Origin of the sequence: Streptomyces scopuliridis RB72 (genome assembly GCF_000718095.1) — a bacterium.
In the GTDB taxonomy this organism is placed as follows: domain Bacteria; phylum Actinomycetota; class Actinomycetes; order Streptomycetales; family Streptomycetaceae; genus Streptomyces; species Streptomyces scopuliridis.
In genome coordinates, this window is the sequence record NZ_JOEI01000003.1 from 229,673 (window position 1) to 275,753 (window position 46,081).

Sequence of the window (46,081 nt, forward strand, 5' to 3'; positions counted from 1 at the left end):
CCATCCGCACGCTCGGTGGGCATCGCCGGTATCGCGAGGCAGAGGTCCGCGCACTGCTTGCGGGTATTCCGCAGCAGCGCAGCGAGGCCTGAACCCAGTAAGGCTCATTAGGGCTCAACTACAAGCAGGGCACAGCCGGGTCCCCCAAACTCGGTCGTCCCGACCCATAGCTCCACACGACGGGCGCCTGCCCCAACAGGTCCCATGCCCTCGCAACACGGGTAAGTCGTCGATCGCGCTGGACTCCGCCGGGTCCAGCGCGATCTTTTTTGTGCGCCGGGAGGCGGGCGTCCCGGCCCTGCTGGGGCGCTGTGCGGGCACTGTCGGAGGTGCTTCCCGAAGGGGTCGGGAGGGAGTGCAATTGCACATATTAAATTGGTGGATTGTATGTGGGGTGTAAGCGCCGTCATTCCAGAAACTCATTCGGTGACTAGCGTCACACCGCGAAGGTCTTGCCATCGGCGGGCGCGCTGCGGATTGGATCATGGCCGCGCGGTGGGTCACGTGGCGGAGGCGGCCTGGCCCTCGGCTAACTCGTCGTCCAGGAAGCAGTCTTCGAGAAAGAGGTCGTCGCCCGCCGAGGGCTCCATGGCGAGCCGCTGGAGGCGATGACAGATCGGGCAGTACCCGGTGCGATGCGGGTGGCCGGACGCGGCCGCCAGATGGGCGCGCAGCAGCGCGCGGGTCTCATGCTTCGTCGACGATGCCGTCATGCACACCACCCCCGGTGCGGGCCCGTGGATGCGGTGAGCGTGGGGCCCTTCTGCTTAGGTACCCCCGGCCGTTGGCGGCGTCAAGGAGATGCGGGCGCGGCCCGGCGGATTTGGGTACGCCATTACTGCCGCGTGACCACCGCGTCGACGGCGCTTGCCGTAGGCAATGGGGTCGCCTGTGACACGGCACAACGGAAGAGCCCGCATCCGATGGGACGCGGGCTCTTCCTCTACTGCGGTCCTGACGGGATTTGAACCCGCGGCCTCCACCTTGACAGGGTGGCGAGCACTCCAAACTGCTCCACAGGACCAGGTTTCGCTGCCCCGTAGTGGCGGCTGCGAAACGAGACTCTACAGCAGCTCCGAGGGTCCGGTCGAACTCACTCCCCGCGCACCCTCAACCATGAACGCGTTACGGCGCCGCCGCGTCGATCGCCTTGATGATGCGCTTGTCCGAGACGGGCTGCGCGGTGCCCAGCGCGTGCGCGAAGTAGCTCACCCGCAGCTCCTCGATCATCCAGCGGATGTCCAGCACCTGCTGCGGCACTGGCCGTCCCCGCGGCAGCTGTTCGAGCAGCCAGGCGTACTCGTCCTGCATCTCATGGACCTTCTCCATGCGCGTGGTGTCGCGCTGGACGCTCGTCGGCATCTGCTGGAGCCGGCGGTCCGCCGCGACGAGATAGCGCATCAGGTCGGGCAGCCGGCGCAGCCCGGTGCGGGTGACGAAGCCGGCCGGTACGAGGGCCGCCAGCTGGTCCCTGACGTCCTGGACGTTGTTGACCAGGGTCAGACTGCCCGTGGCCTTCAAACGGCGCTCACAGGCCTGCCAGGCGGCCAGGATCTGCTGGACCTGCCCGATGGTCCGCACGGTCGCGTCGACGAGATCGGCGCGCACCCTGTCGTACAGCTTCCGGAACGATTCCTCGTCCCACGCCGGCCCCCCGTGGTCCGCGATCAGCTTGTCGGCGGCGGCCATGGCGCAGTCGTCGAACAGCGCCTGGATGGAGCCGTGCGGATTGCGGGAGAGCGCCAGCTTCTGCTGGTTGGTGAGCTTGTCGGAGGCGAACTTCGCCGGGTTCACCGGGATGTTCAGCAGGATCAGCCGGCGCGTACCCGCCCACATCGCCTGCCGCTGCTCGGCCTCGGTGTCGAAGAGCCGTACGGCCACGGTCGCGCCCTGGTCGACCAGCGCCGGGTACGCCCTCACGGGCTGGCCGGCCCGCCGGGTCTCGAAGACCCGGGAGAGCGTGCCGATCGTCCACTCCGTCAGCCCCGTACGTTCGATCGCCTCGCCGCCCGCGCGCTCGGCGGTGGCCGCGGCGGCCTTGGAGAGCGCCTGACGGGCCTTGGGGCGCAGCTGGAGCTTGAGCTCCTCCAGGTCTTTTCCCTCGGCGTATTCGGCGATCTTGCGGCGCCGCTCGTCGACGATGCGGAACGTGATCCTGAGATGGTCGGGCATCCGGGCCGGATCGAAGTCGTCGGCCGTGACCGGCACCCCGACCATCCGCTGGAGCTCGCGGGCCAGCGTCACCGGCAGCGGCTCCTGGAGGGGCACGGCGCGCTCCAGGAACGCCTTGGCGTAGTTGGGCGCGGGCACGTAATGGCGGCGGATCGGCTTGGGCAGCGAGCGGATCAGCTCCATGACCACGTCCTCGCGCAGGCCCGGGATCTGCCAGTCGAAGCCCTCGGAGGTGACCTGGTTGAGCACCTGGAGCGGGACATGGACGGTCACGCCGTCCGCGTCCGTACCCGGCTCGAACTGGTACGTCACGCGGAACTTGAGCGGTCCCTGCCGCCAGGAGTCCGGATAGTCGTCCTTGGTGACGGAGCCGGCCTTCTCGTTGATGAGCATCGAGCGCTCGAAGTCGAGCAGCTCGGGCTCCTCGCGGCGCCGCTTCTTCCACCAGGAGTCGAAGTGCGCGCCGGAGACCACCTCGTCCGGCACCCGCTGGTCGTAGAAGTCGTAGAGCGTCTCGTCGTCCACGAGGATGTCGCGGCGCCGGGCGCGGTGCTCCAACTCCTCGACCTCGCCCAGGAGTTTGCGATTGTCATGGAAGAACTGGTGGTGCGTGCGCCAGTCGCCCTCGACCAGCGCGTGACGGATGAACAGCTCCCGGGACGCCTCCGGGTCGATCCGGCCGAAATTCACCTTGCGCTGGGCGACGATCGGTACCCCGTACAGCGTCACCTTCTCGTACGCCATCACGGCCGCCATGTCCTTCTCCCAGTGCGGCTCGCTATAGGTCCGCTTGAGGAGATGACCGGCCAGGGGCTCGATCCACTCGGGCTCGATCTTCGCGTTGACGCGCGCCCAGAGCCGGGAGGTCTCCACCAGCTCGGCGGACATGAGGAAGCGCGGCGGCTTCTTGAAGAGCGCCGAGCCCGGGAACACCGCGAACTTCGCGCTGCGGGCGCCCAGATACTCATTCTTCCCTGTGTTTTTCCCGCCCTCCCCCCCGGCGTTCTTCACATCCTTCATCCCGATGTGCGAGAGCAGCCCCGCCAGCAGCGAGACGTGGATGGACTGGTCCGCCGCGTCCTCCTCGTTGAGGTGGATGCCCATCTGCTTGGCGACCGTACGCAGCTGCGAGTAGATGTCCTGCCACTCGCGGATCCGCAGGAAGTTCAGATACTCCGACTTGCACATCCGGCGGAAGGCCGAGGAGGACAGCGTCTTCTGCTGCTCCCTGATGTAGCGCCAGAGATTGATGAAGGCCAGGAAGTCGGAGGTCTCGTCCTTGAACCGGGCGTGCTGCTGGTCGGCCTGGGCCTGCTTGTCGGCGGGCCGCTCGCGCGGGTCCTGGATGGAGAGCGCGGCGGCGATCACCATCACCTCGCGTACGCAGCCGTTGCGGTCGGCCTCGATGACCATCCGGGCCAGCCGCGGGTCCACGGGGAGCTGGGAGAGCTTGCGGCCGAGCGGGGTGAGCCGCTTCTTCGGATCCTTCTGCGCGGCCTGCGACGGGTCGAACGCGCCCAGCTCCTGGAGCAGCTGCACCCCGTCGCGGATATTGCGGTGGTCCGGCGGATCGATGAAGGGGAACTTCTCGATGTCGCCCAGGCCGGCCGCGGTCATCTGGAGGATGACGGACGCCAGATTCGTACGGAGGATCTCGGCGTCGGTGAACTCCGGGCGCGCCTCGAAGTCGTCCTCGGAGTAGAGCCGTACGCAGATCCCGTCCGACGTACGGCCGCAGCGGCCCTTGCGCTGGTTGGCGCTGGCCTGGGAGATCCGCTCGATCGGCAGCCGCTGGACCTTGGTGCGGTGGCTGTAACGGGAGATACGGGCGTTGCCCGGGTCGATCACGTACTTGATGCCGGGGACGGTCAGCGAGGTCTCGGCGACATTCGTCGCCAGAACGATCCTGCGACCGCTGTGGCGCTGGAACACGCGGTGCTGCTCGGCATGCGAGAGCCGGGCGTAGAGGGGGAGTACCTCGGTGCCCCGGAGCTTGCGCTTCTCCAGGGCGTCGGCGGTGTCGCGGATCTCACGCTCGCCGGAGAGGAAGACCAGGATGTCGCCGGCGCCCTCCGAGTGGAGTTCGTCCACGGCTTCGGAGATCGCGGTGATCTGGTCGCGGTCGCCCTCCTCGCCGTCCTCCTCCAGCAGCGGGCGGTAGCGGACCTCGACCGGGTACGTACGCCCCGAGACCTCCACGATGGGCGCGTCGCCGAAGTGGCGGGAGAAGCGCTCCGGGTCGATCGTCGCGGAGGTGATGACGACCTTCAGGTCCGGGCGTCTGGGGAGCAGCTGGGCGAGATAGCCCAGCAGGAAGTCGATGTTGAGGCTCCGCTCGTGGGCCTCGTCGATGATGATCGTGTCGTAGGCGAGCAGCTCGCGGTCCGTCTGGATCTCGGCGAGCAGGATGCCGTCGGTCATCAGCTTGACGAACGTCGCGTCCGGGTTGACCTGGTCGGTGAAGCGGACCTTCCAGCCGACGGCCTCGCCCAGCGGCGTGTCCAGCTCCTCCGCGACCCGCTCGGCGACGGTACGGGCGGCGATCCTGCGCGGCTGCGTGTGCCCGATCATGCCCCGGACCCCGCGGCCCAGCTCCAGACAGATCTTCGGGATCTGGGTCGTCTTGCCCGAGCCGGTCTCACCGGCGACGATCACGACCTGATGGTCGCGTATCGCCTCCAGGATCAGGTCCTTCTTCTGGCTGACGGGCAACTGCTCGGGGTACGAGACGACGGGCATCCGTGCCCCGCGCAGCCGCGTGCGCTCGGCGGACTTCCCGGCCTCGCCGGCGATCTCGTCCAGCACGGCCTGCCGCGCTTCGGGCTTACGGATGCGGCGTGCGCCTTCGAGACGGCGGCCGAGCCGCTGCGCGTCGCGCAGCGAGACGTCGGCCAGCAGGGTCTGGAGGTCGGCGAAGGAAGTAGACATACCTGGCCCAGGATCTCACCCGCGGCTCGGGAGTGGCGAACCCATTTCGTCGGCGGACCCGATGCGGCGGCGCGGCGGGTCGGGGGGCCGTATTGCCCGATCGCCATGAGCACCCCTTACGATGCGAGGCACGTACCCCGTCCCCTTGTCCCCGTCCCCTCGTCCCCGCCCCCTCGTCCTCGTACCGCCGTCCCCCGGAGAGGCTCACCTGATGACCCGCATCGGAAGCAGGCGCCGCCGCTTCATGGGTGTGGGCGTCGGCGGGGCGCTGCTGGGGATGCTGGTCGCGCTGGTGTTCTGTCTTCCGTCGGCCGCCGTGGCTGTCGGGATCATGGGGACGGCCGGGACGGTCGCGACCGAGGCCGTTACGGCCGGTGGCGGCTACGGCGGCCAGACTCCTGGCTGCGGGCGCGGCGACCGGGATGATACGGGCACCCCGCCCATCACGCCCACCCGCGGCAGCTCCGTCCATGAACTGCTGCCCGTGCTGCACGACGCCCGCGACACCGCCGGCGCGTGGGGCGCCGCTCAGGCCGTGCTCGCCGTGACGCCCGACCGCGGGCCGCCGCCGGTCGCCGCGCCCTCTCCGGTCGATCTCTCCGTACTGCGCGTATAGGGCCCGGCTTCGCCTGCCCCTTTCGCCCCCCTTTCTCATGGATTGCTACGGAGAGTCGAACACCCATGTCCGCACAGCCTTCCCGCATGTCCTCCCGCCGCGCCGTCGCCATCGGCGCCGGAGTCGTGGCCGCCGCCGCTCTGCTCGGCGTCGTCTCGTACACCGCCACCAAGCCCGACACCTCCGCCCGCGTCGCGACCGGGGACAGCACGGTCGCCGAGGTCTCCGCCGATCCGCAGGCCGGGGTCTATCCCGAGCTGGCGAAGCTCGCCCGCCGCGACGGAGCGGACCCGCTCGCCGTCGGCCGCGCGGACGCGCCGGTCGTCATGGTCGAGTACGCCGACTTCAAGTGCGCCTTCTGCGGCAAGTTCGCCCGCGACACCGAGCCGGGCCTCATCGAGAAGTACGTCAAGAACGGCACCCTGCGCATCGAGTGGCGCAACTACCCGATCTTCGGCGAGGAGTCGGAGGCCGCCGCCCGCGCCGCCTGGGCCGCGGGACAGCAGGGCCGCTTCTGGGAGTTCCACTCGGCCGCGTACGCCCAGGGCTCGAAGGAGAAGGGCTTCGGCGCCGGCCGGCTCGACGCGCTCGCCCGGGAGGCCGGGGTGAAGGACCTGGACCGGTTCCGCCGCGACCGAGCCGGGGACGCCGCCGCGGCGGCCGTACAGAAGGACCAGGAGGAGGCGTACGGTCTCGGCGCCACGTCCACCCCGTCCTTCCTCATCAACGGCCGCCCCATCGCCGGCGCCCAGCCGGAGCAGACCTTCACGCAGGCCATCGAGTCGGCGAAGGCCGCGGCGGAGTCCGCCCCTGGGGCCGCCCCTGAGTCCGCCCCCAAGGCCGAAAAGGATGGCAAGGCGGGTACGGACGGCAAGGCGGACCAGTGACGGACATCGGGTATCCGGTCGCTCTGCTCGGCGGTCTTCTCGCGCTGCTGAGCCCGTGCAGCGCCCTGCTCCTGCCCGCGTTCTTCGCGTACTCCATCGACTCGGCCGGCCGGCTCCTGGCCCGTACCGGCATTTTCTATCTCGGCCTGGCGACCACGCTCGTCCCGCTGGGCGCCGCCGGTTCCTTCGCCGGCCGGCTGTTCTACGGGCACCGCGATCTGCTGGTCGTCGTCGGCGGCTGGCTGATCATCGCGCTCGGCGCCGCCCAGATCCTCGGCATGGGCTTCGCCTCGCGCCGTATGGCCGCGCTGTCGGGCCGGATCCGGCCGACGACCGCGCTGTCCGTGTACGCGCTCGGCATGGTCTACGGGCTCGCCGGCTTCTGCGCGGGACCGATCCTCGGCAGCGTGCTGACCGTGGCCGCGCTGAGCGGCAGTCCGGTCTACGGCGGGCTGCTGCTCGCGGTGTACGCGCTCGGCATGGCCGTACCGCTCTTCCTGCTGGCCCTGCTCTGGGAGCGGTTCGATCTCGGCGGCCGCCGGTGGCTGCGCGGCCGGGCCTTCCGGCTCGGACGCTTCGAGCTGCACACGACCTCGCTGCTGTCGGGGCTCTTCTTCATCGTCCTGGGCACGGTCTTCCTCGTCTTCGACGGGACGACGGCGCTGCCGGGGCTGCTCTCGGTCGACGACTCCTTCGCGGCCGAACAGTGGGCGCGCGGGGTCGGGGCGGCGATCCCGGACTGGGTGCTGCTGGGCGGAGTGGTGCTGATGGTGGCGGTGATCACACTGCTGCGCCGGCTCCACGGCCGCGAGCGGCGCGATGGCCGCGAGGGTCGCGACGAGCGGGCCGAGCCGGTCCCTACCGAAACGGGGGCAACCGGGACGGGGACATGAGAAAAGCCCCCCGCCGAGATTCTCGGTGGGGGGCCCTCGCCCTCACGGGCCGAAGTGGCTGGGGCCGGGATCGAACCGGCGACCTATCGCTTTTCAGGCGATCGCTCGTACCAACTGAGCTACCCAGCCACGCAACCTCAACGGCTGCAGCGGTCCTGACGGGATTTGAACCCGCGGCCTCCACCTTGACAGGGTGGCGAGCACTCCAAACTGCTCCACAGGACCAAGCGATGTGCGAGCACCAGTCTCGCACACGGTATTGCGTGCCCCCAACGGGTTTCCGTCGGCTTCCGCACGAAACCGAACCTGCGGAGAGCTCACAATTTCCACGACAGTCGGGCTTCAACGCCGCCGCCCGGGGGGTGTCCCCAGGTGACTGATCAGACACGCTGCGGTCGCCCGATGTCGCTAGATGAGCGTATCAGAACGCAGGTCATGCCCTGTCCGCGTGATCCACGGGCCCTCGCCGGGGCCCGTTGGGCGGGGGCGAGACCAGGGACTGGTCTCGCCTGCCGCGTCAGTGTGAGGCGATCTGCTGGAGTGCCGCGCCCTGGTAGCGGGCACCGGCGTTCCAGAGGATGAAGGAGTTCATCTTGTTGGCCGCCGCGGCCTTGATCTGTTCGGCCACCTGGGGCGGCCCGTACTTGCTGCCCATCGAGAAGTCCTGGAGCCACGGGACGATCTCGGTCTGGGTGCCCTTCGCCAGGCGGGCGAAGTCGGCGAGCGAGCGCTGCACGATCGCGTACGGGGCGGTGTCGGGGTTGGCGACGCCGTACTCCCCGGGACCCCAGTGGGACGGGTAGACCATCGGCGCGATGTAGTCGCTGACCTTGACCAGGGCCCCGATGTCCTGGGCGATCTCAAGAGGCCGGGTGGCGGCAATGCCGAAGACCGAGACGCCGAGGTACTTGGCGTGCGGGCGCAGCGCGACCCGGGTGTCGGCAACGAACGAGGTGATGGCCTGCTCGGGGGTGGCGGACCCGATGCCCGGGAACCGCATCTTCGACAGCGGGCCGTCGGGGCGGCGCACGTAGTCGTAGAGGATGTCGTCGAAGCCGAGCTTGGCCGCTTCGACGGCGAGATCCTGGTTGTACTTGCGGACCGTGGGGTCGGCGAAGTTGGTGAAGGACAGGTTTCCGTAGTGCCCGCCGTTGTAGGCCTCTCCGGAGGGCGTCTGCACGACCTGGTTGCGCTTGCCGGCCTTCCAGGCCGCCGCGCCGAGCTTGGGGTCACGGAAGGCGACGATACGGCCGATGACCTGGGCGCCGGCGGCGTGGATCTCGGCTATCGCCTTGCGGGCGTCGTAGTAGCCCTTGGCCGAGCCTATCTGACGGGCCAGCGGCACCTGGGAGGCGTACCCGACCTCGCCGTCCTCGTCCTTGACGTCCAGCTGCACGGCGTTGAGCTTGCCGCTGCGGACCAGGGCGAGGACGCCGCCGCGCAGGGTGTCGTTGCCCCAGCCGATGGCGGTGATGTGCGCGGCGCGGATCATGGGGCGACGGCCCCGGGTCGACACGGCCTTGGAGGTGGTGTTCCCGGCGCGGTCCACGGCGGTGACCGTCACGCTGGGGGTGCCCTTGGGCACCGTGATCTTGAAGGCACCGCCCTTGTCGATGGGAACCTCCTTGCCGTCGGCGGTCACCTTGGCGTCGGTGGAGGCCTTGCCGGTGATGGTCACGGGGTCGGCGGTGTTCTTGATCTCGGGGTCGGCCACCTTCAGGTCGGGGGCGCTGGTGTCCACGGTGAAGGCGACGACCTTGCGGTACGAGGCGAGGGGGAGCTTGCTGTCGCCCTCCACCACCAGGGTGTGCCGGCCCTCGGTCAGACGCGGGAGGGCGAGTTTCAGGCGGGCGCCCTCGGCTGTGACGGGGATCACCGCGCCGTCGAGGGTGGCGCGCACCTTTTCCTTGCTGCCGGCCGCCCCGGCGTCGAGGTAGGCGCTGACCTGTGCGGCCTTGCGCCCGTCGAGGTAGGCGCCGTCGGCGAGACCGTGCACGCCCGGTCCCGGCGCGAGGAAGGTCCAGGCTCCGACGCCCGCTCCGGCCAGTGCGAGTGCCACGGCCGTCGCTATGAGGGTGCGCCGTCGGGCCGGACGGTGCGGACGGTAGGAGGAGGCGGAGGGCGATATGTATCTGGGCATCGTGGCGTCCTTTGTGCTGTGGCCGGGTGGTACCTCCATTGATTGCCGTGCCGGTGCGTCAGTCCTCCTGTTTTGTGCCGGATTTCATACGAACGGCGGCGTTCGGCCCCGGCGTGGTGACTGCGCCATCCAGGGGACGGTGCGGTACGGGGGCTCCCGCCGCCGGTAGGGATGGCGCGACACATTCGACATGGAGGTCCCTCATGCGCCACCCGCTCGTCCCGCTCTGCGCCCTGGCAGGCGCCGCTCTGCTCGCCTCGGGCTGCTCCCCGGGGTCGTCACCGGCCGCCGGGGAAGGGCAGGCGGCCGCCTCGGCGGCGGCGGCCGGCCAGGCCGCCGCGAAAGACCCGGCGGAGGTCGGCGCCGACGAGCTCGGCCAGGTGCCGGTGCTGATGTACCACCAGCTCACCGAGAAACCGGCCAGCGTCTACGACCGCACCCCGGCCGATTTCCGGGCCGAGCTGGAGCGCCTCGCCCGGGAGAAGTACGTGCCGGTCACCGCCCGGGACTTCCAGACGGGCCGCATCGACATCCCGGCCGGAACGCACCCGGTGGTCCTCACGTTCGACGACTCGACCAACAGCCAGGTGCGCCTCGGCCCGGACGGCGCCCCGGCGCGGGACACGGCCATCGCCATCATGGCGGAGACGGCGAAGAAGTACCCCGCGTTCAAGCCGGTGGCGACCTTCTTCGTCAACGCGGACGCCTTCTCGACCACCGGTCCCGCCAAGGCGCTGGCCTGGCTGAAGCAGCACGGGTACGAGGTCGGCAACCACACCGACCGCCACCAGAACCTGAGTTCGCTGGACGAGGCGGGCGCCGCGAAGGCCATCGCCGGCGGCGTGCAGGCGATCGTGAAGGCCGCGCCCGGGACCCAGGTCACGTCCCTCGCCCTGCCCTTCGGGGCCATGCCCAAGCCGGCCGGGGTAGCCGCGCGGGGAACGGGCTACCGCAACGACGGGGTGTACCTCGTGGGGGCCAACCCCTCGGTCTCGCCGTTCGCCAAGTCCTTCACACCCGGCGGGATCCCGCGGATCCGTTCGGCGGGGCCCAAGGACCCGGACGCCGAGTTCGGTTCGTCGCGGTGGCTGGACAAGCTCTCCGCCGGGAAGAACTGGTACGTCTCGGACGGGGACCCGAACACGGTCGCCTTCCCACGCGCCTTGCAGGACCAGGTGGCGCCGGCCTTCGCGAAGCGGGCCCGGCCGTACTAGACGAGTAAGTCCGAAGTCCCGTTCTAGTGCCTAACAGGACAGGGCCTCGCCGGCGCGGACCCGGCGGGGCCGGGTCCGCGGGTCGCCCGGGGCCGGCCCCGAAACTGCCGCTGGTCCCCGGCTGAAACGCCAAAACAGCCCTACACCGGCTGCCCCCTCGGAAGGGGACAGTCAAAGGTGTAGAAGCTGTTGGTGCCCCCAACGGGATTCGAACCCGTGCTACCGCCTTGAAAGGGCGGCGTCCTGGGCCACTAGACGATGAGGGCTAAGGGCCCGCCTGGGCGCTTTGCAGCGCGTCGGGGACGTGAGAAGCATATGGGATGGGCAGAGCTATCGCCAAAACGGTTTAGTCGGCGGGTACGGGGACGCCCGGCGAGGTCCGTGAGGGCGCGGTGGCTCCGGGCGTACGCGAGGGGGAGCCCGTGCCCGCCGACGGTCCCGGGCTGCCCGTGCCCGACGGATCCGGGCCGGGCGAGGCGCCGGCCCCCGGGGTGACGATCTCCTGCGGAAGATGGCGGCTGACCTCGGCGGTCGTCAGACCCAGCCCGCCGAGCGTGATCTCGTCCCAGGCCTGGAGCCGCTTGGTCGTCCGGTCCAGATAGAGCACGGACATCTGCACCTTCTCCGGGCTCTCGTTCTGTACGGCGCGCAGCCCGCCGCCGCCCGTCGAGCCCTCGATCTTCAGCCGGGTGCCGTGCGGCAGCGTCTCGGTCTCGCGGTGGTGGATATGGCCCGAGAGGGCCAGCGGGACGAGGCCGTCGGTCTCCCGTGCCGCCACCGGGTTGTGGGCGACCGCGATGTCCACGGGCGTGCCGGCCCGCTGCTGGTCGCGGAGGGCCGAGGCGAGCCGGATGCCCGTCATGCGTTCGGCGGGGTCGCCCTGGGCCTCCACCGAGCGGTCGGGGGTGAACTGCGGGTCGCCGCTGCCCGCCACCCGTACCCCGCCGACGGTCACGGCCCGGCCCTCGTCCAGGACCCGGACGTTCTTCATGCGGCCCAGATACTCCTGGGTGCCCCGGGAGTCGTGGTTGCCGCGCACCCAGACGTACGGGACGTCCAGGTCGGCGATCGGGTCGAGGAAGGTGTTCTCGGCGGAGGCGCCGTGGTCCATGGTGTCGCCGGAGTCGATGATCACGTCGATCCCGTACTGCTCCACGAGCGAGCCGATGATGTGCCAGGCCGCCGGGTTGAGATGGATGTCCGAGACATGCAGCACCCGGAGGGTGGCCGGGTCCGGCTGGAAGGTGGGGAGCGTCGAGGCGGCGTCGTACAGCTTGGTCACGTTGGTGACCAGCCGCGCCAACTCCTTCTGGTAGACGTCGAAATCGTTCACGATCGAGCGCGCGCTGCCGACCACCTGCGGGGCGGAGGAGAGCAGTCCGGAGAACCGCGGCTCCAGCACCGACTTGGGGTTCCAGGTGGCGTACGCGCCGACGCCCGAGGCGGCCAGCAGCGCGAGCGCCAGCCCGCCGGCGGCGAGGGCGCGGCGCGGGCGGCGGTAGACGGCGAGCCCGAGGGCGGTGGCTCCGGAGACGACGGCGACGACGGACCGTACGGCCAGGTCCGTGGTGCCGTTCATGACATCGTGGCTGACCTCGCCCTGGAGGCCGGAGAGCCGCTCGGGGTGCTCGACGAGCGCCTGGGACCGTACGGGGTCCAGCTGGTCGACATCGACGTCGAGGCGGATGGGGGCGGTGTGCGTGCTCAGCTCCAGCGCGCCCAGCGGCGAGACATTGATCTTGGTGCCGCCGGTCAGGGACGGGCGCAGCGTCATCTTGGTGTCCATCGGCCCGACCGGGGTCCGTACGCTGCCGACGATCAGCAGCCCGAGCCAGGCGCCCAGCAGGACGACGGAGAGCAGCCCGACAGCGCGGGTGTAAGGGTGCGGGGAGTGGACCAGGGCGCTGGTGGGGGCGTCGCGGCGGGAACTGAGATGGCCCTGGATGCGGGTGAGCGAGGTACGGAACGGGAAGCGCGGTACATCACGGGCCATTGGTCGCGTATGCCCACGACGGGGGCCGGCCATGCCTGGGCACCGCCATCAGGAGTAATGGGCGGGGGATTCCGGTTACCCCCGGCCCCGCTCGTGACTCCGGGCCGGCTCGTTACCCCCGATCCGGCTCGTCACCCCCAGCCGAGCTCGTGCAGCCGGTCGTCCGCGATGCCGAAGTGGTGGGCGATCTCATGGACGACGGTCACGGAGACCTCGTGGACCACGTCCTCGGGGGTCTCGCAGTAGCGCAGGGTCGGCCCCATGTAGATGGAGATGCGGTCGGGCAGCACCCCGGCGTACCACTCGCCGCGGTCCGTGAGCGGAGTCCCTTCGTAGAGCCCCAGCAGCTCGGGGTCGGACGCGTCGGGTTCGTCCTCGACGAAGACGGCGACATTGTCCATGACCTTGGTCAGCTCCGGGGGGATCTGATCAAGGGCCTGGCTCACCAGCTCTTCGAAGGTCTCGCGTGTCATCTCCAGCACATGGCCATTGTCCAGCAGAGTCCGGCGGAACGGCCCCTGCGTTCCGCGTGCGCGGGTGCGGGATGAGTCCCGGGCGTGTCCCCGGCGGGGAAAAGGAAGTTGAGCAGGGAAACCCTTCCCTCGCCGCCGGCGGGGAGACCCGTATCGCGCCCCCCGGAGGTGCCACTCGTGCGCCAGTTGTCCGCCCCAGGCCGTTTCGCCGTCTGGATCGTCACGTCACTGGCGGTCGCGGCCTCCACCGGCTGCATGAGCGTCGGCGAGGACGAAGGAAAGCCGGCGCCCTCGCGGTCGGCGGAGGACCAGGGCGCCGCGGCCGAGCCCGACGGCCTCACGGGCGAGGGCGCCGGGGCCGGTGAGCCCCATGCCTGGCAGGGCCGTACGGAAGACGGCGGCGAGGAGCGGGCCGGCGCGGACGGCCGGGGGAAGGAGGGCCGGGACGGGAAGGGCTACGGCAAGGGCACGGACGAGCCGGGCGACATGGGCGGCACGGGCGGCAACGGCGCTTCGCCGAGCGCCAGTTCCGCCGTCACGCCCTCGCCCGAGCCCTCGAAGGGCACGCGTCCGCAGCCCGGGGAGCCGGTCCCGCCGGGGGACGGGCACGTACCGCCCAAGGAGCCCACGCGCCCCGCGCCGCCGGCCTCCCCGCCGCCGGGGCCCCCGGGTCCGGATCCGGAACCGCAGCCCGAGCCGGAGCCGACGAAGCCGCCGGAGCAGCCGTCCGCGTCACCGGCGGCGGACGTCCGTACGGGCGCGATGTCGGCCGCCGACGGGACGGGGATGCGGAAGGAGCCGATGGCGTCGCCGCAACTCGGGCCGGTGTGACGGGGGTCACCGGCGGAGGCGGTCGCGGAGGTGGTCGCGGGGGCGGTCCGTGCCCGGTCTCTGCCGGGTCTGCCGACGGGTTTACCCACTGGTTTGCCTAAGAGGGGGGAGGGTGCGTATGGTAGTAGATCGTTTGATCATTGCCCGGCGCCGACACAGAAGAGCGCCGCGTGGCGCGTACTCTCCCTTGCCGTGGCTGACCGCATTGAGGCGGTCGATTTGCGAATCACGGAGTTTGGGCGCGTGCCGAGACTCCGGAAGGTTTCGCATTTCGCATGTCCATTTCCAGTACTGACCACGCCGTCATGCCCGAGAACGAGTCCCCCGAGACGGTCACCGATGTGACCGCCGAGACCGTTGAGATCGTGGAGAGCGCGGAGGCCGTTGTGGCCCCCGAGACGGCGACCGAGGCCCCTGAGGCCACCGAGATCTCCGAGATCTCCGAGACCTCCGAGGTCGACGAGTCCGACGAGGCGTCAGACGCCGACGAGACCCCCGGTCTCACCTTCGGCGACCTGGGCCTCCCGGACGGCATCGTCCGCAAGCTCACCCAGAACGGCGTCACCGCCCCCTTCCCGATCCAGGCCGCGACCATCCCGGACGCCCTGGCCGGCAAGGACATCCTCGGCCGTGGCCGTACCGGCTCCGGCAAGACCCTCTCCTTCGGTCTGCCGCTGCTGGCCACGCTCGCCGGCGGCCACACCGAGAAGAAGAAGCCCCGCGGCGTCATCCTCACCCCGACCCGCGAGCTGGCGATGCAGGTCGCGGACGCCCTCCAGCCGTACGGCGATGTGCTCGGCCTGAAGATGAAGGTCGTCTGCGGCGGTACGTCGATGGGCAACCAGATCTACGCGCTGGAGCGCGGCGTCGACATCCTCGTCGCCACCCCGGGCCGGCTGCGCGACATCATCAACCGCGGCGCCTGCTCGCTGGATCAGATCCAGATCGCGATCCTCGACGAGGCCGACCAGATGTCGGACCTGGGCTTCATGCCCGAGGTCACCGAGCTGCTCGACCTGGTGCCCGCGGGCGGTCAGCGCATGCTCTTCTCCGCCACCATGGAGAACGAGATCAGCACGCTGGTCAAGCGCTATCTGTCCAACCCGGTCAGCCACGAGGTCGACAGCGCCCAGGGCAATGTCACGACCATGACGCACCACGTGCTCGTCGTGAAGCCGAAGGACAAGGCCCCGGTCACCGCGGCGATCGCCGCCCGCAAGGGCCGCACGATCATCTTCGTACGTACGCAGCTGGGCGCCGACCGTATCGCCGAGCAGCTGCGCGACTCGGGCGTGAAGGCCGACGCGCTGCACGGCGGTATGACGCAGGGCGCGCGGACCCGGACGCTGGCCGACTTCAAGGACGGTTACGTCAACGCGCTGGTCGCCACCGACGTCGCCGCGCGCGGTATCCACGTGGACGGCATCGACCTGGTGCTGAACGTGGACCCGGCCGGCGACCACAAGGACTATCTGCACCGCTCGGGCCGTACGGCGCGGGCCGGCAAGTCCGGTGTCGTCGTCTCGCTGGCGCTGCCGCACCAGCGCCGTCAGATCTTCCGGCTGATGGAGGACGCGGGCGTGGACGCCTCGCGCCACATGGTCGGCGGAGCCGGCGCGTTCGACCCGGAGGTCGCCGAGATCACCGGCGCGCGTTCGCTCACCGAGGTCCAGGCCGACTCGGCGAACAACGCGGCCAAGCAGGCCGAGCGCGAGGCCGCGGAGCTGGCCAAGCAGCTGGAGCGCGTCCAGCGCCGCGCCGCCGAACTGCGCGAGGAGGCCGGGCGCCTGGTCGCCCGTGCGGCGCGCGAGCGGGGCGACGACCCGGAGGCGGCGGTGGCCGAGGTGGCCGCCGAGGCCGAGCGCGCGGTGGAGGAGGCGGCTGCCGCTGCCGCCGCCGTACCGGCGCAGCGTGAGGAGCGCAGGGACAGCCGCGACGACCGTGGCAACTTCGGGCGGCGCGACGACCGCGGCGAGCGCAGTGGCCGGGGCGGCGCGCGGGGCTACACCCCGCGTGACGACCGCGGTGCCGAGCGCGGCGCGGACCGCGGCGGTGACCGCGGTGGGTTCCAGCGTCGCGACGACCGCGGTGGCGACCGTGGCGGCTTCCGCCGGGACGAGCGCCGGGACGACCGCGGCGGCGACCGTGGCGGTGACCGCGGTGGCTTCCAGCGCCGTGACGACCGTGGTGGCGAGCGCGGTGGCTTCAACCGTGACCGTCGTGACGACCGGGGCGGTTTCCAGCGCCGTGACGACCGTGGTGGCGAGCGGGGCGGCGAGCGTGGCGGTTTCAACCGCGACCGTCGGGATGACCGCGGTGGCGAGCGCCGTGACGACCGTGGTGGCCGCTCCTTCGAGCGCCGTGACCACCGGGCCAGCGACCGCCCGTTCAACCGCGACCGCCGCGACGACCGCCCGTCGAGCGGCTTCCGCCCCGGCGGCCACGACCGTCCGTCCACCCGCCGTGACGACCACCGCGGCGGCACGACGGGCACCGGTACCGGCTCCTTCGGCCGCCGCGACGACAAGCCGCGCTGGAAGCGCAACGGCTGACCGCCGGTGACCGGACTCCGGTCCGTCCCGGCTGACGCGTCACCAGGGCCCGTGCCCCACCCCCGAGGTGGGGCTCGGGCCCTGCCCGCGTCCGAGGCTCCGAGGGCCCGAGGGGACGGACACCCCCGTCCGACTCCGCCCACGAAAACCGCCCTGGGCCACCCTGCCGACACCTCCCCCGCGAACCGCGCAGACACCCGCGCCGACGCGCGACATACCCACGACGGCATACCCGATCGGCGCAGGGCCGACGGCGGGCTATGCTCGTGTGTGTTGTGCCGAGGGCCGTTAGCTCAATTGGCAGAGCAGCGGACTTTTAATCCGTTGGTTGTGGGTTCGAGTCCCACACGGCCTACCGCCCGCAGGCAGGGGAATCCCCTACTGTCCCGCACCTGAGCGCCCCGCCCGTCCCCGACCGGCAGGGGCGCTCCGTCGTCTCGACCCTCATGCGTGAGCGATACGTGAACGGACGGTCCTCGACGGGTGGTTGTGGGTTCGAGTTCCGACCCCGCCTACGCCTCTGCCCAGGTCAGGAATCCTTCCGGCGCCGGCGCCGGCGCCTGGGCCGGGATGCGGGCCGAGGCCGAGGCCGGGGCCGGGGGCGCGTTGAGGTGGGGTTGGGGCGTGGTGTGGCAGGGGCAGTCGCAGCGCAGCGTTTCGATCGCCGGGCCCGTGCGCGACTGCCAGGGGAGCCGGGTCTCGCCCGGGCCGTGGCACTCCGCGTGTTCGTCGATACGGCACGCCGGTGCCGTATAGGCGGGCACCTTCGGCGTCACTGGGCCGCTTCCACTTCGTGTCCGTCCGTCGTCGCTCGGGTTGCCGCGTCATCCGTAGGTGTGGCTTCCGCGCCGTACCCACGGGGCCGGGGCGATGCCACGGCAATCACCATGACACCCTTCCCGCTACGCTGAGTTGCCCGTCCATTACTGGGCTCATGACAGTAGGGACGCGGAGATCACCGCTTGAAGTGACCACGGGTACGGGTAGCCGGCCGCGGTCCGCGTGCGATTGGGGGCCCCGTGCCGAACGTTCCGCGGTTCACCCTGACCTGCGGTCGGGAAAGCGGGCCGAGGGCCCGTGCGGGGATCGTGTCCGGCTATGTCTTCCGGATCATCCGTGAGCAGCTGGGGCTCACTCAGGAGGCCCTGGCCGAGCAGTTCCGGGTGTCGGCCGACACCGTCTCCGGGTGGGAGTCGGGGCGGCGGGCGCTGACCGCCGTACCCGTCGGGCAGTTGTTCGTGTACAGCCACCGGCTGATGCGGCTGGGCACCGTCCCCGCGCTGCTGCTGGCCCTGGAGCGCGCCATGGAGGCGGATGTCCTGCTCGCCGGCGCGCTGGACGGCGGTTCCTGGTACGAGGCCAGTCCGCTGGGCGCGTGCGTCATGCGGCGGGATCTGGTCGAGGTGCTCGCCTGGCCCCTCAACGGGGTCGCTCCGACGTATCTGAGCGCGCTGCCCGAGCCGCCGCGCCCCCGGCGGGGGCCGGTGCCCCGCGGGCCCGAGCTGGCGGCCGCGGACCGTCGCCGCTTCTTCTCGGAGATGCGGCGCACGGCCGAGCGGGCCCGTGGGGCGGAGAGCTTTCTGCTGCGGCGTCAGGCCCTGTATCTGGCCGGCTACGACGACCGGGCCGACACCCCGGGCTGGCTGGCCCGCCAGCAGCGCACCGTACGGCCCGACGACTGGCTGTCGGGCTGGCTCAACTCCCGTTCGGTGGCGGCTGTCGCCGCCCGGCAGGGTGACCGGGACCGGATGCGCCACTTCATCGACAGCGCCCTCGTCGACGACGACGCGGGCGAGGCCGCCAATCTGAACTACTGGGCGTACTGGATCGGCGAGGAACCGCACATCCATCTGTCGGACGACTTCATCGCCGCCCGCACCCCGGGCCGCTGGCCGGGCGACAAGCTGATGCATCACCTCGTACGGGGGCTGACGCCGCGTCACGGGTTCTTCGACCTCAATGTCCACACCCTGTGGGCGCTGCTGGCCACCCGGCCGAATCTGCTGCGGCCCGGGGGCCAGGCCGGGAGCGCGCTGAGCGCATGTCTGCCGGCGCTGCTCGACGACCGGGAACTGTCGGCGCGGGCACGGAGGGAACTGCAGGGCATCCGGTACGCCATCCGGCTCGCCGAGGCGTAATCAGGCATCGGCGGATGCCTCCCACGCCGGGCCATTCGTGGAGAGCGGAGTAAGGAGGGGCGTCGCGCCATGCGCGAACAACGTTCCCCGGAACTCGCCGTGCGCGGTGCGGGGGGTCGGCGCGACGCGCACGGACTCGCCCGCTGGTTCGTCTCGGCCGCCGTGACCGACGACGATACGGACCGGACGCGCGCCGCGATCGACGAGGTCTTCGTCCTCCTCCGCTGAGACCGGCAGGGACCTGGCACGCCCGGGTGTGATCCAGGCGACAGCCCGTGCGGAAAAGATCCGGGTCCCAGAGGCTGCGGATGGGGCGAGATCGACGCACTCTTGGGCCTATGAGTGATGCACCGATCGTCGTCCACCGGGCGTCAGGGACAGGCGGGCGGCGGGTCACGGTCCGTGGGCGGATCATGGGGCTCGCCCACTCCGACGACCATCTGATCGAATTCCTGCGGCTGGCGGGGCTGCCGGACGCCTGGGAACTGCTGGACGACCCGACTTGGGTGGAGTGGCAGGGCGGCCCCGCGCACGAGTACAGCGTGGTGTGAGCCGGCGTGGTGAGGTGCGTACGTGGGCCCGCCCCGCCCCGCCCCGCTCCGTAAGCCCCGTCAGTCCCGCCCCGCCCCGTCAGCCCTGTTGGTCCGCCCGTTCCCGCTGCTCCGCCGCGATCGCGGCGAGCTGCGTCAGGTTGTCGATCCGCCAGTCCGCCGCCTCGATCACCTCCGGGTCGTCCGCCCACAGATAGCCCCACGGCCCGCGCCGCAGATGGGCGGCGCGCAGCCCCGCCTCCCGGGCCGGGAACAGGTCGTACGCGGGGTGGTCGCCCACGTACACCGTCCTGTCGGGCGCCGCCCCGGACGCCTCGATGACACGCGCGAAGAACTCCGGCGACGGCTTCTCGACCCCCCACTCGCCCGAGGTGGCGATGAGATCGACGGGCAGATCGAGGCCGCGCAGCAGCTCCCCGGTCCTGACGGTCTGGTTGCCCGCGAGGACGACGCGGATGCCCAGGGCCCGGAGGCTCGCCAGGGCGGGCCGTACATCGGGATAGAGATCGGACTCGTCGAGATGGTCGCCGCGGCCGGCGGCCTCCCTGGCGCGGTACGCCTCGCCGACGTCCATGCCGGGCTTGATGAGGCGGAGGGCGTCGGCGTTGTCCCGGTTCTGGACGGTGGCGGCGCCGACGAGCGCGGAGATGGTGTGCCGGGGAATGCCCAGCCAGTCGGCCCAGGACGCCCAGTAGCGGTCGTCGCGGACGAGGGTCTCGCCGACGTCGAACACGATGGTTTCAATCACCGGTGTAAGCGTAGGGGGACACGCTCTGCCGATTGTCAGTGGCTGGCCGTAGCCTTGCTCCTATGTTCGCTTCCTCGTCCACTTCTTCGCCCGCCTCCGGTGACGGCGACTCGTTACGCGCTGTCAGGTCCGCCGCTGTCGTCAACGCGGAGATCCGTGCCCTGTGGGCGCGCGCCGGTGGCGCGCTGCCGCCCGCCGAGCAGGAGCGCTACCAGCGGCTTCTGGTGGAGTGGGCCGCCGCGGTCCACGCGGATGTCGTCGAGGCCGCCTAGGCCGTCCGTGCGCGGAGTGGTGATGATCTTGCTCCGGATGGCGTAGAGTTGCATTCAACGGCGCGGGGTGGAGCAGCTCGGTAGCTCGCTGGGCTCATAACCCAGAGGTCGCAGGTTCAAATCCTGTCCCCGCTACTGGAAGAAAACGAAGGCCCGGATTCCTGGTGAATCCGGGCCTTCGTCGTGTCCGCCGACCCCTGGCCCGGTGAGGGCTTGACCTTTACGTAACGTCAAGTTCTACCGTGAAAGCCATGGAGTGGTCGATCCAGGAAATCGCGAAGAAAGCGGGCACGACGAGCCGCACGCTCAGGCACTACGGCGAGCTGGGGCTGCTTGAGCCCAGCCGTACCGGCAGCAACGGCTATCGCTACTACGGGCAGGACGCCCTGGTCCGGCTCCAGCGGATTCTGCTGCTGCGGGAGCTGGGGCTCGGGCTGCCGGCGATCGCGCGGGTCCTCGACGGCCAGCAGGACACGGCCGCCGCCCTGCGCGGCCATCTGAAGCTGCTGGAGCAGGAGCGCGAGCGCATCGGGCGGCTGATCGTCTCGGTGCGGACCACTCTCCATAAGACGGCGAAGGGAGAGGAACTCATGGCCGAGGACGTACTCGACGGCTTCGATCACACGCGGTACGAGGAAGAGGTGACCCAGCGGTGGGGCCGGGACGCCTACGAGAAGGGCGACCGCTGGTGGCGGTCGCTCAGCGAGGAGGAGCGGCGGGGCTTCAAGGACCAGCACGAGGGCATCGCCCGGGACTGGGGGAGCGTGGCCGCGGCCGGGCTCGCCGCCGACAGCGACGAGGCGCAGGCCGTCGCCCGGCGTCACTGCGACTGGCTGTCCGTCACGGTCGAGCCCACCAGGTCGTATGTCATCGGCGTGACGGCGATGTATGTCGATGACGCGCGCTTCGCCGCGACCTATGACCAGTACGGTGAAGGTACGGCTGCGCTCGTGCGGGATGCCATGAAGGTGTACGCCGAGCGCCACCTGACCGACTGACCGGGTCCGTCGGCCCCCCCGGCTCCCCGGAGCTCCGGCCGGCGGGTCCCCTCGCTGTAGCCCACTCGGCCGTCGGCGAGTCGCCGCCCGGGAGGGCAGCGGCCAGCCTGGTGGAGCGCGGCACCGTCCGCAGCAGTCGGCGGACCGGGCAGGAGACCACTGGTGTGGAAACTGAGGAAGCTCGGAAAGGGCATCGGCGGCAGGGGCCGGCGGGCGACTGAGGACGCCGGTCTCTGGCCCGATGGCGGAACGGGGTTCTGGGCGGTCGGCGACAACGTCGGCGGCGGCGGCCGGTACCCCGGCGGACGTGGCCGTACCGGCCGCAGACTGGTGCGGGTGCTGCCCGTGCTGGTGATCATCGCCGGGGTGGTCTTCGACGTCCTGACCCCGACGCGCATCACCGCGTCCCCGCTCTTCGCCGCCGCTCCGCTGGTCGCCGCTCCGTTCTATCCGATGCTCGGCACGCTCACGATCGCCATCGCCTCGCTGACCGCCGAGGTGGGGCTGCATATCAGCACGGGCACGCAGTTCCAGGTGGAGTCGATCAGTGAGGTGCTGACGGTGGTGGTCGTCTCGCTGCTCGCGCTGTACATCAACGGCGTCGTACGGCGCAGCGGTGAGCGGCTGGCCTCCGCCCGCATCATCGCCGAGACCGCCCAGCGCGCGGTGCTGCCCAGACCCGCCGAGCGGATCGGCGGGCTGCGGATCGCCGCGCGGTACGAGGCGGCACAGGAGGGCGCGTTCATCGGCGGGGACCTCTTCGCCGTACAGGACACGCCGTACGGGGTGCGGCTGGTGGTCGGGGACGTGCGGGGGAAGGGTCTTGACGCGGTCGAAGCGGTGGCGGTGGTCATCGGCTCCTTCCGGGAGGCCGCCGAGCAGGAGAGTTCGCTGGAGGGGGTCGCGCAGCGGCTGGAGCGCGCGCTCAGACGCGAGGGGACGCGGCGGGACGGGCTCGATGTCTTCGAGGGGTTCACCACGGCAGTGCTCGCGGAGATCCCGCACGACGACGGTGTGGTGCGGCTGGTCAACCGGGGCCATCCCGAGCCGCTGCTGATGTGCGGCGACGGCGAGGTGCGGATGCTCGTCCCGAGCGATCCCGCGCTGCCGCTCGGGATGAGCGAACTGGGCGCGTGGCCGGACCGCGCGGAGCAGGCTCTGTATCCGGACGGCGCGACGCTGCTCTTCTACACGGACGGGCTCACCGAGGCACGTGATGCCCACGGGGTCTTCTACGTCCCGCGCGAGCGGCTCAACGGACGGGTCTTCCAGGGGCCCGACGAGATGCTCCAGGCGCTCATCGACGACGTGCGGCGGCATACGGGCGGCGGGAGCCAGGACGACATGGCGCTGCTGGCGGTCAGCCGGCCCCTGGAAGGCGAGCCGGAGCGGCGCAGGACCATGCCCGTCGTGCCGTGAGCCGGCCGTCATGACCATGGCCGTCTCACCGTGGCCGTCGTCACCTGAATCGCCCGGCGCGGAGCCCTCGCCACTGTATGTAATCGAGAGGTATCCCTCCGCATAACATTTGACACACCGTCAGAAAGGCGAGCTGTCCTGACGGGCCCTCAACTCGCCCGATTGTGTTCCCTTGCGTCCCGGTACGTCCGATGCGAAGTCGTTAACGATCATCCGGAACAGCTTGGAATAAGGCCCGGGTCTCTATTAACGTTCGATAACGCAGCGCGGTCGTCCCAGCCGTCGTAAGAGATGGCACCGTGCGCACGCGCCGAATCCCGCGAGGGAACCGGGGAACCACCAATTGGGGTGAATCGGGTGTCTTTTGCTGCCCTGTGCGGCAGGAGCGCCCGTAGGAGACCTTCCTGCTCCGAACCCGTCAGCTAACCCGGTAGGCGAGAAGGAAGGAAAGGAGCACGCCTCAGTGGCGTCCAACAAGCCTGCCCCCGAAGCCCTCTTCGAAACGCGCTCCCACGGCGACGAGCCGGACAGGGTATGGGGGGAATGGAATCCCACCGAGGAGTCCATACGGCCCGTACGCGGCCGGCACCGCGTCGCCAAGCAGCGCGGACTGGCCCGTAGCTCCACTGTCCTCGGCGTCGGCGTCATCGCCGCCGTCGGCGCGGGCGGCATCGCCACCGCGCAGGACAAGCCCGCGGTCTCCATATCCCTGCCCGACGCGATCACGGACAATCTCCCGGACGCCAAGTCGCTGCCGGGAATGGGCTCCCTCGCCTCGGACGACAGCGAGCCCGAAACGCTCGCCGCCCCGCTCACCACCGCCGGGCTCACGGCCGCCGACGCCGAACAGGGCGCCACCGACGCGGGAGAGGCGCTGCGCGCCCGTATCCTCCAGCAGGCCGAGGCGCAGCAGACCGGGGCCGACGCGGCGCAGAAGGCCGCTGCGGAGTCGGCGGCGGCCGAGAAGGCCGCGGCCGAGGCCAAGAAGCAGCAGACCGACGCCGAGAAGAAGATCGAAGAGGCGAAGAAGAAGGCCGAGGCGGAGGCCAAGGCCAAGGCGGAGAAGGAGCGGCTGGCCAAGCTCGCCGCCAGCTACGCGATCCCCACCTCCTCGTACACGATCACCTCGACCTTCGGTCAGTCCGGCTCGCTGTGGTCCTCCGGTTACCACACCGGCCTGGACTTCGCCGCGCCGACGGGCACCCCGCTCAAGGCCGTGCACAGCGGCACGGTCAAGTCGGCCGGCTGGTCGGGCTCGTACGGATACCGCACGGTCCTGGAGCTCGATGACGGCACGGAGATCTGGTACGCCCACCAGTCCTCGATCACCGTGAGCGCCGGGCAGAAGGTGACCACCGGCGAGGTCATCGGCCGGGTCGGCGCGACCGGCAATGTGACCGGCGCCCATCTGCACCTCGAAGTCCACACGGCGGGCGGCACGGGCGTCGACCCGATGAGCTGGCTGCGCGGCAAGGGCCTCACCCCGTAGACCTTCGCCCGTAGACCCTCGCCCGTGGACCTTCCCCGCGGGTATCCCCCGTATGGCCCACAAAAGGGCGCGGAGCCGGAATAGGGCGTCCCCTCTCCGGGGTTGCAGCCGCCTATGACCGCTCTGCGCCCATTGGGCTCTTCCGTCCTGAATGTCTTCCCGCTCGCCCTCGGCGGCAATGTCTTCGGCTGGACCGCCGACGAGACGGCCTCCTTCGCCGTCCTCGACGCGTACGCCGCCGCGGGCGGGAACTTCATCGACACCGCCGACTTGTACTCCGCGTGGGTGCCGGGCCACCAGGGCGGTGAATCCGAGACCGTCATCGGCAACTGGCTCGCCTCGCGCGGCAATCGCTCCGACGTGCTGGTCGCGACCAAGGTCGGCGGGCACCCGCGGTACAAGGGGCTCCGGGCGGCCACCATCAAGGCCGGTGCCGAGGAGTCGCTGCGCCGGCTCCGTACGGACCACATCGACCTCTACTACACGCACTTCGACGACCCCGAGGTCCCGGTCGAGGAGATCATCACCGCCCTCGACCAGCTGGTGAAGGCGGGCAAGGTCCGCGCGATCGGCGCCTCCAACATCAGCGCGGAGCGGCTGGCCGCCTCGCTCGCCTTCTCGGAGCGCGAGGGGCTGGCCCGCTACGCGGCGCTCCAGCCGCACTACAACCTGGTCTCCCGGGACACCTACGAGGGCGAGCTCCAGGACACCGTGGCCGCCCATGGGCTCTCGGCCGTGCCGTACTTCGCGCTCGCCTCGGGCTTCCTGACCGGCAAGTACCGTCCCGGCACCACGGTCGACAGCGCGCGGGCCGGCCGCGCGGCCACGTATCTGGAGTCCGAGCGGGGCGTCAAGGTGCTGACCGCGCTGGACCGGATCGCCGGGGCGCGGGGCGCCGCGATCGCGTCCGTCGCGCTGGCCTGGCTGGCGGCGCAGCCGACCGTCGTCGCGCCGCTGGCGTCCGCGCGGACGGTCGAGCAGCTGCCCGCGCTGCTGGCGGGCGCCGAGCTGAAGCTGTCGGCGGAGGAGCTGGCGGAGCTCACGACGGCGTCCGCCTGAGGCCCTCGTCGCACAGGTTTGTCATTGGCGGTACGGGTTGTAGCCGTCGTAGTCGATATACGGCGGCGGCACCCGCACCCGGCCCGTGGCCCGCGCCGCATAGGTCAGCGCGGGCCCGGCTATCTCCCGGCGCTGCCACAGATGGTGCAGCAGCTCCTGCTCGCGCTCGATGAAGTCCGGGGCCACCGCGCCGCGGTGGGCCCGGTGGCGCAGAAACGCCAGGGACGTGGCGAACGCCTCGTACTCCCCGACCGATCTGGCCGCCTGCGGGCCGTACGTACGGCCCGCGAAGTTACGCGCCATCGTGCGCGCCCGCATGGAGGAGAGCGCGAGGGGCGCGGCCGGGGTCAGCCAGCCGGCGGCGGCGTACGCGGGGAGCTCGGACCCGACCGTACGCAGCTCGCGCTGACGGCTCCAGATCACCAGCCAGGTCAGCAGGGCGAAGAGCGGAACCATGAACACCCCGTACACCACATAGAAGCCGTACGGGCCGAAGAGCGCCCCCGATCCGTTCCACAGCGCGTGCAGGCCCATCGCCAGGGCCAGACCGAGCAGGGGCAGGACGAAGCGGCGGATCCTCTGCCGGCGGGCCGCCATCGCCGCCAGTCCGAAGCCGATGCCGGTGAGCACGGTGAAGAGCGGATGGGCGAACGGCGACATGACGACCCGTACGAAGAAGGTCGCGGCCGTGACGGAGGCCAGGCCGGAGTTGCCCAGATGCTGGTCCTCGCCGAAGGCGCTGCCGAGATAGAGGATGTTCTCGGTGAAGGCGAAGCCGGTGGCGGTGAACCCCGCGATCACGACGCCGTCGACGAGTCCGGTGAAGGCCCTTCTGCGGAACAGGAAGATCAGCAGGATCGCCGCGGCCTTGGCGCTCTCCTCCACGACGGGGGCTATCACCGTGGCACCGAGGGATTCCGCGCCCGCCGGGTCGGCGGTGGCGGTGGCTATCCATTCGGTCGCGAACGAGTTCGCGATGATCGCGACGAGGGCGGCGGCGAAGGCGCCCCACGCCAGGGCGAAGAGCAGATTCCGCCAGGGGCCCGGCTCCACCCGGTCCAGCCAGCGGAAGGCCGTGATGAGCAGCGGTACGGGCAGGACGGCCAGCCCGAGGCCCACCAGGAAGCCCTGCGTGCCGGTCTGGTCCCGGACGAGGGCGAGGATCACCAGCGCGCAGAGGGCGAGCACCGTGATCACGGCCGCCACCCGCACCGCACGGCGGCGCCAGAAAGCGCGGCGCGGCCGGTAGCGCCTGCGGGCGGGCTCCGGCACGGCGGCCCACAGCTCACCGAGCTGCTGCTGATGCTCGTAGACGGGGATCGCCGGACGCGGAGCGAGTGGCTGCGGGGACGGTTCTGACACCCGACGACCCTAACGAGGGGCACTGACACCTGGCGATGGTGCCGGGCCACTACCTCGGGTTACGCGGGCCGGGTCGGGCCCGGTTGGGTCGGGTTACGCGGGTCCGGTGACGGAAGGGTCTTCCGCCACGTCGCCTTCAGCTGCCCGGAGCTGGAACTCCTGCACCCGGCGGAACAGCAGGTCGCGCACGACATGCCCCTTGTCGAGCCCCTGGCCCTCGAACCGGGTCAGCGGACGGAAGGCCGGCCGTGGCGCGTAACCGCCCTCCCGCTGGGTGTTCTCGAAGCCCGGGTGCGCGGTCAGCTCCGCGAGCATCTGCTCGGCGTACGGCTCCCAGTCGGTCGCGCAGTGCAGTACGGCCCCCGGCTTCAGCCGGCCCGCGGCCAGCGTGAGGAACTCCGGCTGGATCAGCCGCCGCTTGTGATGCCGCTTCTTGGGCCAGGGGTCGGGGAAGTAGATCCGCAGCCCGGCGAGGGACTCGGCCGGCAGCATCTCCCTGAGCAGGATGATCGCGTCGCCGTTGGCCACCCGGATATTGGTCAGACCGTGCTCCTCCGCGAGCCGGAGCAGATTTCCCTGGCCGGGGGTGTGCACATCGACGGCGAGGATGCCGGTGCCCGGGTCGTCGGCGGCCATGCGCGCCGTGGCCTCGCCCATCCCGAAACCGATCTCTAGGACGACCGGCAGCCCGCCGAACATCGCGTCCGGATCGAGAATCCGCTGCCCGTCGATGTCCGTGCCCCAGTCGGCCCACATCCGCCGCAGCGCCTCGGCCTGGCCGGTGGTGACCCGGCTCCGGCGTGGCTGGAAGCTGCGGATGCGCCGCTCGAAGTGGGACCCGGCGGGGTCGGCCGCGGGGCCCGTGCCCTCGGGAAACATCCGGCTCATGGTGCGGTTCTCGGCCATCTCGTTCGTCTCGCTCACAGTGCCTCCGATTCTACGGAGGCCCGAGTCCTTCTACGGAGGCCCGAGTCCTGCTATGGAGCTCCGGGGCTCCTGGCTCCGGGGCTCAGTCCTCCGCCAGCACCGCCAGCGCCCGCCGCGCGACCTCCCGGCCGATGGGCAGCGAGGCGGTCGCCGCCGGGGACGGGGCGTTCAGGACATGCACCGTGCGCGGAGTCTCCTGGATCAGGAAGTCGTCCGCGAGCGTGCCGTCCCGCAGCACCGCCTGGGCCCGGACCCCGGCCGCCGCCGGGCGCAGGTCCGCGTCCGTGACCGCCGGGAGCAGCCGCCGTACGGCCGTCGCGAAGGCGCGCTTCGAGAGCGAACGGTGCAGCTCACCGGCGCCGTACCGCCAGTGCTTGCGGGCCGTGCGCCATGAGCCCGGCCAGCTGAGGGTGGACGCCAGCTCGGCGGGGCGTACGTCCGACCAGGTGTAGCCCTCGCGGGCCAGCGCCAGGACCGCGTTCGGCCCGACGTGGACCCCGCCGTCGATGGAGCGGGTCAGATGCACGCCCAGGAACGGGAAGGCCGGGTCGGGCACCGGATAGACCAGCCCCCGTACGAGATCCGGCCTGGCCAGCTCGTAGTACTCGCCCCGGAACGGCACGATCCGCATCCCCGGGTCGTCGCCCGCCAGCCGCGCCACCTGGTCGCACTGGAGCCCCGCGCAGTTCACCAGCGCCCGCGCCCTGACCACCGCGCCGGTGGCCGTACGGACCGCGACGCCCCAGGGGCGCCGGTCGACGGCCGTGACCTCGGATCCGTACCGTACGGACGCGCCCGCCGCCTCCGCCGACTCGGCGAGCTGCTCGGCGACCGCCACGAAGTCGCACACCCCGGTCGTGCCGACCTGGATCGCCGCGAGGCCGCGCACCTGGGGCTCGTACTCCGTGATCTGCGCCGGGCCCAGCTCGCGCACCGGAATGCCGTTCTCCCTGCCGCGCTGGACCAGGGCGTGCAGCCGGGGCAGCTCGTCGCGCCGCGTCGCGACGATCAGCTTGCCCGTGACCTCGTGCGCGATGCCGTACTCCGCGCAGAACTTGACCATCTCGGCGGAGCCGCGCACCGCGTACCGCGCCTTGAGCGAGCCGGGGCGGTAGTAGACGCCGCTGTGGATCACCCCGCTGTTGTGGCCCGTCTGGTGGCGGGCGGGGCCCGGCTCCTTCTCCAGCACCACGACCCTGGTGCCCGGAGCGGCGCGCGTGATCGCGTACGCCGTCGAGAGACCGACGATCCCGCCGCCGATCACCAGCACCTCGCAGTCGAATCCCACGCGTCCGCGTCCGCTCATGCGCGCCACCTCCCACCCCGATAGTGCACTGGCCCGCCGGAGACGCGCTTAAACCACCGCGCTCGAACCGTTGACCGGTGGACATGTGTGCCATGCCTCACGGACAGGTTCCGGCCGGGTGCCAGGAGGCCCGGGTGCCAGGAGGCCGTGGTCCTCGGCCCCGAGGTGTCACCGGGATCAGGCGGGCGCCACCAGCAGGGGCCGCGCGCGCTCCCGCAGCTCCGCCACCCGCGGCTCGTCCCCGTACGGCTCCAGGCGGTGCAGCAGATCCCGTACGTACTCCGTCGTACGCGCCGAGGAGATCCGGCCCGCCACCTCCACTGCGCGGGTGCCCGCCGCGCAGGCCGCGTCCAGATTGCCCGACTCCAGCTCCGCGACGGCGCTCACCACCAGGCGCAGTCCGTGCGAGCGTACGAACTCCTCCGTCGGCCGGGACAGCGCCTGCTCCGTGAACTGCCGTACCTGGCGCGGTGCCTTCAGATCGCGGTAGCACTCGGCGGCGTCGGCCGCGAACCGGTCGTACGAGTAGAAACCCAGCCATGACGGATCGGCGTCGCCGTCCCGGGAGCGCTCCAGCCAGCCCTCGGCCGCCTTCAGCGCGGCCCCGGCCGCGACCGCGTCGCCCGCCTTCGCGTGCGCGCGCGCCTCCACCAGCCGGAAGAAGCTCATCGTGCGGGCGGTGGCGAGACCGCGATTGCGCTCCAGCGCAGCCTGGGCGAGATCCACACCCTCGTCCGCGAAGCCGCGATAGGTCGCCTGGAGCGACATGGAGGCCAGCACATAACCGCCGAGCGGTACGTCGGCGGCGGCGCGGGCCAGCCGCAGCGCCTGGATGTAGTAGCGCTGCGCGGCCTCCTGCTGGCCGGTGTCGAAGGCCATCCAGCCGGCCAGCCTGGTCAGTTCGGCGGTGGCGCCGAAGAGCCCCCGGCCCACCTCGTCGCTGTACGCGCCGAGCAGCAGCGGCGCCGCGTCGACCCGCAGACACTCGGGCACCATCGAGGAACGCCAGTCCCCGCCCCCGTATTTGGAGTCCCAGCGCCGGGCGTCCGAGGCCGCCTCCCGCAGCTTGGCCACATCGCTGTGGCCCACGCGCAGTGGCGTGACCTCGCCCGGTCCGGAGGCATCGACGGCCCCCCCGCTCCCGCCATGCGCTCCCTGCGCCGCCTCCGCGACCGCCGCGTCCCGCGCGACCGAGGAGTCGGCGGGTGTTATCAGCCACCGGGAAGCGGGTGTGGCGTAAGCGCTCACTGCGAAGGATCCGGCCAGCGACTGCCAGATGCCGCCGCTGCCCGCGCGGCGGCCCGCGAGGTCCAGCCGGTACAGCTCCGTCGCCGCGCGCACCGCCTCGCCCACATCGCGCGGGAAGGCGAGCCCGACCTCGGGGGCCGGATCCGCGTCCGCGAGACCGATCTCATGGAGTGGGACGGGACGTCCCAGCTTCGCTCCGATGGCGGCGGCGATGAGATGGGGCGCCGCACCCTGCGGAACCATCCCCTTCGACACCCATCGCGCCACGGAGGTCTTGTCGTAGCGGAGTGTCAGACCGCGTTGAGCCCCGAGGTCGTTGACCCGCCGGGCCAGGCCGGCGTTGCTGATTCCCGCGAGGGCGAGAACGGTTCCGAGCTTTTCGTTCGGCCCGCGTTGCTCCCTGGACATGCGTCACCCCTCGGCACACAGACGCCCGCCGCTTCGCGGCATAGGCGCGCGGCATTCGTAAACCCAGCGTAGTTCGCCACATCCCGACCGTTAAGGGGCGGAGTTCCGGATGGCGGGATTGTTGTCCGTGCGGTGATCGCGCCGCAGGTCCCCGAGCGGCACGCCGTGCTCCGGCTGTGTAGCGTGCGCCCGGCCGTGCGCTCTTGGCCCCGGTGGAGCGGGAGCGCTTCCATGAGACCTGCGTGGGTCGGCCCACTGCGTACTGGAACCAGTGGGCTGGGGGATCCCGCCGCCCCAATCCCCGCGGGCGGTGGATCAGTCCGGGAGGCGGGACACGCCTCCCGGACTGAACGTATACCGGTGCTGAACTGACGTGCCGGGTCCGGAGATTGGCTGAATGCTGTCTGTCCGCGGAAGGCCACATCTCCGCCAAATGGCCAATGCCAGGGGCGCATTCGCATTCCCACCCGCGCTTCCGTAGGCCCTCCTGTGCGCTGTTGTCATGGCAGCATGTTCCCGAACGGCTTCAGCTCAAGCGTTTCCAGCTTGGTCTGGACTTGTCCACAGGCTGTGGAGGCGGCGATGCGCTGGTTGGTGGGATGGAGCAGTATCGCCGCGCGCTTCGGTACGGCAGGGGCCGTCGGTCCGGTCGGTGACGGCTCCGAGAGCGGCAGCGTGCATCCCGTCGGCTCCCAGCTCCTGTGGGGCGACCCGGATCCGCTGTGGGCGGTGGGCGACTGGCGTCCTGACGAGGTCAGGGTCGTCACCGTCGATCCCTTCACCCGGCTCGCCGTGCTCGGCTGCTGCGGGGCCACCGACGAGGAGCTGCGGGTCGGGCTGTTCGCCGCGCGCGGCGGCGCCCTGCGCCATCTCACCGCCTGGCCGGGCAGTTACACGGCCGTCGCCCAGATCGGCCGCCGCATCACCATCGCCGGCGATCTGGCCGGGGCGCGGCCCGTCTTCTACACGCCATGGGCGAACGGCACGGCGTACGCCACCGCCGCCCTGCCCCTCGCCGATCTCATCGAGGCGCAGCTCGACATCGGACATCTGGCCGCGCTCCTCGCCTGCCCCGAGACCCCGGAGGCGCTGCGCGACACCACCCCGTACGACGGCGTCAAACGCATCCCGCCGGGGCACGCGCTCGTCCTGCGCGAGGGCTCGCGCGAGATCACCGGATACGAGCCGGTCGCCTCCCTCGCCGTCGCCGGGCCCCAGCGCGACCCGGACCGCGCCGTCGAGGGCGTACGGGACGCGCTCATCGAAGCCGTACGCGCCAGGCTGCTGGCGCCGCGCCACGCGCCCGAGACCCTGCCGCCCGACCCGGGACCGGTCCCCGGCATGGGGCCGGCCGACCGGCGCGCCGCCCGGGGCGGGCCCGTCCCCGGCATCGGCGCCGATCTCTCCGGCGGCAGCGCCTCCGGCACCCTCGCGCTGCTCGCCGCCGGGCTGCCCGGGGCGCCGGGCACGATCCTGGGGCACGGCACCGGCGCGGGGGAGCGGCTGCTCGCCGTCACCTTCAACGATCTGTCCACCGGCGGGCGCGACGAAGCCGAACTGGAACGGGCCCGCGCCATCGCCGCCAACCCCCGGCTGCACCACGTCGTCGTCGCGGCCGGTGAAGAGGCCCTGCCGTACGCCGAGTTGGAGGGCCCGCTCACCGACGAACCGGGGCCGTCCCTCGTCACCGCCGAGCGGCACCGCCGCAGACTCGCTGCGGGCAGCGCCGACCACTTCACCGGTGCCGGCGCCCGCGAAGTGCTCGACGCGCATCCGGCGCGCCTGGCCGATCTGCTGCTTGACCGGCGCAGACGCCATCTCCTGCACCCGGTCAGCGCGCTCGCCAAGGCCGAAGGCCCGTCGCCCGCCTCGCTGTTCGTCCCGCTGACCGTGTACCGCGCGGCCCGCCGGCTGGCGCGTACGCCGTACCGCACCGGTCTCGAAGAGGCCGCCGCCCGGCTCCCCCAGGCCAACAGGGGGGTGCTGACCGCCGCCGCGATCAGCCCGCTGGGGGCGTCGCTGGCCGCTCTCACCTGGTCCCGTCCTGGGCCCGCCGCGCGCTGGCTGACGGGGGAGGCGCTCGCCGAAGTATCGGTTCGCCTGATGTCGGCGTCGACCCGGCCCGCCTCCGTACAGCGCCCCGGCGAGGCCCGCGCCCGCGCCGCGCTCGCCCGCCACGCCGCCGACCACCGTGTCTTCGAGCAGGCCGCGGAGATCCGCAGCCAGCGGCTGCACGCCCCGTTCCTCGACAACCAGGTGGTACGGGCCTGCCGCGAGCTGCCCGAGGCGCTGCGGGTGCAGCCGGGCGCCCGCGCGGATGTGCTCCGTACGGTCCTCGCCGGGGCCGGTATCCATGACCTCCCGCCGGGCTGGGGCGCCACGTCCCGGGACGGCACCGCCGCCACGACACGCGTGGGGCTGCGCGCGGCCGTCGGCGAGCTGATCGACCTCTTCGACGCACCGCTGCTCGCCGACGCGGGTCTGGTGGAGGCCCGGGTCGTACGCAAGGCGCTGCGCGCGGCGGCCGAGGGCGAGCCGGTGCCCCTGGACGGGATCGCGGACCTGGTCTCCACGGAGCTGTGGCTGCGGCGGCTGCTGTCGCGGCGCGGCACCTGCTGGACGGGGACGGCGGCGCCGCGCCAGCGCGCGGTGGCGGGCGGCGTGATCCCGCGGCCGACGCTGCACCAGTAGAGCGGGTCGGCCGGGCCGTCAGCGCGGAGGGCGGCGCACGGGGGAAACCCGACAGCCGTTGTCAGACCCTCCGGTCACAATGGGCCGCGTGCGGTATCTCATCCTTGGCGTCACCGAGGTGCGTGACGGACACGGCGGGAGCCTGCCGCTGGGCGGACCCCGGCTGCGGGCGCTCCTCGCCGCGCTCGCGCTGCGCCCCGGCCGGCCCGTCGCCGTCGGTGAGCTGGTGGACGAGGTGTGGGGCGGCGAGCCGCCGCAGGACGCGCCCGCCGCGCTCCAGGCGCTCGTCGGGCGGCTCCGGCGCGTCCTTGGTAAGGAGGCGATCGATTCGGCCCCCGGCGGCTACCGGCTCGCGGCCGTACCGCACGACATCGATCTGTATGTCTTCGAGCGGCTCACGCGCGAGGGGGCGGACCAGCTCGACGCGGGCGATCCGCACGGCGCCGCCCGTACTCTGCGCGCGGCGCTCGCGCTCTGGCGTGGGGCGGCGCTCGCCGATCTGCCCGACCGGGACCGCGGCGTACGGCCCGAGGCCCAGCGGCTGGCCGCCCTCCAGCAGCGCATAGAGGCCGATCTGCGCCGGGGCGCCACGGCCACGCTCGTACCGGAGCTGCGGGAACTGGCCGCGGACCACCCGTACGACGAGCCCTTCAGGGCGCAGCTCATCCGGGCCCTGTGGGCCGAAGGCCGGCAGGCCGACGCGCTCGCGGCGTACGAGGACACGCGCCGCGTCCTCGCCGACGGGCTCGGCGCCGACCCCGGTCCCGAACTGACCTCGCTGCAGAGACAGTTGCTGGCCGCCACCGGAGCGGCGGCCAGGGGTACCGCTCCCCGGACGACGGACGGCACCGCCCACGGTGCGGTCGCTGATGTCGCTGCCGGAGCGCCTGCCGGGGACAGCCATGAGCCGCACGGCAATCTGCGCCCCCGCCTGACCTCCTTCGTCGGCCGCGAGAGCGAACTCCACGCCATCCGCGCCGATCTGCGCCGCTCCCGTCTCGTCACGCTCACCGGCCCCGGCGGCTCCGGCAAGACCCGGCTCGCCGAGGAGTCCGCGCCCCGGAACGCCTGGCTCGTCGAGCTGGCCCCGCTGGACCATCCCTCCGCCGTCCCCGGCGCCGTACTGAGCGCGCTCGGGCTGCGCGAGACCCAGCTCGCCGCCCGCGACGGCCGTCCCGCCAAGAACGATCCAACGGCGCGGCTTGTCGAACATCTGGCCCGCAGCGGCACGCTCCTCGTCCTCGACAACTGCGAGCATGTGATCGGGGGCGCCGCCGCCCTGGCAGAGAGCCTGCTCACGCACTGCCCCGGCCTCCGTATCCTCGCCACCAGTCGTGAGCCGTTGGGGGTGCCGGGGGAGTCGGTGCGGCCGGTGGAGCCGTTGCCGCCGGATCCGGCGCATCAGCTGTTCGCGGAGCGTGCGCGGGCGGTGCGGCCGGGGTTCGACGCCGCGGGGGATCCGGAGGCGGTGGCGGAGATCTGCCGTCGGCTGGATGGTCTGCCGCTGGCGATCGAGCTGGCGGCGGCGCGGTTGCGGATGCTGACGCCGCGTCAGATCGCGGATCGTCTCGATGACCGTTTCCGGCTGCTGACCAGCGGGAGCCGGACGGTCCTGCCGCGCCAGCAGACGCTGCGCGCCGTCGTCGACTGGTCCTGGGACCTGCTGGACGAGCGGGAGCGTACGGTCCTGCGCGAGGTGTCCGTCTTCGCGGGCGGCTGGGATCTGACGGCGGCCGAGGGCGTGTGCGGCGGCGCGTCGGGCGACCTCTCGGGCGGCGCGCCCCAAGGCTCCTCCGGCGCGGCGGGCGCCCCCTCGCGCGGCGCGCCGGGCGGTGCGTCCCACGGCTCTTCCGGCCGCGCGTCCCCCGGCACCCCCGGCCGCGCGTCCCCCGGCACCCCCGGCACCCCCGCAGCGTTCCATGTCCCCGATCTGCTGGGCGCGCTGGTCGACAAGTCGCTCGTCGTCGCCACCCCGGTCCCCGGCCCCGGCGGCGCGATGCGCTACCGCCTCCTGGAGACCATCCACGAGTACGCCGCGGAGCGCGCCGCCGAGACGCCGGCCGTACGGTCCGCCGCCGAGCGCGCGCACACCGCGTACTTCACCGCTCTCGCCGAGGAGGCCGAGCCCCGGCTGCGCTCCCGGGAGCAACTCCCCTGGATCCGCCGCCTGGAGATCGACCTCGACAACATCCGCGCCGCCCTCCACCGCAGCGTCCTGGCGTGCGACGAGGAGACGACGCTACGGCTGGTCTTCGCCACGGGCTGGTTCTGGTGGCTGCGCAACCACCGCCCCGAGGGCCTGGCCTGGGTGGAGTGCGCGCTCGGCCTCGGTGACGAACCGGCCGGCACCGACGACCCCCGGTACTGGCCCAGGATGCAGCTCCAGGTGCTGCGGGTCTTTCTCGCCGGTGAGAGCGGCCAGGCCGACAAGCTCCGCGCCGACCCGCACTTCCAGGAACTCGTCCTGCGGATCCGCGAGGTCTTCGGCAGACCGGGTCCGCAGTCCGCCCGCTTCCCGGGGCTGCTCTGGGTACTGGTCGTCTACGCGAGCGACGAGAAGCTGGACATCCGCGCCATGATGGACGCGTCCATCGCCAACTGCCGTGCGTACGGCGGCGATTGGGAGACCGGCGTGATGCTGATGGGCCGTACGCACATGATCGTCGACATGCCCGGCGGAATGGACGGCGTCGACGAGGACCTGGCCGAGCTGCGCGAGCTGAGCCGCCGTGTCGGTGACCGCTGGATGCGCGCGCAGGTGGCGAGCGCCGTCGGTGAGGCGGGCATGGTGCGCGGGCGGTACGAGGAGGCGCGGTGCGCGTACGAGGAAGCGCTGCGGTTCGCCCGTGAGGTGGGGGCGCACGCCGAGGCGCCTTTCCTGCTCGCGCGCCTGGCCGAGCTGTCGTATCGCGCCGGTGACACGGACGCCGCGGAGAGGCGGCTCGACCGCGCCGACGAGGAGGCCGAGCGCTACCAGGTCCAGGACGCCCGCGCGTTCGTCCACGTCATGCGGGCGGTCTTCGCCCTGGACCGGGGCGAGACCTCCCGCGCCCGACTGCTGCTGGACGAGGCGAGGTGCGACAGCGAGCACGGCACACCGCCTCCGCACTTCGCCGCCGTGATCAACGCGCTGGACGCGCGGATCGCCGCGTACGAGACGAAGGGACCGGTGGCCGCGGCCCGTTCGCTGGCGGCCGTGCTGCGTACGGCGCGGAAGAGCCGGCTGACGGACCCCATCGTCGCCCAGCTCGCCGAGATGGCCGCCCCGGTGGTGCTGCTCGCCGGTGACCCGCGCCGCGCCGTCAGGATCCTGGCCGCCGCCGGGACGTGGCGGGTGGGCTGCCCGCGCTCCGTACCGGAGTGGACGGAGGCCCGGCGGATCGAGACGCTCGCCCGCGCGGAGCTGGGCTCGCGGGGGTACGAGGCGGAGTACGAGAACGGGCGCGCCCTCACCCCCGACCAGGTCGCCGACCTGCTGGAGCTGCCGGACCCGGCGCCCGTCAGCGGCAGCTGATCCGGGACCGCGCCCAGTCGGCGAGCGCCACCACGTCGAACGGCGTATGCGGCTCGACCACCAGCCGGATGGTCTTGCGTCCGGAGATCTCCACATCCACGGGTACGGCCGCGTCGCCGCCGTTCAGCACGGGCGAGCGCCAGAGCCGCGTCCCGTCGCCGTACAGCGAGAAGCGCACGGAACCCAGCCCCATCGTGAGATCGTCCACGCCGACCAGAGCCTCGTAGCGCGAACAGCTCCGGTTGAGATCGATGGTGACCGACGAGGCGGAGTGCGTGGTCACGCCGTGGCCGTAGCGGGTGCCGCCGATCGACACGCTCGACCGCTGCCAGAGCCAGCCGCTCGCGCCGAGCCGTACTTCCGGCTTGGAGCCGTCGCCGAAGGCGCCGTACGCCAGCTGGTTCACCTGGAAGACGGCCGGGGCCGGCGGCGGCTTCGGGCTGGGGGGCGGCTTCGGCGCGGGAGGGGGCGGCGGCGTGGGCCTCGGCTTGGCCGGGGGCTTCGGGGCGGGGGTCCGCGACGGAGTGGGCTTGGGCGAGGGGGCGGGCTTCTCGGCGGGTTTCTCGGCGGGCGTGGCGGTGGGCTTGGGTGTGGGCGCGGGTGTGGGCGGGGGCGGCTTGGGCGCGGCCGGTTCCGGCGGCTCGGGCGACGGGGCCGGCTTCTGCGGTACGAGAGGCTGCGCGACCGGCGGCTTGGCCTTCGGCGGCTGTCCGGGCCCGGAGTTGTTCACCAGCGCGAAGACGAGACCGGCCGCCGCGGCGACGGCCACGAGCCCGCCGATGCCGGCCTTCACCGGGGCGCCGAGCCCCTCGGACGCGGCGGCCCCACCGGCGGCTCCGCCCGCCGCCCCGCCGGACGCTCCGGCGGCGCCACCCGAGGCACCGGTCGCCGCGGCGGCGGCACCGGCCCCCGCAGCTCCCACGGCCCCGCCCGCCACGATCCCGGCCGCCTTCAGCGAGTAGCCGGCGGCGAACCAGCCGATCACCGCGATGGGCAGCATCCCTGGGATCTCGGCGTTGAACTGCGCCAGTTCGCCCGCCGCGAGACGGCACTTGACGCACTCGTCCAGATGCTTGCGCAGCCCGCGCTCGGCACGCATCCGCAGCCCGCCGCGCGCATACGCCCCGAGCCGGTCCGCGTACCGGGAGCAGTCGCCCGCCGAGGTGAGCGCGGAGTTCACATGGGCTTGCAGATACGCCTGCTTGAGGCCCTCGCGGGCCCGGCTGGCCAGCACCGCCGTGGCATTGGCGGTCAGCCCGAAGAGCGGCGCGACCTCGCTCGGCGACTCCTCCTCCACCGTGGTGTGCCAGAGCACGGCCTGCCAGCGCTCGGGCAGGCTGCGGAACGCCTGCATGGCCATGGACTGCTCGGCCTCGCGCATCGCCAGGACGTCCGCGCCCAGATCGAGGGTGTCCGCGTCCGAGACCTCGGAGGCGCGCGCGGCCTGCGCCGCGAACACCGCGAAGTCCTCGACCAGTTGCTCCCGTTTCGCGGACTTCGTCCAGGACGCGGCCACGCGCCGTACGGTCGTCATCAGATAGGCGCGCACCGCCTGCTCGGGCCCGGCTCCGCCCCGTACCGCCTGCAACGTACGGACGAACACCTCGGCCGTCAGGTCTTCCGCGGTGTGCGTGTCGCGGCAGCAGGTACGGGCGTAACGGCGCACCGGTTCCGAGTGCCTGCGGAACAGTTCCTCGTACGCGTGGTCGTCGCCGTCCCGCATCCGCTGGATCAGATCGGCGTCCGACAGGGGCCGCCCGGCCGCAGGCAGTTCGAGCGTCGGCTGATCCGCCACCGGTTCCGAAGGCTCCTCCACGGAAGAGCCGCTGCTCCGCTCACGCTGCGGCGGCACACTGGACTCCGCCTCCACAGGTCCGGGTCCGCCGGAACCACCAGCACCGCCCGTACCGCCCGAAGTCCCAAGCCCCGAAGTCCCAAGCCCCGGAGCCCCTTTGGGCCCGCCCTGGCTCGGCACCTGCCGTACGGACGCCCCTTCGGGGTCCGTACCGTCCTCGGTACTGCCCTCGGTGCCGCCGCCGGTGCCGCCGCCTCTTAGCGGCTCGTCCCGTCCGTCACTCCTCATCGCGGAAGCCCCCGTACGCACCCCTCTGACCCGAACACCGGGCCAGCGTGCCACAGTGCGCCGCGCCGCCTGGGACTTCGTGCCCGCCAACCACTCATCCGGGGTGGTTTCCCGGACGATCGCTTTAATCTTCACCCTTTCGGGGAAAGATCAACGGCCTTTATCGGTAGGTCAGTTCGATGCGGAAGGCCGCGAGGGCCCGAACGGACCCTCGCGACCGTACGTACGGGCCCCGCCTCACACAGGCCGGGACCGCAGCCCCTCCAGCAGGATGTCCAGCAGCCGTGCCGAGGCCGCCGCCTGATGCGCGGCGTCCGGCAGCGCGGGCGCGGGCGTGGCTATCACCAGCAGCACATCGGCCACGGTCACATCGCCCCGCAGCTCACCCGCCGCCCGCGCCCGCTCCACCAGCTGCCCGACGACCTCCAGCAGTTCGACGGCGCCCGGGTCGTCCAGCTCCTCCGCCGACAGCCGCTGTCCGACCACCCGCAGCTCGGGCCGGCCGGCCTGCCGCTGCTGCGGCACCCGCGCCTCGTCCTGCGCGCCGCGCCCCACCACCTCGTCCTCGGCGTCCGCGCCCACGCGCAGCACCTGCGGAGGCAGCAGCCGCCCCGCGCCCGACGCCACCGAGGTGCGCAGGAAGCGGGAGAGAGCCGACCATGGCTCGTCCTCCTGCCCCAGCGCCGTACGCGCCTGGTCCGTCAGCCGGGACGTCTCCTCCTCGGCTATCCGCCTGACCAGTACGTCCTTGCTCGGGAAGCGCCGGTAGACCGTACCGACGCCGACCCTGGCCCGGCGCGCCACGTCCTCCATCGGCGCTCCGTACCCCAGCTCGCCGAACACCTCGCGAGCCGCACGCAGTACATGCTCCAGATTGCGCTGCGCGTCCACGCGGAGCGGCGCCGAGCGGCCCGCTGAGCCCGCCGCACCTACCGCGCCCGCCGTACCTGCCGCGCCTGCCGTACCTGCCGCGCCTGCCGTACCCACTGCACTTGCCGTGCCTACCGCGCCCGCCGTATCCGCCGTGCCCGTTCTCATGCCGTCTTCCGAAACGACGGCAGCCTGCCGATGCGAATCCTGAATGTGCATAGCGTTCCCCCGGTAATGATGTCTCCCCCCGGAGACTCCCCGCTCTGACAGCCGAGGTCGCGGTCCAGTCACGAGCCGGACACCCCGACGAGGTACGAACATAGTTGAGCCCGGGTCAATTCAGAAGGGGGTGGTTCCGCACGGAGCGCCCCCCGATCGGAGCAAGGACCGGAAGGTGCCTGATTCACCCCCCTCCCACCCCCTCCCGCGCCCGCGCTGACCTGCGTTCCTCCGGCAATACCCGCGCTTTTGCCCGTGCGGGGCCGCGAACGGCCTCCGGTCACACAATCTGTCGCGCCTGTGGACAAACACCGGGCCCCGTTGCGTCATGGGATGGTGAAGGCTGAGAACTCCCGGGGGACGACCCCCGCTCCATCGCCTACCGCGCGCGTTCTCGTGGTCGGCGGCGGCTATGTCGGGATGTACACCGCGCTGCGTCTCCAGCGGCAGCTGAAGAGCGGCGAGGCCGAGGTCGTCGTCGTGACGCCCGACCCTTATATGACGTATCAGCCGTTCCTGCCGGAGGCGGCGGCCGGGAACATCTCGCCCCGCCATGTCGTGGTCCCGCTGCGGCGGGTGCTGCCCGGCTGCACGCTCCTCATCGGCGAGGCCACGGCCATCGACCATGCCAAGCGCACCGCCACCCTGCGGACCCTCGGCTCCGAGGAGGAGGGAACGGGCACCGTCGAGGTCACCTACGACGAACTCGTCCTCGCGCCGGGCTCCGTCTCCCGTACCCTCCCCATCCCCGGTCTGGCCGACCACGGCATCGGCTTCAAGACCGTCGAGGAGGCCATCGGCCTGCGCAACCACGTCATCGAGCAGATGGACATCGCCTCCTCCACCCGCGACCCCGCGATCCGCGCCGCCGCCCTGACCTTCGTCTTCGTCGGCGGCGGCTACGCGGGCGTGGAGGCGCTCGCCGAGCTGGAGGACATGGCCCGCTACGCCTCGCGGTACTACCACAACATCAAGGCCGACGACATGAAGTGGATCCTCGTCGAGGCCACCGGCAAGATCCTCCCCGAGGTGGGCGAGGAGATGGGCAAGTACGCGGTACGCGAGCTGCGCGCCCGCAATATCGACGTACGGCTCGACACCCGCCTGGAGTCCTGCGAGGACCGGGTCGCCGTACTGAGCGACGGCGCCCGCTTCCGTACCCGCACGGTCGTCTGGACCGCGGGCGTGAAACCGCACCCGATCCTCGCGGCCAGCGATCTGCCGCTGAATGAACGGGGCCGCCTCGTCTGTACGGCGAAGCTCTCCGTCGACGGCGCCGAGCACGCCTGGGCGGCCGGCGACGCGGCGGCCGTCCCCGATCTGACGGCGGACGAGCCCGGCAAGGAATGCGCGCCCAACGCCCAGCACGCGGTACGCCAGGCCAAGGTCCTCGCCGAGAACATCCTCGCTTCCCTGCGCGGCGAACCCCTCCAGGACTACCGTCACGCCTACGCGGGCTCCGTCGCGTCCCTCGGCCTCCACAAGGGCGTGGCGCATGTCTACGGCCGTAAGCTCAAGGGCTATCCGGCCTGGCTGATGCACCGCGTGTACCACCTCAGCCGCGTCCCCACCTTCAACAGGAAGGCCCGCGTCCTCGCGGAATGGACCCTTTCCGGGCTCTTCAAACGGGAGATCGTCTCCCTCGGTTCGCTGGAGCACCCGCGCGCCGAATTCGAACTCGCCGCAGGAGGCGAACGTCCCGAACGCCCCAAGGACACGTAGAAGCCGGACACGTAGAAGACACGACTGGCCCCGCTGTCAGTGCGGTCGGCCACACTGGACGTGTGACCATAGGTGGGTTCACATCTGCACAGAGTGATCCGGCCCGCTCGGCGCAATCCGGCCCCGACGACCTGCCCCGGCTCGACCAGCCCGGCCAAGACGAACAGCAAAACGACACCATGAGGCCTGAGAATCCGTGAACTTCACGCGTTGGAGCGCCCGGCTCCCCGGTACGCAGCGCCGCGCCGCCGCGCGGACGGGCCGCGGTTCCGTGCCCGCGGCCCGTGGTGAGTACGAGCAGCAGCCCGACCCCGAGCCCGACCCGGCCCCTGTAACGGACGTTCCCGCTCTCGAAGACCTCTCCGTACGGGAAATCCTCGGCGGACTGCCCGCCCTGGTCGCCCTGCTGTACGGCCCCGAGCACCGGGTGGCGTACGTGAACGACGCGTACGCAGCCGCCTTCGGCCCGCGTCCGCTCGGCGCCACGGCGGCCGAGAGCTGCCCCGAGCTGGCCGAGCTCGGGCTGTTCCCGCTGCTCGACCAGGTGCTCCGCAGCGGAAGGCCGCGCACGGTCAAGTCACGCAAGGTCCAGGTCCGCGGCCGGCAGAAGGAGCAGGCCGACAGAGCGCAGGCCGCGCAGGGGGCCCAAGAGGGCTCGTACACCGTCACGTGCACCCCGGTCGACTGCCAGGGCTCCGGCGGCGTCCTCGTCTTCGCCGCCGATGTCACCGACCATGCCGAGGCGGCCGAGCGCCTTCGCACCAGCGAGCGCAGACACCGCCAGACCGCGGTCACCCTCCAGCGCTCCCTGCTCCCGCAGGAGCTGGAGCAGCCCGACGATCTGCGCGTCGCCGCCACGTACCAGCCGGGCGGCGAGGACGCGGCGGTCGGCGGCGACTGGTACGACGTGATCACGCTCGGCGCCGGGCGTACGGCCCTGGTCATCGGCGACGTCATGGGCCGGGGCGTACGCGCCGCCGCCGTCATGGGCCAGCTGCGCACGGCCGTCCGCGCCTACGCCCGGCTCGATCTCCCGCCGCACGAAGTCCTCCAGCTGCTCGACGGACTCGCCGCGGAGATCGACGCGAGCCAGATCGCCACCTGCGTCTACGCCGTCCATGACCCCAACGAGGGGCGGCTCGTGTACGCGTCCGCCGGTCATCTCCCGATCCTGGTACGGGCCGAGGACGGCTCGGTCCAGCGCGCGGCGGACCCGACGGGCCCGCCGCTGGGCACCGGCGGCTGGCTGCACTCCTCCGGCTCCATCCCGCTCCCGCCCGGCTCCACGGCCGTCCTCTACACGGACGGCCTGGTCGAGCGGCGCGGCGAGGACATCGACGAGGGCGTCGCCTCCCTGGAACGAGCGCTCTCCGGCGCGAAGGGTTCACCCCAGGTCGTCTGCGACCGGCTGATCCGCTCGCAGGGCGTCACGGCCGACCATGACGACGATGTCGCGGTGCTCGTCCTGCAACACCCGTCCCGCACCGGCCCGGACGCGGAGCTGTTCCACAACGCCGCGCTCGATCTGCTCGGCGGCATCGAGGCAGCCCCGCGCGCCCGCGCCTTCGCGATGGGGGTGCTCGCCTCCTGGCGCTTCCCCGTCGAGCTGCGCGACTTGGGAGTGCTGGCCACCAGCGAACTGGTCGCGAATTCCTTGCAGCACGGCACACCGCCCATGCGCCTCAGACTCCGGCGTACCGACCGCCGGCTGATCATCGAGGTGACGGACGGCGACGACCATCTGCCGCGCCGCCGCCGCGCCGAACCGGCGGACGAGGCGGGCCGCGGAATCTCGATCGTCGCGACGATCGCCTCGTCCTGGGGATCACGCCGTACGCCGGGGGGTGGCAAGGCGGTGTGGTGCGAGTTCGCACTGCCGCACTGACCGCCGCTTCACCGGACGGGGCCCAGCTGTCAGCGGGTCGGCGCCAAGGCGGCCTCGGGCTCGGTCTCCGGCTGGTGCCGGACGACCACGCGAGAGGTCGGTACGAGCGAGGGCTGGTCCTGTACGGGGGTGAGCTGCCGCCCCAGCCGGAGGGCCAGCACGGTGATGCCGAGCGAGAACAGCACGAACGTCACGATGTACGGACCGTGCAGCGCGGCCCCCATGGGACCGCCCACGGCAGGACCGACGGCCAGCGCGAGCTGCTTGACCAGCGCGAACGCCGAGTTGTACTGCCCGACCATCGACGCCGGGGCCAGATCGGCCACCAGCGGGGCCACGGTCGGCGACAGCATCGCCTCACCGAGCCCGAACAGCGCGTACGTCGAGATGAAGGCGACCGTCGCCACCATCTGACTGCCGTGCCCGAGCCCCGCGTATCCCGCGACGACCCAGGCGAGGGCCCAGATCAGCCCGACGGCCGCGATCACCCGGCTGCGCTTGCGCCGCTCGACCAGCCGCAACACCACGAACTGCGCGATCACGATCACCGCCGTATTGGCGGCCAGCGCGATCCCGAGCGTCGACGGATCGATCCCGGCCGCCTCTGTGCCGTACGCGGCGAGCCCCGACTCGAACTGCCCGTAGCAGGCGAAGAACAGCACGAACCCCAGCACGCAGAGCTGAAGCATGGCCCGGTGACTCAGCAGCGCCCGCATCCCGCCACCTCGGCCACCGGAGGCGGCGTCCTGGGGCCCGGCCGCCCCCGCGAGGACGGCCGGCCGGGGCAGCCGGACGGTCAGGGCGATGCCGGCCAGGACGAGGAACATCACGGCCTCGATGGAGAACAGCAGGGTGAAGCTTTCCGGCCTGCTCTCGTCGACGAGCTGCCCGCCGATCAATCCACCGACGCCGAGCCCGAGATTGGCCAGGAAGAACTGTGTCGCGAACGCCCGCGTCCGCGTCGTGGGCGACGAGCACCAGACGATCATCGTGGCCAGGGCCGGCTGCATGACGGCCGTACCGGCACCGAGAAGCGTGGCCGACAGCACGGCCGCCGGGACGCTCCCGGACACCCCCATGGCCAGCGCGCCCACGGACGCCAGCAGCGCGCCCCCCACCAGCACGGGCAGCGGCCCGCGCCGGTCGATGACCCGGCCGGTGAACGGAAGGACGACCAGTGCCGCCATGGCGAAGACCGCCAGCACGGCACCGGCCGTACCCGCGCCCAGGTCCCGTACCTGAGCCACATACACATAGAGATACGGAACCGTGAACCCGAGCCCGAACGCACTCAGCGCGTTCCCTGCCTGGATCCGGCGCATCGCTGCGCCCATCGCCCTGGTCACACTCACCTGCCTCAGAAGATCGAAGAACTGAAGTCTGAAGACTTCAAAGCTAAAGTTAGGGTCTTAACAATACACATCGAAGGACTTCAACGCCAGCAGAGGTGCGTGGCATACTGCCCCGATGTCCGACACCCCCGAGAAACCCGGTACGCCGGATCTCCAGGAGCCGAGCCTCGACGAGCAGATCGCCGTCTATCAGCGCGAGTTCCGGGATCTCGACCCCCAGGTCGAGCAGATCGTCTCGGCACTCGGCCGGCTGAACCGCCGTATGAACGTGGCGTACGGCCGGCAGGTCTCCGACCTCGGTATCAGCAACGCCGAGTGGGAGGTCCTCAAGACCCTCGTACTCGCCGGAGCCCCCTACCGCCTGGGTCCCGGCGAACTCGCCAAGCGCCTCGGTCTCACGCCGGCCGCCATGACCCACCGCATCGACCGCATGGCGGGCGAGGGCCTCGTCACGCGCGACCGCGACGAGAGCAACCGCGTCCGCGTCATCGTGGAGCTGACGGACGAGGGCCGTACGAAGTGGCTCGCGGCGATGAGGATGGCCTCCGACTTCGAGGAGGAGCTGCTCCAGGACCTGTCCGGAGACGAGCGCGGAGTCCTCGGCGAGATGCTGATCCGCCTCCTGCGCCGCGTGGAACACGCCCAGCCGGACGCGGGCGGACGCCTGACGGACCTGGACTAGAACAGGGTGGGAAGGCCGCGACGCGGGTGGTTTGACACGCCCCCGGTCGGTCCGTAAGGTTCTCCGAGTTGTCACAGGGCCGGAACGGTTCTGCGACGGCCACTCACGCCGCATCAGCGGCACCCAAACTCAGCACGATCTCCCAGCCGGGATTAATTTCGGCATGCCGAAATTAATTTCGAAGACTCGATTATGAGTCGTCTGCGGAATCCGCTAGAGTCTGGGACGTCGGAACGGCCCAACAGCCGGGACGACAAGCCCAGTCCGACTGGGAATCAGGCCCGAAAGGATCTGATAGAGTCGGAATCGCCGGAAAGGGAAACGCGAAAGCGGAAAACTTGAAGGCGGCCCCGCTCCGACGGGGAATCGGACACGAAAGAGTCTGATAGAGTCGGAAACGCAAGACCGAAGGGAAAAGCCCGGAGGAAAGCCCGAGAGG

34 protein-coding genes, 6 tRNA genes and 1 riboswitch (1 of these 41 only partly in view) are annotated in these 46,081 nt (G+C 71.6%); of the genes, 22 read left to right on the top strand and 18 right to left on the bottom strand.

Annotated elements, in window-relative coordinates; genetic code table 11:
• A protein-coding gene (gene bldC, locus IF11_RS0104250; RefSeq protein ID WP_003949541.1) for a developmental transcriptional regulator BldC crosses the window boundary here: on the top strand, nt 1-92 show its end. It extends 115 nt beyond the left edge of the window; the window shows 92 of its 207 coding nt (coding positions 116-207); its start codon lies beyond the left edge, outside the window; its stop codon occupies nt 90-92.
• A gap of 408 nt (nt 93-500) precedes the next feature.
• Here bldC and IF11_RS0104255 read toward each other — a convergent pair whose 3' ends face one another.
• The 3 genes from IF11_RS0104255 to hrpA all read right to left on the bottom strand — a co-directional run bounded on the left by IF11_RS0104255 (nt 501) and on the right by hrpA (nt 5,100).
• Nucleotides 501-713 (bottom strand): DUF6274 family protein, encoded by a 213-nt coding sequence (locus tag IF11_RS0104255; protein ID WP_030350039.1) that lies wholly within the window; start codon nt 711-713, stop codon nt 501-503.
• 236 nt (nt 714-949) lie between these two features.
• Nucleotides 950-1,024: transfer RNA gene (locus tag IF11_RS0104260), tRNA-Asp, on the bottom strand.
• A 101-nt stretch (nt 1,025-1,125) separates the two neighbouring features.
• Nucleotides 1,126-5,100, bottom strand: coding sequence for an ATP-dependent RNA helicase HrpA (gene hrpA, locus IF11_RS0104265; protein ID WP_030350040.1), 3,975 nt, complete (start codon nt 5,098-5,100; stop codon nt 1,126-1,128).
• Between the two features lie 211 nt (nt 5,101-5,311).
• On the opposite strand from hrpA, the gene IF11_RS40705 reads away from it, so the two are divergent.
• The 3 genes from IF11_RS40705 (at nt 5,312) to IF11_RS0104280 (ending at nt 7,496) form a co-directional block, all read left to right on the top strand.
• Nucleotides 5,312-5,716 (top strand): hypothetical protein, encoded by a 405-nt coding sequence (locus IF11_RS40705; protein WP_051745472.1) that lies wholly within the window; start codon nt 5,312-5,314, stop codon nt 5,714-5,716.
• A gap of 86 nt (nt 5,717-5,802) precedes the next feature.
• Nucleotides 5,803-6,603 (top strand): DsbA family protein, encoded by an 801-nt coding sequence (locus IF11_RS0104275; RefSeq protein ID WP_240627706.1) that lies wholly within the window; start codon nt 5,803-5,805, stop codon nt 6,601-6,603.
• A complete protein-coding gene (locus IF11_RS0104280; protein ID WP_030350042.1) occupies nt 6,600-7,496 on the top strand; it encodes a cytochrome c biogenesis CcdA family protein in 897 nt (298 codons plus the stop codon). The genes IF11_RS0104275 and IF11_RS0104280 overlap by 4 nt, the downstream gene beginning before the upstream one ends.
• A 55-nt stretch (nt 7,497-7,551) precedes the next feature.
• On the opposite strand, the gene IF11_RS0104285 is transcribed toward IF11_RS0104280, so the two are convergent.
• From IF11_RS0104285 to IF11_RS0104295, 3 genes are all read right to left on the bottom strand, one after another.
• A tRNA-Phe gene (locus tag IF11_RS0104285) sits at nt 7,552-7,625 on the bottom strand.
• A 21-nt stretch (nt 7,626-7,646) separates the two neighbouring features.
• A tRNA-Asp gene (locus tag IF11_RS0104290) sits at nt 7,647-7,721 on the bottom strand.
• A 292-nt stretch (nt 7,722-8,013) separates the two neighbouring features.
• Nucleotides 8,014-9,636, bottom strand: a complete 1,623-nt coding sequence (locus IF11_RS0104295) for a putative glycoside hydrolase (RefSeq protein ID WP_078490455.1) — start codon at nt 9,634-9,636, stop codon at nt 8,014-8,016.
• A 203-nt stretch (nt 9,637-9,839) separates the two neighbouring features.
• Here IF11_RS0104295 and IF11_RS0104300 point away from each other — a divergent pair, with 203 nt between their 5' ends.
• Nucleotides 9,840-10,850: a polysaccharide deacetylase family protein gene (locus tag IF11_RS0104300; protein WP_030350044.1), complete on the top strand. Its 1,011-nt coding sequence runs from the start codon at nt 9,840-9,842 to the stop codon at nt 10,848-10,850.
• A 190-nt stretch (nt 10,851-11,040) separates the two neighbouring features.
• Here the strand turns inward: IF11_RS0104300 and IF11_RS0104305 are convergent.
• From IF11_RS0104305 to IF11_RS0104315, 3 genes are all read right to left on the bottom strand, one after another.
• A tRNA-Glu gene (locus IF11_RS0104305) sits at nt 11,041-11,116 on the bottom strand.
• An 80-nt stretch (nt 11,117-11,196) separates the two neighbouring features.
• Nucleotides 11,197-12,843 carry a metallophosphoesterase family protein gene (locus IF11_RS0104310; protein WP_051745478.1) on the bottom strand — a complete coding sequence of 549 codons (1,647 nt, stop codon included), beginning with the start codon at nt 12,841-12,843 and terminating at the stop codon, nt 11,197-11,199.
• Between the two features lie 131 nt (nt 12,844-12,974).
• A complete protein-coding gene (locus IF11_RS0104315) occupies nt 12,975-13,325 on the bottom strand; it encodes a metallopeptidase family protein (RefSeq protein WP_030350046.1) in 351 nt (116 codons plus the stop codon).
• Between the two features lie 168 nt (nt 13,326-13,493).
• Between IF11_RS0104315 and IF11_RS0104320 the strand changes: the two genes are divergently transcribed.
• From IF11_RS0104320 to IF11_RS0104330, 3 genes are all read left to right on the top strand, one after another.
• Nucleotides 13,494-14,147, top strand: coding sequence for a hypothetical protein (locus IF11_RS0104320; protein WP_030350047.1), 654 nt, complete (start codon nt 13,494-13,496; stop codon nt 14,145-14,147).
• A 275-nt stretch (nt 14,148-14,422) separates the two neighbouring features.
• Nucleotides 14,423-16,699, top strand: a complete 2,277-nt coding sequence (locus IF11_RS0104325; protein WP_030350048.1) for a DEAD/DEAH box helicase — start codon at nt 14,423-14,425, stop codon at nt 16,697-16,699.
• 282 nt (nt 16,700-16,981) lie between these two features.
• Nucleotides 16,982-17,054 (top strand) — tRNA-Lys (locus IF11_RS0104330).
• Between the two features lie 157 nt (nt 17,055-17,211).
• Here IF11_RS0104330 and IF11_RS0104335 read toward each other — a convergent pair.
• On the bottom strand, nt 17,212-17,475 hold the full coding sequence (locus IF11_RS0104335; RefSeq protein ID WP_030350049.1) for a hypothetical protein: 264 nt from the start codon (nt 17,473-17,475) through the stop codon (nt 17,212-17,214).
• A 312-nt stretch (nt 17,476-17,787) separates the two neighbouring features.
• Here IF11_RS0104335 and IF11_RS0104340 point away from each other — a divergent pair, with 312 nt between their 5' ends.
• The 3 genes from IF11_RS0104340 (at nt 17,788) to IF11_RS0104350 (ending at nt 19,388) form a co-directional block, all read left to right on the top strand.
• Nucleotides 17,788-18,837 carry a helix-turn-helix domain-containing protein gene (locus IF11_RS0104340; protein ID WP_106979103.1) on the top strand — a complete coding sequence of 350 codons (1,050 nt, stop codon included), beginning with the start codon at nt 17,788-17,790 and terminating at the stop codon, nt 18,835-18,837.
• A gap of 69 nt (nt 18,838-18,906) precedes the next feature.
• Nucleotides 18,907-19,065 carry a hypothetical protein gene (locus tag IF11_RS40710; protein WP_157848406.1) on the top strand — a complete coding sequence of 53 codons (159 nt, stop codon included), beginning with the start codon at nt 18,907-18,909 and terminating at the stop codon, nt 19,063-19,065.
• Between the two features lie 110 nt (nt 19,066-19,175).
• Nucleotides 19,176-19,388: a hypothetical protein gene (locus tag IF11_RS0104350; protein ID WP_030350051.1), complete on the top strand. Its 213-nt coding sequence runs from the start codon at nt 19,176-19,178 to the stop codon at nt 19,386-19,388.
• Nucleotides 19,389-19,467: 79 nt separating this feature from the next.
• On the opposite strand, the gene IF11_RS0104355 is transcribed toward IF11_RS0104350, so the two are convergent.
• Complete coding sequence (locus IF11_RS0104355; RefSeq protein ID WP_051745498.1) at nt 19,468-20,133, bottom strand: HAD family hydrolase; 666 nt, start codon at nt 20,131-20,133, stop codon at nt 19,468-19,470.
• Nucleotides 20,134-20,198: 65 nt separating this feature from the next.
• Here IF11_RS0104355 and IF11_RS37670 point away from each other — a divergent pair, with 65 nt between their 5' ends.
• From IF11_RS37670 to IF11_RS0104385, 6 genes are all read left to right on the top strand, one after another.
• Nucleotides 20,199-20,408 (top strand): hypothetical protein, encoded by a 210-nt coding sequence (locus IF11_RS37670; RefSeq protein ID WP_030350053.1) that lies wholly within the window; start codon nt 20,199-20,201, stop codon nt 20,406-20,408.
• A gap of 61 nt (nt 20,409-20,469) precedes the next feature.
• Nucleotides 20,470-20,543 (top strand) — tRNA-Met (locus IF11_RS0104365).
• Between the two features lie 116 nt (nt 20,544-20,659).
• The gene (locus IF11_RS0104370) at nt 20,660-21,406 is read left to right on the top strand and encodes a MerR family transcriptional regulator (protein WP_030350054.1); all 747 of its coding nucleotides are present in this window, start codon (nt 20,660-20,662) and stop codon (nt 21,404-21,406) included.
• 162 nt (nt 21,407-21,568) lie between these two features.
• On the top strand, nt 21,569-22,825 hold the full coding sequence (locus IF11_RS0104375; protein ID WP_420894569.1) for a PP2C family protein-serine/threonine phosphatase: 1,257 nt from the start codon (nt 21,569-21,571) through the stop codon (nt 22,823-22,825).
• Nucleotides 22,826-23,123: 298 nt separating this feature from the next.
• Nucleotides 23,124-23,277: riboswitch (cyclic di-AMP (ydaO/yuaA leader) on the top strand.
• Nucleotides 23,278-23,288: 11 nt separating this feature from the next.
• Nucleotides 23,289-24,314, top strand: a complete 1,026-nt coding sequence (locus IF11_RS0104380; RefSeq protein ID WP_030350056.1) for a M23 family metallopeptidase — start codon at nt 23,289-23,291, stop codon at nt 24,312-24,314.
• A 114-nt stretch (nt 24,315-24,428) separates the two neighbouring features.
• A complete protein-coding gene (locus IF11_RS0104385) occupies nt 24,429-25,373 on the top strand; it encodes an aldo/keto reductase (protein ID WP_030350057.1) in 945 nt (314 codons plus the stop codon).
• A 21-nt stretch (nt 25,374-25,394) separates the two neighbouring features.
• Here the strand turns inward: IF11_RS0104385 and IF11_RS0104390 are convergent, their stop codons facing one another.
• From IF11_RS0104390 to IF11_RS0104405, 4 genes are all read right to left on the bottom strand, one after another.
• Complete coding sequence (locus IF11_RS0104390; RefSeq protein WP_030350058.1) at nt 25,395-26,735, bottom strand: PrsW family intramembrane metalloprotease; 1,341 nt, start codon at nt 26,733-26,735, stop codon at nt 25,395-25,397.
• A 93-nt stretch (nt 26,736-26,828) separates the two neighbouring features.
• Nucleotides 26,829-27,641: a tRNA (guanosine(46)-N7)-methyltransferase TrmB gene (trmB, locus tag IF11_RS0104395; RefSeq protein ID WP_078490457.1), complete on the bottom strand. Its 813-nt coding sequence runs from the start codon at nt 27,639-27,641 to the stop codon at nt 26,829-26,831.
• Between the two features lie 103 nt (nt 27,642-27,744).
• Nucleotides 27,745-28,968 (bottom strand): L-2-hydroxyglutarate oxidase, encoded by a 1,224-nt coding sequence (gene lhgO, locus IF11_RS0104400; RefSeq protein ID WP_030350060.1) that lies wholly within the window; start codon nt 28,966-28,968, stop codon nt 27,745-27,747.
• A 177-nt stretch (nt 28,969-29,145) separates the two neighbouring features.
• Complete coding sequence (locus tag IF11_RS0104405; protein ID WP_030350061.1) at nt 29,146-30,624, bottom strand: NsdA family TPR-like regulatory protein; 1,479 nt, start codon at nt 30,622-30,624, stop codon at nt 29,146-29,148.
• Nucleotides 30,625-31,206: 582 nt separating this feature from the next.
• Between IF11_RS0104405 and IF11_RS0104410 the strand changes: the two genes are divergently transcribed.
• Entirely contained in the window at nt 31,207-33,315 is a 2,109-nt protein-coding gene (locus tag IF11_RS0104410; protein WP_030350062.1) for an asparagine synthase-related protein, read from the top strand.
• Nucleotides 33,316-33,403: 88 nt separating this feature from the next.
• Nucleotides 33,404-36,829 (top strand): AfsR/SARP family transcriptional regulator, encoded by a 3,426-nt coding sequence (locus IF11_RS36355; protein WP_037727030.1) that lies wholly within the window; start codon nt 33,404-33,406, stop codon nt 36,827-36,829.
• On the opposite strand, the gene IF11_RS0104425 is transcribed toward IF11_RS36355, so the two are convergent.
• Together IF11_RS0104425 and IF11_RS0104430 are read right to left on the bottom strand one after the other, a co-directional pair.
• Nucleotides 36,816-38,912, bottom strand: a complete 2,097-nt coding sequence (locus IF11_RS0104425) for a sigma-70 family RNA polymerase sigma factor (protein ID WP_078490443.1) — start codon at nt 38,910-38,912, stop codon at nt 36,816-36,818. The genes IF11_RS36355 and IF11_RS0104425 overlap by 14 nt on opposite strands.
• Nucleotides 38,913-39,149: 237 nt before the next feature.
• The gene (locus IF11_RS0104430) at nt 39,150-40,001 is read right to left on the bottom strand and encodes a TetR/AcrR family transcriptional regulator (RefSeq protein ID WP_078490444.1); all 852 of its coding nucleotides are present in this window, start codon (nt 39,999-40,001) and stop codon (nt 39,150-39,152) included.
• Between the two features lie 333 nt (nt 40,002-40,334).
• Between IF11_RS0104430 and IF11_RS0104435 the strand changes: the two genes are divergently transcribed.
• Both IF11_RS0104435 and IF11_RS0104440 read left to right on the top strand, forming a co-directional pair.
• Nucleotides 40,335-41,723 carry an NAD(P)/FAD-dependent oxidoreductase gene (locus tag IF11_RS0104435; RefSeq protein WP_051745482.1) on the top strand — a complete coding sequence of 463 codons (1,389 nt, stop codon included), beginning with the start codon at nt 40,335-40,337 and terminating at the stop codon, nt 41,721-41,723.
• A gap of 196 nt (nt 41,724-41,919) precedes the next feature.
• On the top strand, nt 41,920-43,608 hold the full coding sequence (locus IF11_RS0104440) for an ATP-binding SpoIIE family protein phosphatase (RefSeq protein WP_030350066.1): 1,689 nt from the start codon (nt 41,920-41,922) through the stop codon (nt 43,606-43,608).
• Nucleotides 43,609-43,637: 29 nt separating this feature from the next.
• On the opposite strand, the gene IF11_RS0104445 is transcribed toward IF11_RS0104440, so the two are convergent.
• Complete coding sequence (locus tag IF11_RS0104445) at nt 43,638-44,942, bottom strand: MFS transporter (RefSeq protein ID WP_206300673.1); 1,305 nt, start codon at nt 44,940-44,942, stop codon at nt 43,638-43,640.
• A 133-nt stretch (nt 44,943-45,075) separates the two neighbouring features.
• Between IF11_RS0104445 and IF11_RS0104450 the strand changes: the two genes are divergently transcribed.
• Entirely contained in the window at nt 45,076-45,642 is a 567-nt protein-coding gene (locus tag IF11_RS0104450) for a MarR family winged helix-turn-helix transcriptional regulator (protein ID WP_030350068.1), read from the top strand.
• The last annotated feature ends 439 nt before the right edge of the window (nt 45,643-46,081 follow it).

Coding starts and splice junctions, on each gene's coding strand:
- IF11_RS0104255 (WP_030350039.1), bottom strand. CDS start 713: ATGACGGCATCGTCGACGAAGCATGAGACCCGCGCGCTGCTGCGCGCC.
- hrpA (WP_030350040.1), bottom strand. CDS start 5,100: ATGTCTACTTCCTTCGCCGACCTCCAGACCCTGCTGGCCGACGTCTCG.
- IF11_RS40705 (WP_051745472.1), top strand. CDS start 5,312: ATGACCCGCATCGGAAGCAGGCGCCGCCGCTTCATGGGTGTGGGCGTC.
- IF11_RS0104275 (WP_240627706.1), top strand. CDS start 5,803: ATGTCCTCCCGCCGCGCCGTCGCCATCGGCGCCGGAGTCGTGGCCGCC.
- IF11_RS0104295 (WP_078490455.1), bottom strand. CDS start 9,636: ATGCCCAGATACATATCGCCCTCCGCCTCCTCCTACCGTCCGCACCGT.
- IF11_RS0104300 (WP_030350044.1), top strand. CDS start 9,840: ATGCGCCACCCGCTCGTCCCGCTCTGCGCCCTGGCAGGCGCCGCTCTG.
- IF11_RS0104310 (WP_051745478.1), bottom strand. CDS start 12,843: ATGGCCCGTGATGTACCGCGCTTCCCGTTCCGTACCTCGCTCACCCGC.
- IF11_RS0104325 (WP_030350048.1), top strand. CDS start 14,423: ATGTCCATTTCCAGTACTGACCACGCCGTCATGCCCGAGAACGAGTCC.
- IF11_RS40710 (WP_157848406.1), top strand. CDS start 18,907: ATGCGCGAACAACGTTCCCCGGAACTCGCCGTGCGCGGTGCGGGGGGT.
- IF11_RS0104350 (WP_030350051.1), top strand. CDS start 19,176: ATGAGTGATGCACCGATCGTCGTCCACCGGGCGTCAGGGACAGGCGGG.
- IF11_RS37670 (WP_030350053.1), top strand. CDS start 20,199: ATGTTCGCTTCCTCGTCCACTTCTTCGCCCGCCTCCGGTGACGGCGAC.
- IF11_RS0104370 (WP_030350054.1), top strand. CDS start 20,660: ATGGAGTGGTCGATCCAGGAAATCGCGAAGAAAGCGGGCACGACGAGC.
- IF11_RS0104385 (WP_030350057.1), top strand. CDS start 24,429: ATGACCGCTCTGCGCCCATTGGGCTCTTCCGTCCTGAATGTCTTCCCG.
- trmB (WP_078490457.1), bottom strand. CDS start 27,641: ATGGCCGAGAACCGCACCATGAGCCGGATGTTTCCCGAGGGCACGGGC.
- lhgO (WP_030350060.1), bottom strand. CDS start 28,968: ATGAGCGGACGCGGACGCGTGGGATTCGACTGCGAGGTGCTGGTGATC.
- IF11_RS0104405 (WP_030350061.1), bottom strand. CDS start 30,624: ATGTCCAGGGAGCAACGCGGGCCGAACGAAAAGCTCGGAACCGTTCTC.
- IF11_RS0104410 (WP_030350062.1), top strand. CDS start 31,207: ATGCGCTGGTTGGTGGGATGGAGCAGTATCGCCGCGCGCTTCGGTACG.
- IF11_RS0104425 (WP_078490443.1), bottom strand. CDS start 38,912: ATGAGGAGTGACGGACGGGACGAGCCGCTAAGAGGCGGCGGCACCGGC.
- IF11_RS0104430 (WP_078490444.1), bottom strand. CDS start 40,001: ATGCACATTCAGGATTCGCATCGGCAGGCTGCCGTCGTTTCGGAAGAC.
- IF11_RS0104435 (WP_051745482.1), top strand. CDS start 40,335: ATGGTGAAGGCTGAGAACTCCCGGGGGACGACCCCCGCTCCATCGCCT.
- IF11_RS0104445 (WP_206300673.1), bottom strand. CDS start 44,942: ATGGGCGCAGCGATGCGCCGGATCCAGGCAGGGAACGCGCTGAGTGCG.
- IF11_RS0104450 (WP_030350068.1), top strand. CDS start 45,076: ATGTCCGACACCCCCGAGAAACCCGGTACGCCGGATCTCCAGGAGCCG.